The 57,671-nt window shown below is 47.1% G+C and carries 53 protein-coding genes and 1 pseudogene (2 of these 54 cut by a window edge); 24 read left to right on the top strand and 30 right to left on the bottom strand.

Annotated features, from left to right (window positions below):
• The 5 genes from LRP49_RS07535 to LRP49_RS07515 form a co-directional block, all read left to right on the top strand.
• A protein-coding gene (locus LRP49_RS07535; RefSeq protein ID WP_274141343.1) for an ABC transporter permease crosses the window boundary here: on the top strand, positions 1-376 show its 3' portion. It extends 572 nt beyond the left edge of the window; only the last 376 of its 948 coding nucleotides appear in the window; its start codon lies off the left edge, out of view; its stop codon occupies positions 374-376.
• Complete coding sequence (locus tag LRP49_RS07530) at positions 373-2,250, top strand: dipeptide/oligopeptide/nickel ABC transporter permease/ATP-binding protein (protein ID WP_274141342.1); 1,878 nt, start codon at positions 373-375, stop codon at positions 2,248-2,250. Before LRP49_RS07535 ends, LRP49_RS07530 begins: the two co-directional genes overlap by 4 nt.
• Positions 2,247-3,200 (top strand): ABC transporter ATP-binding protein, encoded by a 954-nt coding sequence (locus LRP49_RS07525; RefSeq protein ID WP_274141341.1) that lies wholly within the window; start codon positions 2,247-2,249, stop codon positions 3,198-3,200. Before LRP49_RS07530 ends, LRP49_RS07525 begins: the two co-directional genes overlap by 4 nt.
• Positions 3,166-3,951 (top strand): FadR/GntR family transcriptional regulator, encoded by a 786-nt coding sequence (locus tag LRP49_RS07520; protein ID WP_274141340.1) that lies wholly within the window; start codon positions 3,166-3,168, stop codon positions 3,949-3,951. Before LRP49_RS07525 ends, LRP49_RS07520 begins: the two co-directional genes overlap by 35 nt.
• A 174-nt stretch (positions 3,952-4,125) precedes the next feature.
• Complete coding sequence (locus LRP49_RS07515; RefSeq protein WP_274141339.1) at positions 4,126-4,401, top strand: DUF3081 family protein; 276 nt, start codon at positions 4,126-4,128, stop codon at positions 4,399-4,401.
• Between the two features lie 46 nt (positions 4,402-4,447).
• Here the strand turns inward: LRP49_RS07515 and LRP49_RS07510 are convergent, their stop codons facing one another.
• Positions 4,448-5,476 (bottom strand): acyltransferase, encoded by a 1,029-nt coding sequence (locus tag LRP49_RS07510; RefSeq protein WP_274141338.1) that lies wholly within the window; start codon positions 5,474-5,476, stop codon positions 4,448-4,450.
• Between the two features lie 452 nt (positions 5,477-5,928).
• Between LRP49_RS07510 and fusA the strand changes: the two genes are divergently transcribed.
• Positions 5,929-8,016, top strand: coding sequence for an elongation factor G (fusA, locus tag LRP49_RS07505; RefSeq protein ID WP_274141337.1), 2,088 nt, complete (start codon positions 5,929-5,931; stop codon positions 8,014-8,016).
• A 104-nt stretch (positions 8,017-8,120) separates the two neighbouring features.
• Here fusA and LRP49_RS07500 read toward each other — a convergent pair whose 3' ends face one another.
• From LRP49_RS07500 to LRP49_RS07490, 3 genes are all read right to left on the bottom strand, one after another.
• A complete protein-coding gene (locus tag LRP49_RS07500; protein ID WP_274141336.1) occupies positions 8,121-8,585 on the bottom strand; it encodes a DUF302 domain-containing protein in 465 nt (154 codons plus the stop codon).
• A gap of 181 nt (positions 8,586-8,766) precedes the next feature.
• Positions 8,767-9,447 carry a response regulator gene (locus LRP49_RS07495; RefSeq protein ID WP_274141335.1) on the bottom strand — a complete coding sequence of 227 codons (681 nt, stop codon included), beginning with the start codon at positions 9,445-9,447 and terminating at the stop codon, positions 8,767-8,769.
• Between the two features lie 12 nt (positions 9,448-9,459).
• Entirely contained in the window at positions 9,460-10,935 is a 1,476-nt protein-coding gene (locus LRP49_RS07490) for an ATP-binding protein (RefSeq protein WP_274141334.1), read from the bottom strand.
• 157 nt (positions 10,936-11,092) lie between these two features.
• Between LRP49_RS07490 and LRP49_RS07485 the strand changes: the two genes are divergently transcribed.
• Positions 11,093-12,625, top strand: a complete 1,533-nt coding sequence (locus LRP49_RS07485; protein ID WP_274141332.1) for a cytochrome-c peroxidase — start codon at positions 11,093-11,095, stop codon at positions 12,623-12,625.
• A gap of 223 nt (positions 12,626-12,848) precedes the next feature.
• On the top strand, positions 12,849-14,363 hold the full coding sequence (locus LRP49_RS07480) for a cytochrome-c peroxidase (protein ID WP_274141330.1): 1,515 nt from the start codon (positions 12,849-12,851) through the stop codon (positions 14,361-14,363).
• Between the two features lie 7 nt (positions 14,364-14,370).
• Here the strand turns inward: LRP49_RS07480 and LRP49_RS07475 are convergent, their stop codons facing one another.
• The 11 genes and pseudogenes from LRP49_RS07475 to LRP49_RS07425 all read right to left on the bottom strand — a co-directional run bounded on the left by LRP49_RS07475 (position 14,371) and on the right by LRP49_RS07425 (position 30,151).
• Positions 14,371-15,279: a DUF4434 domain-containing protein gene (locus tag LRP49_RS07475; protein WP_337992940.1), complete on the bottom strand. Its 909-nt coding sequence runs from the start codon at positions 15,277-15,279 to the stop codon at positions 14,371-14,373.
• Positions 15,195-18,227 carry an NfrA family protein gene (locus tag LRP49_RS07470; protein WP_274141327.1) on the bottom strand — a complete coding sequence of 1,011 codons (3,033 nt, stop codon included), beginning with the start codon at positions 18,225-18,227 and terminating at the stop codon, positions 15,195-15,197. Before LRP49_RS07470 ends, LRP49_RS07475 begins: the two co-directional genes overlap by 85 nt.
• Positions 18,227-20,410, bottom strand: coding sequence for a glycosyl transferase family protein (locus LRP49_RS07465; protein WP_274141326.1), 2,184 nt, complete (start codon positions 20,408-20,410; stop codon positions 18,227-18,229). The genes LRP49_RS07470 and LRP49_RS07465 overlap by 1 nt, the downstream gene beginning before the upstream one ends.
• On the bottom strand, positions 20,397-21,479 hold the full coding sequence (wecB, locus tag LRP49_RS07460) for a non-hydrolyzing UDP-N-acetylglucosamine 2-epimerase (protein ID WP_274141325.1): 1,083 nt from the start codon (positions 21,477-21,479) through the stop codon (positions 20,397-20,399). Before wecB ends, LRP49_RS07465 begins: the two co-directional genes overlap by 14 nt.
• Before the next feature lie 320 nt (positions 21,480-21,799).
• Positions 21,800-24,538: an alkaline phosphatase family protein gene (locus tag LRP49_RS07455; RefSeq protein WP_420791531.1), complete on the bottom strand. Its 2,739-nt coding sequence runs from the start codon at positions 24,536-24,538 to the stop codon at positions 21,800-21,802.
• Between the two features lie 259 nt (positions 24,539-24,797).
• Positions 24,798-25,454 carry a c-type cytochrome gene (locus LRP49_RS07450; protein ID WP_274141323.1) on the bottom strand — a complete coding sequence of 219 codons (657 nt, stop codon included), beginning with the start codon at positions 25,452-25,454 and terminating at the stop codon, positions 24,798-24,800.
• 4 nt (positions 25,455-25,458) lie between these two features.
• Positions 25,459-26,772, bottom strand: coding sequence for a molybdopterin-dependent oxidoreductase (locus tag LRP49_RS07445; protein ID WP_274141322.1), 1,314 nt, complete (start codon positions 26,770-26,772; stop codon positions 25,459-25,461).
• A gap of 168 nt (positions 26,773-26,940) precedes the next feature.
• Positions 26,941-28,215, bottom strand: coding sequence for an amino acid deaminase (locus LRP49_RS07440; RefSeq protein ID WP_274141321.1), 1,275 nt, complete (start codon positions 28,213-28,215; stop codon positions 26,941-26,943).
• Positions 28,216-28,436: 221 nt separating this feature from the next.
• Complete coding sequence (locus tag LRP49_RS07435; RefSeq protein WP_274141320.1) at positions 28,437-29,306, bottom strand: sterol desaturase family protein; 870 nt, start codon at positions 29,304-29,306, stop codon at positions 28,437-28,439.
• A gap of 144 nt (positions 29,307-29,450) precedes the next feature.
• A pseudogene (locus LRP49_RS07430) lies at positions 29,451-29,663 on the bottom strand (VF530 family protein); the annotation flags it as partial.
• A gap of 161 nt (positions 29,664-29,824) precedes the next feature.
• Positions 29,825-30,151: a hypothetical protein gene (locus LRP49_RS07425; RefSeq protein WP_274141319.1), complete on the bottom strand. Its 327-nt coding sequence runs from the start codon at positions 30,149-30,151 to the stop codon at positions 29,825-29,827.
• 256 nt (positions 30,152-30,407) lie between these two features.
• Between LRP49_RS07425 and LRP49_RS07420 the strand changes: the two genes are divergently transcribed.
• The 9 genes from LRP49_RS07420 (at position 30,408) to LRP49_RS07380 (ending at position 37,261) form a co-directional block, all read left to right on the top strand.
• Positions 30,408-30,767 carry a DNA-binding response regulator gene (locus LRP49_RS07420; RefSeq protein WP_274141317.1) on the top strand — a complete coding sequence of 120 codons (360 nt, stop codon included), beginning with the start codon at positions 30,408-30,410 and terminating at the stop codon, positions 30,765-30,767.
• Between the two features lie 268 nt (positions 30,768-31,035).
• The gene (locus LRP49_RS07415; RefSeq protein WP_420791530.1) at positions 31,036-31,773 is read left to right on the top strand and encodes a DUF3450 domain-containing protein; all 738 of its coding nucleotides are present in this window, start codon (positions 31,036-31,038) and stop codon (positions 31,771-31,773) included.
• A complete protein-coding gene (locus LRP49_RS07410; RefSeq protein ID WP_274141315.1) occupies positions 31,773-33,119 on the top strand; it encodes a MotA/TolQ/ExbB proton channel family protein in 1,347 nt (448 codons plus the stop codon). The genes LRP49_RS07415 and LRP49_RS07410 overlap by 1 nt, the downstream gene beginning before the upstream one ends.
• Complete coding sequence (locus tag LRP49_RS07405) at positions 33,116-33,667, top strand: MotA/TolQ/ExbB proton channel family protein (protein ID WP_274141314.1); 552 nt, start codon at positions 33,116-33,118, stop codon at positions 33,665-33,667. The genes LRP49_RS07410 and LRP49_RS07405 overlap by 4 nt, the downstream gene beginning before the upstream one ends.
• Positions 33,664-34,068, top strand: a complete 405-nt coding sequence (locus LRP49_RS07400; RefSeq protein ID WP_274141313.1) for an ExbD/TolR family protein — start codon at positions 33,664-33,666, stop codon at positions 34,066-34,068. The genes LRP49_RS07405 and LRP49_RS07400 overlap by 4 nt, the downstream gene beginning before the upstream one ends.
• The gene (locus tag LRP49_RS07395; RefSeq protein ID WP_274141311.1) at positions 34,068-34,760 is read left to right on the top strand and encodes an energy transducer TonB; all 693 of its coding nucleotides are present in this window, start codon (positions 34,068-34,070) and stop codon (positions 34,758-34,760) included. Before LRP49_RS07400 ends, LRP49_RS07395 begins: the two co-directional genes overlap by 1 nt.
• Complete coding sequence (locus LRP49_RS07390) at positions 34,760-35,944, top strand: tetratricopeptide repeat protein (protein ID WP_274141310.1); 1,185 nt, start codon at positions 34,760-34,762, stop codon at positions 35,942-35,944. Before LRP49_RS07395 ends, LRP49_RS07390 begins: the two co-directional genes overlap by 1 nt.
• A gap of 214 nt (positions 35,945-36,158) precedes the next feature.
• Positions 36,159-36,707, top strand: coding sequence for a hypothetical protein (locus LRP49_RS07385; RefSeq protein WP_274141309.1), 549 nt, complete (start codon positions 36,159-36,161; stop codon positions 36,705-36,707).
• Positions 36,708-36,862: 155 nt separating this feature from the next.
• Positions 36,863-37,261 carry a GFA family protein gene (locus LRP49_RS07380; RefSeq protein ID WP_274141308.1) on the top strand — a complete coding sequence of 133 codons (399 nt, stop codon included), beginning with the start codon at positions 36,863-36,865 and terminating at the stop codon, positions 37,259-37,261.
• A gap of 61 nt (positions 37,262-37,322) precedes the next feature.
• On the opposite strand, the gene LRP49_RS07375 is transcribed toward LRP49_RS07380, so the two are convergent.
• From LRP49_RS07375 to LRP49_RS07360, 4 genes are all read right to left on the bottom strand, one after another.
• The gene (locus LRP49_RS07375; protein WP_274141307.1) at positions 37,323-37,568 is read right to left on the bottom strand and encodes a hypothetical protein; all 246 of its coding nucleotides are present in this window, start codon (positions 37,566-37,568) and stop codon (positions 37,323-37,325) included.
• 178 nt (positions 37,569-37,746) lie between these two features.
• Positions 37,747-38,610 (bottom strand): AAC(3) family N-acetyltransferase, encoded by an 864-nt coding sequence (locus tag LRP49_RS07370; RefSeq protein WP_274141306.1) that lies wholly within the window; start codon positions 38,608-38,610, stop codon positions 37,747-37,749.
• Positions 38,607-40,394 (bottom strand): family 20 glycosylhydrolase, encoded by a 1,788-nt coding sequence (locus LRP49_RS07365; protein ID WP_274141305.1) that lies wholly within the window; start codon positions 40,392-40,394, stop codon positions 38,607-38,609. The genes LRP49_RS07370 and LRP49_RS07365 overlap by 4 nt, the downstream gene beginning before the upstream one ends.
• Before the next feature lie 23 nt (positions 40,395-40,417).
• The gene (locus LRP49_RS07360) at positions 40,418-41,497 is read right to left on the bottom strand and encodes an ROK family transcriptional regulator (protein WP_274141304.1); all 1,080 of its coding nucleotides are present in this window, start codon (positions 41,495-41,497) and stop codon (positions 40,418-40,420) included.
• 399 nt (positions 41,498-41,896) lie between these two features.
• Between LRP49_RS07360 and LRP49_RS07355 the strand changes: the two genes are divergently transcribed.
• The 3 genes from LRP49_RS07355 to grxB all read left to right on the top strand — a co-directional run bounded on the left by LRP49_RS07355 (position 41,897) and on the right by grxB (position 44,099).
• Positions 41,897-43,066 (top strand): MFS transporter, encoded by a 1,170-nt coding sequence (locus LRP49_RS07355; protein WP_274141302.1) that lies wholly within the window; start codon positions 41,897-41,899, stop codon positions 43,064-43,066.
• A gap of 76 nt (positions 43,067-43,142) precedes the next feature.
• Positions 43,143-43,292 (top strand): hypothetical protein, encoded by a 150-nt coding sequence (locus LRP49_RS07350; RefSeq protein ID WP_274141300.1) that lies wholly within the window; start codon positions 43,143-43,145, stop codon positions 43,290-43,292.
• Positions 43,293-43,448: 156 nt separating this feature from the next.
• On the top strand, positions 43,449-44,099 hold the full coding sequence (gene grxB, locus LRP49_RS07345) for a glutaredoxin 2 (protein ID WP_274141298.1): 651 nt from the start codon (positions 43,449-43,451) through the stop codon (positions 44,097-44,099).
• Between the two features lie 52 nt (positions 44,100-44,151).
• On the opposite strand, the gene LRP49_RS07340 is transcribed toward grxB, so the two are convergent.
• The gene (locus tag LRP49_RS07340) at positions 44,152-44,505 is read right to left on the bottom strand and encodes a DUF2750 domain-containing protein (RefSeq protein ID WP_274141297.1); all 354 of its coding nucleotides are present in this window, start codon (positions 44,503-44,505) and stop codon (positions 44,152-44,154) included.
• Between the two features lie 79 nt (positions 44,506-44,584).
• Positions 44,585-45,922: an aminotransferase-like domain-containing protein gene (locus LRP49_RS07335; RefSeq protein WP_274141295.1), complete on the bottom strand. Its 1,338-nt coding sequence runs from the start codon at positions 45,920-45,922 to the stop codon at positions 44,585-44,587.
• Between the two features lie 204 nt (positions 45,923-46,126).
• On the opposite strand from LRP49_RS07335, the gene LRP49_RS07330 reads away from it, so the two are divergent.
• Both LRP49_RS07330 and LRP49_RS07325 read left to right on the top strand, forming a co-directional pair.
• A complete protein-coding gene (locus LRP49_RS07330) occupies positions 46,127-46,999 on the top strand; it encodes an NAD(P)-dependent oxidoreductase (RefSeq protein WP_274141294.1) in 873 nt (290 codons plus the stop codon).
• A gap of 149 nt (positions 47,000-47,148) precedes the next feature.
• Positions 47,149-47,451 (top strand): hypothetical protein, encoded by a 303-nt coding sequence (locus tag LRP49_RS07325; RefSeq protein ID WP_274141292.1) that lies wholly within the window; start codon positions 47,149-47,151, stop codon positions 47,449-47,451.
• A gap of 92 nt (positions 47,452-47,543) precedes the next feature.
• On the opposite strand, the gene LRP49_RS07320 is transcribed toward LRP49_RS07325, so the two are convergent.
• The 3 genes from LRP49_RS07320 to LRP49_RS07310 all read right to left on the bottom strand — a co-directional run bounded on the left by LRP49_RS07320 (position 47,544) and on the right by LRP49_RS07310 (position 49,225).
• On the bottom strand, positions 47,544-47,876 hold the full coding sequence (locus LRP49_RS07320; RefSeq protein WP_274141290.1) for a PepSY domain-containing protein: 333 nt from the start codon (positions 47,874-47,876) through the stop codon (positions 47,544-47,546).
• A 289-nt stretch (positions 47,877-48,165) separates the two neighbouring features.
• Positions 48,166-48,735, bottom strand: coding sequence for a tetratricopeptide repeat protein (locus LRP49_RS07315; RefSeq protein WP_274141289.1), 570 nt, complete (start codon positions 48,733-48,735; stop codon positions 48,166-48,168).
• Positions 48,736-48,823: 88 nt separating this feature from the next.
• Entirely contained in the window at positions 48,824-49,225 is a 402-nt protein-coding gene (locus LRP49_RS07310) for a VOC family protein (RefSeq protein WP_274141288.1), read from the bottom strand.
• A 975-nt stretch (positions 49,226-50,200) separates the two neighbouring features.
• On the opposite strand from LRP49_RS07310, the gene LRP49_RS07305 reads away from it, so the two are divergent.
• Positions 50,201-50,551 (top strand): hypothetical protein, encoded by a 351-nt coding sequence (locus tag LRP49_RS07305; RefSeq protein WP_274141287.1) that lies wholly within the window; start codon positions 50,201-50,203, stop codon positions 50,549-50,551.
• 203 nt (positions 50,552-50,754) lie between these two features.
• On the opposite strand, the gene LRP49_RS07300 is transcribed toward LRP49_RS07305, so the two are convergent.
• The 6 genes from LRP49_RS07300 to LRP49_RS07275 form a co-directional block, all read right to left on the bottom strand.
• Entirely contained in the window at positions 50,755-51,558 is an 804-nt protein-coding gene (locus tag LRP49_RS07300; RefSeq protein ID WP_274141286.1) for a hypothetical protein, read from the bottom strand.
• 219 nt (positions 51,559-51,777) lie between these two features.
• Complete coding sequence (locus tag LRP49_RS07295) at positions 51,778-53,193, bottom strand: aspartate kinase (protein ID WP_274141285.1); 1,416 nt, start codon at positions 53,191-53,193, stop codon at positions 51,778-51,780.
• Between the two features lie 68 nt (positions 53,194-53,261).
• Positions 53,262-53,648, bottom strand: coding sequence for an ectoine synthase (locus tag LRP49_RS07290; RefSeq protein ID WP_078754639.1), 387 nt, complete (start codon positions 53,646-53,648; stop codon positions 53,262-53,264).
• 11 nt (positions 53,649-53,659) lie between these two features.
• Entirely contained in the window at positions 53,660-54,925 is a 1,266-nt protein-coding gene (ectB, locus tag LRP49_RS07285; protein WP_274141282.1) for a diaminobutyrate--2-oxoglutarate transaminase, read from the bottom strand.
• 19 nt (positions 54,926-54,944) lie between these two features.
• Entirely contained in the window at positions 54,945-55,490 is a 546-nt protein-coding gene (gene ectA, locus LRP49_RS07280) for a diaminobutyrate acetyltransferase (RefSeq protein WP_274141279.1), read from the bottom strand.
• 679 nt (positions 55,491-56,169) lie between these two features.
• On the bottom strand, positions 56,170-57,036 hold the full coding sequence (locus tag LRP49_RS07275; RefSeq protein ID WP_274141278.1) for an aldo/keto reductase: 867 nt from the start codon (positions 57,034-57,036) through the stop codon (positions 56,170-56,172).
• A 212-nt stretch (positions 57,037-57,248) separates the two neighbouring features.
• Here LRP49_RS07275 and LRP49_RS07270 point away from each other — a divergent pair, with 212 nt between their 5' ends.
• Positions 57,249-57,671: the beginning of an RNA polymerase sigma factor gene (locus LRP49_RS07270; RefSeq protein WP_274141277.1), read on the top strand. It continues 840 nt past the right edge of the window; only the first 423 of its 1,263 coding nucleotides appear in the window; the start codon lies at positions 57,249-57,251; its stop codon lies beyond the right edge, outside the window.

Below are 57,671 nucleotides of genomic sequence, written 5' to 3'. Positions count from 1 at the left end.
TTCTGTTGCAACGGGGGTTATTGCCCGTTTGTCGCGCTCTGCCATGCTGGAAGTGCTTCGTCAGGATTACATTCGCACTGCGCGCGCTAAAGGTGTGAATGAGCATCAGGTGATTTGGAAACACGCATTGAAAGCAGCCATGGTAAGCATTATTCCAGTGCTGGGTATTCAGGCGGGTTTTGTGCTTTCCGGTGCTGTGTATATCGAGATGGTGTTTCAGTGGCCGGGTGTTGGAAAAATGCTGGTCGAAGCCATCCTCAAACGTGACATTTTGTTGGTACAAGGTGGCGTGGTGTTTGTTGCTGCGTGTTATGTGTTGTTCAACATTGCTGTCGACATGCTACAAAGTTGGCTCGACCCGAGGATCAAAGCATGACGGCATTTTTGAAACTTCTGGTTAGAAACCGACTGGCCGCGTTTGGTGGTGTTGTTTTGGCCATCATTGTGTTTTTGGTGTTGGTGACCCCCTTACTTGGACTGCAAGATCCCGCCGTGACTGATACCACGAACCGTTTTTTGCGTCCTTTGAGTGACGGGCATGTGCTCGGTACCGATCATCTTGGGCGGGACATGCTTTCACGTTTGTTGTGGGGTACTCAACTAAGCCTTGCGGTCGGGTTTGCCGCCGCGTTGATTGCCGCACTGATTGGCTCAGCCATTGGCATTATTGCCGGATACTTTGGTGGAAGGGTTGATAACATCTTTATGCGTTGTATCGATGTACTGATGGCTTTCCCGTATATCTTGTTGGCCCTTGCCATTGTTGCCGCATTGGGGCCGGGTTTGCTGAATGCTTTGATTGCAGTGGCAGCAGTGAACATTCCGTTCTTTGCGAGAAACATTCGCGGCGTGACGGTATCGCTGGCACAGCGTGAATTTGTTGAAGCGGCCAAGCTATGTGGCATGTCAGATTTTCGGATTATCTGGTCTGAAATTGTACCTAACGTCATTCCCGTCATTGTGATTGCCATGTCGACCACCATTGGGTGGATGATCCTTGAAACTGCCGGATTGTCATTCCTTGGTTTGGGCTCCCAACCTCCGCAAGCTGATCTTGGTTCAATGCTGGGTGAAGCGCGTAACTCGCTAATCACTGACCCTCACGCCAGCATGGTGCCGGGTGTGATGATCTTCCTCATTGTTATGAGCATTAACCTGCTCGGTGATGGGGTACGCGATGCCTTAGATCCAAGACTGAAATCCGGCGCACTGACGCGTCCGCAACCTTCGACAAAAGTCAGTGATACGTTCAACGCTGTTGAGGCCGATGAGAACAATAATGCTGTGTTGAAGGTTGAGCAATTGGAGACACAGTTCCATATCAATCGCCGGACGTATAAAGCGGTCAACCAAGTGTCGTTTGAGATTGCACCGGGCGAATGCTTGGGGTTGATTGGCGAAAGTGGATCGGGCAAATCCGTGACGGCGTTATCTGTGATGGGATTGGTCGCTTCACCCCCCGGTGTGATTTGCGGTGGCGATATCCGGTTCAACGATGAATCCTTGATTGGAGCTGACTACGAGACATTGCGAAATCTGCGCGGTAAAGATGTGGCGTATATCTTTCAAGACCCGCTGGCGACACTTCATCCTCTTTATCGCGTAGGCGAGCAAATGTTGGAAGCGATATTGGTACATGAGAAGGTGCCAATGAATGAGGCGAAGGAAAGAGCGATCTCCTTGCTGGATGCAGTGCATACTCCTAACGCCGAAGAGCGAATGAAGGCGTTTCCTCATGAGCTTTCCGGTGGCATGAGACAGCGCGTGGCGATAGCGATGGCGTTGGTCAACAACCCCTCGCTTATCATTGCTGACGAACCGACCACAGCATTGGACGTGACGGTACAAGGACAAATACTTGCGTTGCTGGATGAACTTCGTCGCACCAGAAACGTGTCGGTGCTGTTTATCACCCATGACTTTGGTGTGGTAGCACAGCTTTGTGACCGTGTGGCGGTCATGTATGCAGGAAAAATTGTTGAAACAGGACCGACAGAATTAGTGTTGGATGCCCCAGCACACCCCTATACCAAAAAGCTGATTGCCTGCGTTCCTGAATTAGGGCGAGGTAAAGGGAAACTTGAAGCCATACCCGGGTTGCCACCCGTTGTGGACAAATTACCACAAGGGTGCGCGTTTGCAGCACGCTGCAGCAAAGCGGGTGAGTCTTGTCAGCAAGGCGAAGTGGCAAGAACGGAAGTGTCGAATCGCATGGTGTTGTGTCACTTTCCAGAGGAGAAGTTGGTATGACGGCCGCATTGAAAATCCAAGGATTGAAGAAAACCTTCTATTTCAAAAAGCCCCTGTTTGCATCCACGCATCCAAGTGTGAAAGCGGTACGAACAATCAGTTTGGATGTGGAGCAAGGCGAAACCTTGGGTATTGTTGGTGAGTCGGGGTGCGGAAAATCTACGCTTGCCAGAATGCTGGTGGGGTTAACTGAACCAACCGAAGGACAAGTACTTGTCGAAGGGGAAGCGTTATCACCTGCTAGTCCAAAAGAAAATGGCAAACGGATTCAGTATGTATTCCAAGACCCAATCAGCAGCCTTAACCCTAGAAAAACCATTGGTCAGCTAATGGAAGTGCCTTTGCTCTATCTGCATGGGATGAACAAGAACGACCGAGAATCACGCATCCGTGAAATTTTTGGCCAAGTGGGGCTTCGAGAAGAGTTTCTTACCCGTTACCCCCATGAGTTTTCAGGGGGGCAGGCACAACGTATTGGTATCGCAAGAGCCCTCGCGGCGAACGCTCGAATATTGGTGTTGGATGAGCCCGTTTCAGCACTGGATGTCTCTGTTCAAGCGCAGGTTTTAAACTTGCTGGCAGAGCTGAAACAGTCGTTGTCGCTGACCTATTTGTTCATCAGCCATGATCTTGCGGTGGTGGAAGCGGTGAGTGACAGAGTCGCAGTGATGTACTTTGGTACATTGGTTGAACTGGCTCCCGCTGAAAGGATTTTCAATTCTCCAAAACATCCGTACACTCAGCTATTAGCGAACAGTGCCCCTGTTGTTGGAAGGCCACTTCAAGTGCCCACACAACATGCTGAGTTGCCAGACCCGCTTAACCCACCTAAAGGGTGTGCGTTTGCGGGGCGGTGCCCCAAAGCGCAACTAGATTGTCTCGCTGCGCCACCTCCGCTGACAAAAATAAAGGAGAATGAATTTGTCGCCTGCTACTTCCCGCTCGAGTAACGCGTCATCGTCTGCAAAAATGCGCCGCCCTTATAAAGTGGCGGAAGCAATAAAAAGCTGGATTGTAGAGCAAGGCCTCCAACCGGGTGACAAATTGCCGCCCGAGCCAGAGCTGATGGCACTGTTCGGTATGTCAAAAGGTACCATTCGCGAAACGACGAGAGTGTTGGAAGCGCAAGGGTTAATTGTGACTCGCACAGGCCCAAAAGGCGGTGCGTTTATCAATGCGGTGTCTGAGCCAATGGCCAGTAGCCTGCTGAGCAACTATTTCTTCTTTAATAAGCTTTCGATCAAAGATGTCTACCAACTTCGCAAACTGCTTGAGCCCGAACTGGCTGCGTCTTTGGCAGGAAACGTGTCGGAGCAAAGCCTTGCCAAGTTAGAAGCAAACATTGAGAAGTATTCGCAACCCGCGCGTGATGCGGAAGATGAGCGAATGCAGCATATCGACTCTCTCCAGTTCCACATTATTCTCGCAGAGCTTGCAGGAAATGAACTGCTCGGTTTTATTATCCGTTTTATGGTGCGTATGTTGACGGATCTGACGGTCTATCGTCGCTTATATGAGCCTCATAACCATGAGTTGTGGGAGCAAGGATTCAAACACCAAAAAGACCTGATTGACGCACTGCGAGAAGGGCGCTCGGAAGACGCTCGGGAAATCATGCGAGAGCATATGGAAGTAGCGCAGAAACTGATGGAGAGTCAGGAAGCGGAAATGGATCGCCGATTCATGTTGCATGCACCGTAAGTTGCACGAGTACTTCTTCGATTCAGTCAGTCGCTGTAACCGTATGACGTACCATTACCGATCAATTTTTGGTGTTCTGTAATTGGCGAGATTCTGTATTAAAAATCATACTTTTAATGCAGAGATTTTCCTCTGCGCTTACTGCCAAAGCATGGCAGTCATGAGGGAATAGCAATGAAAAACGAGCTCAATACGGCGAAGTTATTGGCAGCCTTTGAAGTGGTGATGGATAAGGGCGCAAAGACAGAGTTTGGGAAAATGTATCAAGGTGTCGAAGCATCGACGGATTACGACGGTTATAACGTGTATTTAAAGGGTAATGGGGTACAGCTTCATATCGGCTTTCACAATACGTATGACCTTAATTACGACCAAACTCATTTGCGTGACAGTTTTTTAAAGAAGCTAGATGCGTTAGTCAGAAATACCGTATTAGACGATCACCACTAACAAGAAGCCCGGCGACAGCCGGGCTTTCTTCATTCTGTGCAGCATGCTATTTCATTTGAACCAAAAAGCGCGTGAAAGGTGCTTTTTCCAGTAAGAAAACCAGACCAAATGAGAGCACAATAGTTAGCGGTGCGATAAGCACATCTTTCAATGGCCCTTCAATAGCATACGTACCAAACACATTGAACAGCACAACCAATGGAATGAAATGACAAACGTAGACGCCCAAGACACGTTTACTCAGTGCGAACGTTGAAGGCGAGTTGCCCCAATTTGGGTGATTCAGCAAGAGACTGAACAGGCCAATAGCGAGAATGGGTGTGCCAATAAGAAAGTCATGTGTCGCCATCCACGTCTCATATTTTCGAAGAAACAAACCTTCTGAGAGATACAATGCCAAACCGCCGAATAGCATCATTAAGGCGGTGCGTGAGCTAATTCGAATGTCACGACGTCGTAACTCAAAGCCAGCAACGACCATCAGCAAGCTAAAGAATGGGCCGTTTCGCGAAAAGATTGGCGTAGTACCTTCCATGATAGGCTGATAGCTGCCTGCACCTAGCCCCCAAACATAAAGGCCCAGCGCCAACGGCACGATGAGGCTTTCTTGTTTCTGTTTGATTAAGAGCGCAATGATGGCGATAGCAGAAAGCAATCCTGGGATGTACCAAAGATGCACCAACCCACCCTCAAAAAGCGTGTTTAGCGGCGTTTGCAGTAAATAGTTCCAGTAGCCCGTGCGCTCAGCCATAAAGCCTTGTGAAAGTGCCACATCAAACCGGAATGGCATTAGCAAGTAGATGACACTCCACGCCAACCAAATGGTTAATAACGGCTTTGCGTAGCCTTTGAATGTGTCGATGGGTGAGGCTACCAATTTAGGTTGTGCAAAGTAGCCAGTCAGCAAAAAGAAAAAAGGGACGGCAAAGCGACATATTTGATTAATGACATCAGACAGCAGGTTTACGTTGGTGCTGTAAGCGTCGCCTCGCAATGGCCCTGAATGAATAATGATCACAGCAACGATAGCGATTAAACGCCCCAGTTCCAAAGACGGAATACGCGCAGAAGGCATGAATGAGCAGCTCCAAAAAATTGCGAGTAAAACGCAATATTCAAAAAATCTGCCGACTATATAGGAACATTGTGTTGTAGCTGAGGCATTGTTCTAGGAATTGTGAGCAAAAATCACTATAGTTGGCTCGCCGCTAAGTGGTTGGTTGAAAAAGCAACACTCAATCTCCCAAAATAAAGCCAACCTTTACGTCGCAATCCGGTCTACCCTTTAGATCCAAAGCTGCATGAAGCTCTATTTCGTGTCTGCTTTCGACACACTTTGGCATGCCGGATGGCGAAAAACGAACGTACGAGCGAGGAGAATGGCGTCAATTTGTGCAGAAATGTGTCAAAAAAAACATTGGAGTAAACTTATCTTATCTCCCTGTGTTCTACATGTTTCTTTACGCGACAACGCCTGCTATACTCCCCGCCCTGATATAAGCCAGTAATTGTTTATAGAGACGAACAATGACAGATCTAAGTAAATACAGAAACATTGGTATTTTCGCGCACGTTGATGCGGGTAAAACCACTACTACCGAGCGTATCCTGAAGCTGACCGGTCAAATCCACAAGACGGGTGAGGTTCACGATGGCGAATCTACTACCGACTTCATGGAACAGGAAGCTGAGCGTGGTATTACCATCCAGTCAGCAGCAGTAAGCTGTTTCTGGAAAGGCTACCGTTTTAACGTTATCGATACTCCGGGACACGTTGACTTCACCGTTGAAGTATACCGTTCACTGAAAGTACTTGATGGTGGTATCGGTGTTTTCTGTGGTTCTGGTGGTGTTGAGCCTCAGTCTGAGACTAACTGGCGTTATGCGAACGACTCAGAAGTTGCGCGTGTTATCTTTGTAAACAAGCTGGACCGTATGGGTGCTGACTTCTTCAACGTTGTTGAACAAGTTAAGAAAGTACTGGGTGCGAATCCTGTTGTTATGACGCTGCCAATCGGCCGTGAAGATGACTTCGTTGGTGTTGTAGACGTTCTTGAGCGTAAAGCATACGTTTGGGATGACACTGGCCTGCCAGAAAACTACGAAATCAAAGATGTTCCAGAGGACATGGTTGATCAAGTAGAAGAATACCGTGAAATGATGATCGAAACTGCTGTTGAGCAAGACGATGATCTGATGATGGCATACATGGATGGCGAAGAGCCATCTATCGAAGAAATCAAGCGTTGTATCCGTGCTGGTACTCGTACTTGTACTTTCTTCCCAACGTTCTGTGGTTCTGCATTCAAGAACAAAGGTATGCAGCTTGTACTAGACGCAGTTGTTGATTACCTGCCGTCTCCAACAGAAGTTGACCCACAGCCGCTGACTAACCCAGAAACGGGTGAAGCGACTGGCGAAGTAGCAACTGTATCTGCAGACGAGCCACTACGCGCGCTGGCGTTCAAAATCATGGACGACCGTTTCGGTGCTCTGACCTTCATCCGCATCTACTCAGGTGTAATGAAGAAGGGTGACACCATCCTGAACAGCGCAACTGGTAAGACTGAGCGTATCGGCCGTATGGTTGAGATGCAAGCGAACGAGCGTAACGAACTGACTACTGCACAAGCTGGTGACATCATCGCTGTTGTAGGTATGAAGAACGTTCAAACTGGTCACACTCTGTGTGATGTTAAGCACGAATGTACGCTTGAGCCAATGATCTTCCCTAACCCAGTAATCTCTATCGCTGTTGCTCCTAAGGACAAAGGCGGTTCTGAGAAAATGGGTATCGCGATCGGTAAAATGGTTGCAGAAGATCCAACTTTCCAAGTTGAAACTGACGAAGAAACTGGCGAAACCATCCTGAAAGGTATGGGTGAGCTTCACCTAGACATCAAAGTTGACATCCTTAAGCGTACTTACGGTGTTGACCTGATCGTTGGTAAACCACAAGTTGCATACCGTGAAACTATCACTCAAGCAGTTGAAGATAGCTACACGCACAAGAAGCAATCTGGTGGTTCTGGTCAGTTCGGTAAGATTGACTACCGCATGAAGCCAGGCGAGCCTAACTCAGGCTTCACCTTCAAGTCAGTGGTTGTTGGTGGTAACGTTCCTAAGGAATTCTGGCCAGCAATCGAGAAAGGCTTCGCGGGCATGATGGGTACTGGTGTTCTAGCTGGCTTCCCTGTTCTTGACGTTGAAGTTGAGCTGTTCGACGGTGGCTTCCACGCAGTTGACTCATCTGCAGTAGCATTTGAAATCGCTGCACGTGGCGCATTCCGTCAGTCTATGCCTAAAGCTGGCGCACAGCTGCTTGAGCCAATCATGAACGTTGACGTCTTCACTCCAGAAGATCACGTTGGTGACGTAATCGGTGACCTTAACCGTCGTCGTGGTATGATCAAAGACCAACAAGCAGGCGCTACTGGCGTTCGCATCAAGGGTGACGTACCTCTGTCAGAAATGTTCGGTTACATCGGTACCCTACGTACTATGACTTCTGGTCGTGGTCAGTTCTCTATGGAGTTCTCACACTACGCACCATGTCCAGCGAACGTTGCTGAAAAAGTAATCGCTGAACAAAAAGAGAAAAACGCTAAGAAGTAATTCTTAACGGAACTCTGAAGTTCAAAAAGCCCCGAAGTGAAAGCTTCGGGGCTTTTTATTTATGGGGTAATTTTCTAGTTAAGGACTTAATAGGGAGTGAAGTGCTATTTCGGTGATGCTTGGGTAGCGAGCTTTGCCAGTGAGACCAGTGCTTTCTCGACTTTGTTTACAGAAAGGCCGCAGTCTTCTAAGTGGTGCCTTTCAACAAGGTAATTAGGGTTGTTATAACCCAGCCATACTGCTCCGTCTTTGTCTTCCCAGATCAGGGCCTTTTGCGGCAAATCTATCCCTGCTGTTTGGTTGCAAACCATCATAGGTGTTCCGACTTTTGGGTTACCAAAAATCACCAATTCCGTTGGTCGAAGCTCAAGTCCTGCCTTCTTTGCACCTTCTCCATGATTGACTCTTGCCATCACGGTTAAGCCGCGTGCTTTCGCTGCTGCGATTAAACGATCTGCTGTGATTGGGACACTGTACTGGCTTTGCACCTGTATCATGCCTTCATGCGCAAATGCAGATAGAGAGAAAAGTGCTGCTGCGAATGTGACTAGCCGAAAGTTGACACTCATTGTCGATTCCTCGTTGTAATTTGTTTTGCGTGAAACCAAAAGTTAAGGCTCAACGCACTTGCGACAACGTGACACTGGGTTATCACTGCGGTTGAACTGCATGCCAACACATATAGACTGGCAAAAACCGATAGTTGTCACGTGTATCGCCGATAGAGAAGACAGAGTTTGTACAACTTTCTTACAAAACTAATTTATATCCCACGCTGTAAACAGAATGAACAACGTCTTCGTCGGCATTAGCGGCACATAGTTTCTTTCTCAGCTTTTTAATGTGGCTATCGACCGTGCGTTCACTAACAACGCGGTGGTCCTGATAGATATTGTCGATAAGTTGTTGTCTTGAAAAAACGCGTCCGGGATCACTCGCTAATAGATTCAAAAGGTTAAATTCAATGGCGGTTAACTCAATGTTCGCATTGTGGAATGTCGCTATGTATCGGCTTTCATCCAGCTTTAGCACTGTTTTATCGGTGCTTTCATGCCGTTCATCTTCAGGAGGGGAGACACGCCGAAGCACTGTTTTTACGCGTGCTACGACTTCTCGCGGCGAAAATGGTTTACAGATATAGTCGTCTGCACCTAGCTCAAGGCCGAGTAACCTGTCTATTTCTTCGACTTTTGCGGTGATCATAATGATAGGAACACTGCTGTTTTGCCGAATTTCACGGCATATCGTTAACCCGTCTTTAACGGGTAGCATGACGTCGAGCAGTATCAAGTCAGGTGTGTGTTGTTGCACCCAATCGGTGACGTGTTCGCCATCGAAGAGTTGGTTGACGGTATGATTCGATTGCTTCAAATAATCGGTGAGCAGTTGGGAGATTTTGGGTTCATCTTCAACAACCAGTATGTGCGGCATTCGTCCTCCACATTATTGTTTTAGTAAGGGCAGTTCGATAGCAAGCTTCAGCCCGCCTAACTGAGAATGTTTAGCCACAATGGTTCCGCCATGGCCTTCTACTATCTTTTTGACAACGGCTAGCCCTAGGCCAGATCCGCCGTGTTGACGATTCCTTGATGACTCAACGCGGAACAGCTTCTCAAACAGTCGATGTAGTGCCTCATCTGGCACTCCAGGCGCACTGTCTTCAACGTGCAATAGCGCGTGGTTTTCACATGTCGCCAGCGATACCCGGATGCTGCCAGGTTGATCTGTGTACTTCTCACAATTGCTTAATAGATTTTCCAACAGTTGCTGAATGCGTGTTTCATCAGCATTCACTATGATGCTGCGGTCCGCGATGTTTTCAGTGAGGGTTATGCCTTTATTCAAGAGAAGAGAAGAATGCTTTTGACAAACTTGAGCGACGGCGGTGGAAAGGTTAAGCGGCGCGAGTTGATAACGAATCGCACCAATATCCGCATTAGTCAGTTCGTACAAATCCTCGATTAATTTCTGAAGGTGCGCGATTTCCTCTTCGATGGACGCAAGCGTTGATTCATTGGCAGGCCGTATTCCATCAAGGATTGCTTCAAACTCCCCCTTAATGATGGAAAGAGGCGTCCTTAATTCGTGAGCTGTACTGGCAAGCCAATCCCGCCTTGCGGTTTCAGCTTGTTCTAGCGTTACGGCGAGTCGATTGATGTTTTTGCCAAGGGTAGCAATTTCATCATGCCCAGATAGTGCGGTTCTTGCCTGATAATCTCCAAGCGTCAATTTCTGCGTTGTGTTGGCGACTTGAATTAGGGGACGGGTAAATCGTCTAGAAAAGAACAACGCTAGAACAGCTCCGAGGGTAAGGGCCAATAACGCAAGTATCAAGAAGGCGTGCTTTTGGCTTTCGGCAAAAGCGACATCATAAGATGACGCAGGAATTCTCGATGCAGGCCATGCGAGATGTGCGATAACTGCTCCGTTAACCTTGACGGGTAACACATTAAAATCTGGCTTATATGGGCCGTAAATAGCGTGCATGTCGTTCGACAAAAGACTGACGGGAAGATGGTCATTTGGCGGTGGTTTTCTCGGAGGTTTACGTTCTCGCTCCGATTGGGTTCCTCGGGAGGCCTTATCATGGTGTTTTTTTCGGGGGGGTCTGTCAGGCTCAAAGAGTGCCTCAATGTTCCAATCGTTTAAGCGTGCCTCCGTTAAAGCTTCTCTCTCTTCAGAGAGGGCCAAGAGTTGTCGCCAATAAAAAGGGTTCTGCTCGAGCAAAGAAGGCTCTTCACTCAGTACATAAAACGTGGCGATATTGTGCGACAGCGTTTGATAGGTCGCCGCTTCGCGTTGGTTGATATACCGAATTAGGCCGTTGTCAAAACTCCACTGAATAGCGGTATATAAGAGCAATAAAATGGCTCCTAACGTGATCAGGAAACTCAACCATATTCGGATAAATAGTGACATGTCTACTCCAAGCCTTTGACTTATTGAGAGTATATGCTGATAAACATTGATGCGAACCCTGACGTGATAAGTTGCACAATTGATCCACATTTCTTGCTCAGGCCTTGCACTTTTCCCTCGTAGGCTATTTGGAAACGGCAACATTTAGGGAAAGCGCATGTTGAATTCAACACATATAACGAAAAGCAAAATGTGGTGGTGGGTATTTTTGGTTAGTGCCCTGCAAGGGTGTGGTGGCGGTGAGGGGGAGAATGATCAGACGATGACGCAAGCTGTGGCCCAAACGGAGCTTGATAGCATCATCAGAAACCTTAACCTTGCGGTAGACCCTATTGCTGGTCGCACCCTGCCTAGTATTAATGATCCGTTACCTCAGCTTGGTAAAAAACTCTTTTTCAGTAAGAGCCTGAGTGGTGATTTAGATGTTGCATGTGCGAGCTGCCATCATCCCATGTTAGGTGGTGGGGACGCGCTTAGCTTACCCATTGGCATCAATGCTGTTCAACCTCAGGTGATGGGGGCAGGGCGTGTCGACGGCGATGATTTACCTGACGTTCCTCGAAACTCCCCGACAGTTTTTAATGTTGCGCTTTGGGATACGAGTCTATTTTGGGATTCTCGTGTGGAAAGCCTGGGTAAAGAGTCGGGGCAAAATGGCGCAGCATCAGGGATCAGTACGCCAGATTCAGGTGTGGGTGTGGTAGATGCAAATGCCGGCGGTAACCTCGCCATGGCGCAGGCGCGATTTCCTGTTACCTCTGTAGAGGAAATGAAAGACACCACCTTTGAAACAGGTGAAACCAACACATCAATTCGCGATCACCTTGCTGCTCGTATTGGTGATGTTGGTGAAGGGGCGGGTGAGTTAGCGACTAATGATTGGTTGAGTGCTTTTCAAACTGCATTTAACAGCAGTGCTAACGCGAATACGCTGATCACGTTCGACAATATTGCGCTGGCGATTGCTGAATACCAACGCTCGATGGTTTTTGTAAACTCACCTTGGCAAAACTACTTGGACGGAAACACATCAGCGTTAAGCGACGATGCCATTGAGGGGGCGATTTTGTTCTTCACTTCAGCAGCAGAGAATGGCGGCGGTTGTGTGAACTGCCACAGTGGCAGTTTGTTCAGTGATGGTCAGCAGCATACCGTGGGGTTTCCGCAAATTGGGCCGGGGCAAGGTGTCGGAAATGACGATGATTTTGGTCGGGAGTTGGTAACCGGAGAGAGGGATGATCGCTATCGCTATAGAACGCCTTCGTTGCTCAATGTTTCTGTCACTGCACCCTACGGTCATAGCGGTGCCTACGCTAGCTTGAATGACGTGCTGCGTCACTATAACAATCCGCGTAATACCGTTGATGATTTCTTTGATGACGATGAATTGTGCGACCTTGCCCAGTTTGAAAACGTATCGGGTTGCACCAGTTTGTATCCAGACGCTCGTCAGAATTCCTTCCGTGCGTTGAATAAACTGGATGACGAACAGGATGACGGTACCTCTTTGTTTCAAAACGTTGGGTTGAACGGGAATGAACGTAATCAATTAGAGGCATTTCTCAATGCACTTACCGACCCCTGCGTAACAAATCGTAGCTGTATGCTTCCTTGGATAGCGGATGAAGTGGCGGATAATCCAGATGACCAAGTCTTGATAGCTACTGATATCAATGGGGTAAATTTATAGCTCCCTTGCCCGCTGGTTTTTCGTATCGGTTCCATTGGGTTTTAGGGGGAAGTTAAAGTATCGCAATTAACATTAATGCAACAAGTCTTCGCGTTCATGATGTAAGTCGCGTCATATCGAGGCTGTCTTAATCCTTGTCTTTAAAGCTGGTCTAATTGTCTTGCTTTCTGGTCTCATTTTTGGGCCGAGCACCATTCAAACAATAAGAAGGTAAAGGAAGACAATGCGAGTATTTAAACACGTATCAACAGCCTTGCTGGCGGTTGGTCTAAGTACGAGCGCGACCATGGCTTGGAGCCAGCCAAACAATTCTATTATTGACATTGCTGACCATATCGCGCTGGAAAAATTGATTGATGAACAGGGATTAAGAGGTAACCCTGCTGAAGGGAGAGATCTTCCTTCTATCAATGACCCTCTGGCTCAATTAGGGAAAAAGCTGTTTTTCACTAAAGGCTTGAGCGGTGATAAAGATGTAGGTTGTGTGAGTTGTCACCATCCCATGCTTGGTGGCTCTGATGAATTAAGCTTACCTGTTGGCGTGAATGCGAAACGCCCTGAAGTATTAGGTGTTGGCCGTGTCGATGAAGACGGTTTGCCGGATGTTCCCCGCAACAGTCCGACTGTATTTAACCTAGGCCTTTGGGATACCACCTTGTTTTGGGATTCACGCTTGGAAAGTATGGGTATGGAACCCGGACAAAATGGTGCCGCATCGTCGATCAGCACACCTGATACGGGCTTGGGGAACGCTGACCCGTTAGCAGGCCCCAACCTTGCTACTGCGCAAGCGCGTTTTCCTGTGACCTCACAAGCTGAAATGCGTGACACCACATTTGAAGCAGGAAGCCGAAACGAAGCGGTGCGTCAGCATTTGGCTGCACGTTTAGGTGATTACGGCATAGGGGAAGGCGAGTTGGCGGTGAATAATTGGCTGGCGGAATTTCAAAAAGCGTTCAATCTGGCAGCGGATGCTGAGAGTTTGATTACGTACGAAAACATCGCATTGGCGATTGGCGAGTATGAACGTTCCATGGTGTTCGTAAATTCGCCATGGCAGCAATATGTCGACGGCAACCGTGATGCGTTAAATGCGGACCAAATCGCAGGTGCCACACTGTTTTTAACCCGCGCTGAAATGGGTGGGGCAGGTTGCAGTAATTGCCATACGGGCACGTTTTTTACCGACGGTGAAACGCATGCCATTGGCTTCCCGCAAATTGGCGTGGGTAAAGGTGTGGTCAATGATGATGATTTTGGCCGAGAAATGGCCACAGGTAATGCTGATGATAGATATCGATTCCGCACACCGAGTCTTTTAAACGTTGAGGTGACACGTCCCTATGGTCATGCAGGGGCGTATCAGTCGCTCAAAGCCGTTGTCGATCATCATGTCGACCCAACGGAGGCTGTGAAGGCGTATTTCACGCGTGGCGGATGGTGTTCATTGCCACAATTTACGGGTTTAGAAAACTGTGAGCGTCTATACCCTCACGCAGAACAAAACACCCAATTAGCCGTTGAAAAAACAGAACTGGAGCGCGCATTTGCGATTTCTAAGTTGCCGTATATTTGGTTGAGTGAAAAGGAACGCTGGCAAGTTGTCTCTTTCCTCGAGGCTCTCACCGATCCTTGTGTAAAAGATCGGACATGTATGTCACCTTGGATAGCAGACAGCGGTGACGACGTGGATAATCTTCTCCTCATCGCCACCGATGTAAACGGCACGCCGTTGTAAACACTGCTTAGGGTATTGGCAACGGAAACGGCATCGGTCGCCAATATCTGAACGAAAATGTAAGGTGCGGATGGCATGCTTCTGCGGTTATCTGCGCCTTTTGTTTTTCTGTTTTCGTCATGGGTCTTGCCTTGAAGGGAGACGCACTTTCTTGGTGGAAAATTTCGTCGATAATACCGACATCACAAGGCAACACATCCATATAGCGTTGAATGGTTTCTTGAGATAACGCATCCGTACCTCGCCCGTTCTGAAGCCATACCTTTACGCCTGTTTTCTGAATGGATACCAACCAATCTGCAAAGGTATCTGGGTCCATCGCACCGTTAATAAAGACACTGATAGCCACGGGATAATCAACGGTTTGAACAAACGTCGCCAGCACTGAATTAAGTTGGTGCTGAGATACCGCCGATTGAAAGTAGTAATCAGAAAGCTCGAACGGCAGGTAAATCCCCAGCACACGTTCTTTGTTGGCGTCAATCCAAGGTTGCCAGTTTGCCAGTACGTTGCGATTTTTTTGGAGTAATGTGTTGAGATAGGCGTACTGTTCGTCGGCAGGTACGTCGATTAGTGAAAAATAGTTGGGGTCAGAGTACAGCCCCAGCCAGAGGGGGCTTGTTTTCATCCACAGATTTAAACGGGCCGCTAGCCAGCCCGTTTCTCCGCCAAACGTTTCATCGCCATATTGTGTCCATTGAACAACACCCGCTGAAACACCTTGGTTGTGAAGATAATGCGTGTCGGCCTTCCACCTTGTGTCCGTGATAGCTTCATCCATATTCAGTGGCTGATAGAAAAGCGTGTTTGCTTTCGCTGAACTGCTCAGCGTTAGAAATGCCAGTAGAAACGAAGCATATAAGCGTTGTCTTTGTCTCTTACTGGATAAAAATCGCTGTCGATAATATGTTGCCACTCGAGGTCTATCTCCATGTCGTAGTTGTAGCCGCTGTAAGGGTTGTAGTCCCATTGGCTTAGCCACCCTATACCTAGCCCAGCTCGAAAATCTTTACGGTGAGTGTTGTCGGGATTAGCGTCGTCAATGTCTTGATCATGTTGGACGAATCCATAAGCGCGAACACGCTGCTGATGAGTATCATTAAGCGGGAATACCGGGCCGCCTTCATATCGCCCAAACAACAGCAGTTGGTCTTCATCAAGGTACTTGAACGCATCGAGATACAAGCTTTGTGACCACCAATATGCCTTATCTAGCTGCCAGTTTTTTCCGTAACCGAAGCTCGCGAGCGCATCCCCATATAAACGTACATAGGCATCTGTACCTTGGTCGTGTTTAACGTCTTGTCGTACACCGATTGCAAGATTTAGATCTGCGTCCTCGAAAGGACGCCAAGATAGCCCTATATCGTATTCACGTTCACCAAACGGGTCTTTCTCGCCCGAAGATAACCAAGCCATCTTAAACGACAGTTCTTTCACGCCGTTTTCGTGACGAGAAATGTCGTGGGATGCTTCCACGAGCAAGAACCAGTTTTGGTTGTCCGGTCTAAGCGTACTTGCCGCATTCCTCGCATCATTACCGGCCGTGCTGCTGATGCTGAATTGCCAGTCGTTATCTGCATTGGCGAATCCATTTTGCAGGTAGTGAAGTGTTTCAGGGTCCTCGCTAGGTTCGATCCGGTCAATCGCTTTGACATACATATCCTTCGCTTTAGCCGACTCGCCTAGTCGTGTATACCCCAACGCCAACTGACGCTCCGCAAAGACTTTCTGCTCAGCATTGAGATCTGGCATTGCCTCTTCCAGCAACGAAACGGCGCGCTTTGGGTCTTGCTTAAAGATCGTATAAGCAAGCTCGGCTTTTACTATTCCCATCTCTGGGTGCTGTTGTATTTCACTTTCATAAAACGCGATCAGGCTTTTGGTATCGCCCAAGGTTTTATAAAGGATGGGGTATTCAGCGTCGAGATACTCAGAGTGGAACAAGGTGCTTGCTGCATCCAGCCTTAAGCGTGCCGCTTCGAAATGGTGGAGGCGAATGGCTGTATCAATACCTAAAAGCCACCAGTTGAGGTTGTCTTCAAGCTTGGCAGCCTTCCAATAGTTATCTGCATTGTTGTAGTCGCCCAACGCATAGTAGGTGCGACCTATTTGCAGCTTAATGTTTGGCGTCTGTTGATCTTCAGGAATGAGCAACCAATAGCTAAGCGCTTTTTCCTGTTGCCCCAGATAACTGTAAATGTAGCCGTAATACAGGGTATCTAGCTCACTGGGTTTCAACGCGTGCGCTTTATTGAGATAGACGAGTCCAAGCTGCGGCTCATCTTTATAAATACAGAAGCCAAGCACACGATACTCAAAACTCGTGGTGGGATGAGTGATGCTTTTTGTGACGGCGTCACATTTATTGTATTTCGCCCACAGTTCTGCCAAGGCTAACGATGAAATATCATGCCCTTTGAACAGGGTAATATCGGAAGCGACAAAGTACTTGGGATGGTGATAGTAAAGGTTGAGGAGACGATCGAGTTGTATCTCTCGCTCTTTTTCACTGCGTAGCTTAAGAAGCGAGTCGCGTACCAGACGAATGGCTTTTTGCGCATCGAGATGTTCGATAGCAAGCGTACTGGCCGTGTTCAATGCCTCTGTATCTCCTGTTTTTACAAACAGCTGATACCACGTCTTAATCGCTTCTGGATAGGCTTTCGTTCGCTGATACGCAATAGCCAACAGTTCAATTTCTTTTAGCTGTTGAGTCCCTTTTAGCAACGCAATTTGCTTGTGGTATTGATGTTCTCGATTGTAGAGGTTCGCAAGAATTGAACGACGAAGGGATAGGGCCTTCGTCGACGTGAATCGCTGCGACTCTATCGCACTGACCATGTTCAACTTCTCAGCAATAAACAACCAACGTTTAGGATTGTCGCTGACGTTGCACCCAGCGAGCGTGCTTTTTGCTTTGGCCCTTTGGTCAAGCTTCAAATATAAATCCGCCGTGGACAAGCAATCTACTCCAGCAAGGTCGGAGTAATCTAACGCCTTCTCAAAGTCCTTGTCTTTGATTGCAAGCTCAAAGCTCTTTTTATAGTCCGCATCAGATAGCGGATGGTGCTTGGCAAGCCAAGCGTATTGCTCCCGTGCATCAACAACATTGTTGTCGTTGACTAGATTCTCGATGTGCTGACGCACAATAGCTTCGCTACTCTTGGATTTTGGTGATGCATTCGCGATGGCCAACGCATTGTCTACGTCAGCCTTCGCAAGGTAGCTCAAGCCGAGCAATGCCGTTTGATGTTCTGGTAAGGCTCGTTGAGTGGCGACTTTCGACAGTGTGTCAGTGACATGGTCGTATTGTTTCAGCTCGAACGCGGTTTCCGCCTCAAATGTCAGTACATCGAGGGATTTAAAATCCTCTGGCAGCGACATTGCCCAAGCGAGTGCTTCTTCTTCTCCTTCCCGTTTTTCAAGGTGGTATAGGTAACTTAACACCAGTGTTTGCTGCTCTTCAGTGGAGAGTCCTTTAAGCAGCGGGGTAAACTCGGCGGAGGTTAAAATGCCAGTTTTGCTTATTTGTTGCTGTCTTAACGCCAGTAACATCCCCTTCCGCTCGTCTTTGGGGATCTGTTGAAGGATACGCGCCGCTTCACTGAAGTTTCCGGCTTTAGTGAGCAAGCTGTATTGAAACCGCAAGAAAGGGAGGTGTTCTGGTGCAACGTGCAGCGCCTTTTCTACCTCATCTTCCGCGGAGGAAAACTGCTTTTCCCTTTCAAGTTGGTACGCTTTGTTGATGTAAGGGTAAGTTCGAAATTCGTCAAACTCGCTAAGCCCCTGCATGATTTCGCTGGTGGCATGTGCATTGAATGAGACCAACAAGGCGGCGATGGCTGTTTTTGAATAGTTCATCAGGAATTCACCGCCATGTTAAAAAAGTTAGCCAAAGGTTGTTGCTGAGCTTGCTGAGCCAGTGCCCTATCTAACTGCTCTTCAGTGATATATCCATGCTCTTTGAGGAACGCGCCAAATTTCATGGCAGGGGAGTAATCATAGTTAATGAGTGCCTGATTCAGTACGGCAGGTTCGAGCAGTTTTTCTGCCACAAGCAACATGCCAAGCGGTTGCTGGGAGACCAAGTACTTATCAAGGTTCAGCTTTGTCTGTTCGGCAGTCATGCCAGTGGCTACGGCGTTTTCAAGTACAGGGCGGTAGTCGGCACTGGTGTCCTTCATGTAGTGATAACGAATACCCAGGGTCACTAATCCTTGTTCGACAATGCGGTACGAAACAAATTTGCCTGTTTGACGCTGTATGGCAGCCAAGGCAACGGGAGAAACCTGAGATTCCGCGGCGAGTAACAGTTTGTCTTTGGTTTTGCTGATGGGAAATACCATGTATTTCAACGCCAGCGTGGAAGGGAAAGACGTGATGAGCTTGCTCTCAACGGAAAAAGGGTCAAAGGCCTCAAACTCTGCGCCAGCTTGTTTGGCTATTGCCTTGCTGACATCAATATTTGACGCATACCCTTCGCGGATAAGAAATGCCCCCAATCTCATGTTTGGCGGCAAGTGAAGTAACGCCTGTTCCAGTCGTTCCTCACTGATGTTGCCTTGTTCCATCAATATTTGACCGAGAGGTGTTCTTCGGTTGTCATCGATAACCGGAAAGTCGTGGGTGGTTTTATCCCAGGCGACTCGACGCGGATCGCCTTGTGCAATGACTTGTTTTACTGCGCGCATGTTGGCGGCGAAGTTTATGACGTTACCCCACACGACTCGCGGTAGCGACAGAAAGCCTTGGAACAGCCCATAGTATTGAGTGACAAAGATAAATCGCTGCGTCATACGATTGAGGAAGAAGAAGGCATTGGCGAAGATAAAGAACCTCACCACGGGGTCATTGTTGAAGATAGACAGGAATTGATAACTGTCTTGGAAAAAAAACTGGTAACCCGCGATCATCAAAAGATGCATGAAGATTAGGGTTGCTAAAAACGCGATGGTATTGGAAATGACCCCACGCCTGTCGCGCCATAGAAAGTAGTTAATCTTCCAGTCATTGCTCCAGCTGTGATTTTTCATGCCCTGAAACACGATCCCGATAATCCAGCGGCTTTTTTGCCTGACGGCCGTTGAGTAGGTCGCGGGGAAATATTCACGAACACAGATATAGCGAGACGCGCGGTCGCCAATACCAAATGCTGATTCTTTGAGAATGGCTTCTTTCGGCATCGCGGGGAATTGCACAAAGATTTCGTTCATGCCCCACTGCTTTAGACGGAACCCGATGTCGTAATCTTCGGTGAGAGACTGCACGTCAAAGGGGAGGCCATCACCTTCTTTGAGAAGCTTCAAAATGGCTTTACGGCTAAAACACGTCCCTACCCCCGCACTAGGCACTTGGCCCGCGAGAGCTTCGCGCACCACAACGTCTTTGCCGTGTGTTTCGGCAAACTCATCCAGATAGTGAGCAGGTGTGAATTGGTACCATTTTCGCGCATATGGATACACAGGGAGCTGGATAAGATCTTTGCTAGGCAAGAGATAGTTAAACAGGCGCAGTTCCATCGGAGAGAGTATGTCTTCAGCATCATGGAGGATAAAACCTTCAAACGTTATCTTGGCTTTTTCCTCGAATGCGACGATGGAAGCGACGACATTATTAAGGCAATCCGCTTTACTCGTTGGGCCCGGCCTTGCACATACCACCTTGTGTACATTGCTGTATTGTGCGCAGACGGCGTCGACATCGGCTTGCGTTTGTGGGTCGTTGGGGTAGGTGCCGACAAAAATTTGGTAATTTTCGTAGTCGAGTGTTTTCGCCGCTAACTCTGCCATTTTCCCGATAACACCAACTTCTTGCCACGCGGGCACCATGATGGCGAGTGGCTGCTCCTTTTTGGCAAAGAGTTGGTTGGGGTCAACGTGTCCATTTCTACGGTAAATGGTGAGTTTGCGATAAAAACGTCGCACCCAGTAATAACCGTCGAGCAGCAAATCATCGAAGCCAAAAATGAACAGACCAATCATCAACACCAGTGTGATGTACTTAAGCCCGTATAGATAAATCAAAAAACCATCAAGGAAGCTCATTGAACAGCTCCTTGATGTCCTTTGCGATGGCTTCGGCAGCCGTCCCATCACCAAAAGGGTTGACGAAAAACGACGATTGTCGATCGAGCAGCTCTTGCGCTGCGGTCAAAATTCTTTGCGTATTTGCTGCGCCGGCAAGAATGGCAATACCAATATCACAAGCCTCAGGGCGCTCCGTTGTTTCTCGTAATACCACAACAGGTACCCGGTAGGTTGGTGCTTCTTCTTGAATGCCACCAGAGTCAGTCAGCACCAACGCAGCGTTTGCTAGGGTTTGCTGAAGTTCCAGATAGCCCATTGGTTCACTAAGTTGGATATTGTCTCTGGTTGAAAGGTGCTGTTTAACCTGAGAGAGCACCGCTGGATTTGGGTGAGTGGCAAAGATAAAGGTTAAATCTGGGCGTTGTTTCGCCAGTGAATTTACCGCTCCGCAGATAACCGGCAGGTTCTCCCAGTTTTCACGTCGGTGAGCGGTGACTAACACCAGATGTTTATCTTCTGGTTGCGCTACTTTGTTTTGTTTTATCAGGTAATGCTGTGCATCGATGACGGTATTACCTGTGGTGAGAATCTGGTCGGGATTTACGTTTTCAGCCAGCAATGCCGTGAGTGCGCGTGGAGTGGGAGGATAATGTCGGCTAGCAATAGTAGCGACCTGCTTTCGATTTGCTTCTTCTGGGAAAGGGTGGAAAAGATTCCCTGAACGAAGTCCTGCTTCAACATGCGCAATGATAGGAATTTGATGATAAAAAGCCGCTTGAGCGGCGGCGAGTGTTGAACTGGTATCCCCATGAACAAGAACACATGTTGGCTTTTCTTCACTAATTACAGTGCTTAATTGGGCGAGAAGCCCTGCGCAAAGTGAAGAAAGATCGTCCGCCTTGGGTCGTTGTAACGTGATATCTGGAGAAATATCGAAATGCTTGAAGGCTTGGTCGGCGAGTGTGTCGTGTTGACCTGAGTGGCACCAACGTACGGAAACGTCGTTGTTTTTAAGTGCGTGGTAAACAGGCGCCATTTTAATTACTTCTGGGCGAGTGCCTGTCACGATGAGGGCGTGATATTCCATAGCTGGGGTGCTCTTACTACTGCAACAATCAAATGGGTATTACTTGCAGTTTCAGACGAATTACACAGTCGTTGTGTCTCATTCACTGAAATCTGGCGGAGTCTAGAACCAATTGCAAATGTGAAAGCATGAAAAATAACCACTCAATTTGCATATATTTTGGATCAACATCACATAATAAGGCGTTAAGCGCAAGATTGTAATGCGGCAAGCAAGTTACAGATTGAGAGCGGTTGTAATGGCAGATTTACAAATTGGCTTACGCGGCGATGAAAAAGTAACCTCTCTGGGCATGGGCACTCAGAGAGGCTTATTGCGGATTATTGGTCGACGTTTTGTTCGTTAAGTTGATTGAGCAAAGATGGGAAGCCCCATCCATCAAGGCCGGCAGTGACTGTGTTCCCTGTAAGGTATTCGTAGATAGTTGGAGATAGTGAGCCGTTGACTGCGGTAGTTATTCGCGTAGGTGCGTCAACAGGAATGCCCCAAAAGCCAATGAATGCATCTTTTTCATGGAAATGCTCACCTGCATGGCGCCCCGGCACTTTGGTGTTGTAACCAATGCCTTGTGCTGGGAATAGATTGATACTCCCTGCTCTGTCCTCGTCATACAAATGTGCTAACTGATTGATACTGTCTGGTCGCGGTGTGAGGCGCGTTAATTGTCGCCATTCATCCTCACTGCACCACGTGTTGGGAAGCGTTGCGTTAGCATTTTCCACGCACTTCTGAAGAAGCGAGGTTTTTTCCGCTTTCAGTTGCTCTGATTGCTGCGCGGCATACGGGTTCTGCTCATAAAGGTCGAGCAGAACCGGCGTAACCTTATTCTTGGCGAAGTAACGTGTATTTGTCCCGACCCGTTCAATAAACTCATCAACCCGTTTTCCGCCTCGCTCACCGACCAAACGCAGGGTGCATCGTTCAACACTGCAATCATTTTCACGTACGGCAAGGTAATCTAGGCTATCTCCTAAGCGCGTGACGGTTTCATGGACGATGTCTATCGCTGGCGCATCGGCTGCCGATGACAAAGGCTTCCAAAACGTAAGCTCGTGAAAGAGAGGTTGTGTTGCCCAGCCTCGGGTTGAGTTAAACATATCCATCATGTAGTTTCCGCCCGCCGTCGACGCAACAATAATGTCGACCCCTCGATTACTCGGATAACGGAAAGCATGGGTGATCTTTGGGCCTTCGCCTTCATCAGACGAGATTTTCCGAATAACAGGCGTGATACCATAGTCATCTCTCATGCCTTCGAAAACGGCCTTTTCAGGGCTCACAATAAAGTGAACAGGCGTTAAACCATGATCGCCAGCCATTCCCCAAAGCACCTGATCGTAAACGCCCGCCTCTTTGTAGACTGACTCCATGCGCCCAAGCCAATAATCTAATCGGTTCAGCTCACCCGTTGGTGCAAGGATTTCGTCAGCAAATGGACCCGTGAAGTGCGCAAAGTGATCAGCCCATGGGTTATAAGCCAGAACGAAATCAGGCAGACCTTTTTGCGATTTTTCGGCATAGCGTTTGAGCTGGTCTTCTACAGCGAGTCGCTTGGTGTAGCGCGTGACAGGCTGCCAAACTGAAATATCCAGATAACCTTGGATATCTTGGATGATTTGTTGTCGCTCTTTTCTGAGCAAAACCTCTTCTTTCCCGCGTCGCTCGAGATCGTTCAGACAACGTTGCTCACCAAAATCACGGATGGCCTCGCCCAAACCAAGGTTTAACAGCGGGTCGTAACTTGATTGCGCATACCAGTCGTATTGGGCATTGCAGTTTAACGTGACCATAGGGATCAGGCGTTCAAACTGTGTTTTGGCACCATTCCCATCAAACAAGGGGTCGAGTTGCAATGCGTCATTACCAAAGAAGTAATAAGCACGGTCTTGTTTGCGATCTACAAAATGGAAGTTTGGAATACCCGTGCCGCCTTCTCCGGCGACGTTTGCTCCAGTCTTCACGATGGGAAGATTACGAACACTGATCGTTGGCGTAGTGGATACCCCGAACGCGACAACACCATTTCGGTCGCTTTCATAAAGCTGCCTGAAAAAAGGCAGATAGCGGGGGTCATTAAAGGGTTCATCCGCTATTTGATAAAGGAATCGGTTATCAGGCATAACATCCGTAGATGTCGTTTCGTTGTTAGACGGCGCAAAGCTTTCTGAACTCAACTCATCAATTTTGACTTGCTGAAGAAAGGGTGAGGGAGCAGTGCTGACTAGGCCTTGCATTAAGCTTTGCTGCAGGCCGTCTACCACAATTTGCACTGCCATAGGGCGCGAGTTTTGATAGCTCAGGTACTCAAGCACCGAATTGGGGTCGTCTTTTAACGTTGTCGTCAGCCAGTCGCTGACGGCTTCAGATTTTGCTTTGTCTAGCAGGAACTGGCGGTAACCCTTGAGGACATTGAGACGGACAAAGTCGATAAGGCTTATCGTAATCGCTTGCGCTTGGTTGTTTTCTTTTTCTTGATTCTCAGGTCTGCCATCGTCAATAACACGTAAAATGGCAGATTTGATATCGCCCTCTTCAAGACTGTCACTGTATTGGCGAAGGAGTTGGAGCAAGATTCCTTGCACAGTAGCTACGGTTTCTTTGTCAGCCGGGCTGTCTGTAAGGTATGTATATTGATCGGGCAAATCCGAGCCATGCAGCAGTTTGTCTTTGCCAAATAAGGCGTCATAGAGGGTGACAAGCATGGCAATAAACTGTCGGTTTACTATCGCGGCATGTGTATCAGCATTTTCATCCGGCTCAATATTCACTTGTTCAAGTGTAAAGAGAGTATGTTGCCAATTTTTTAATTCGGACTCTGAAAAGGTCTTCAGTAAATAGCCTCTAAATATGTCTTCATTGACGATATCGCCCGTGTACTTGTCGTAAAAATTGTAAAGCAGGTGACCAAGCTGAATGGAATAAACGGGGTTAGATAATTGGGCAATCACTCTCGCTTTCACATCGACATCAAGCGGCAGTGTCACGATGAGAGCATCTAAGGACACTCCTCCTACGGTAAAAAGAGCAGCGTCTCGTGTTGTGACGGCACTAAATTCCATCGACTTGAAAAGGTGCGAAAACGCAAGTTGGCTGGTGTTATATACCGCACCGATAAGAGGAGTACTGCTTATGTCATTTGCACCCGCAGCAGGTGCAAGAGCCAAAGGGACGGTTAGCGCAAGCGCGCGCTGAATGGTCGATATTTTGGTCATGAAAATCGATTACGTGTAATTGGCGAGTGAAGCAAGCTTACAAGAGCGTGAAAAAGAGAAAAGGAAAGTAGGGTGGAATTGTGCGTTCTCTCCCTCTCTCTGTTTCTTATTCTCCATAGTGCTTAGCCAGATAAATCAGGACTTTCTCGTGTTCCTCTGCAGGTAGAGGATCCATTCCCTGTTCATCGACCATCCATTCTAACGTTTCATCCCAACTGTCTTTGCTTAGCCCCTGTTGAACGACGAGGTGAAGTGAATGGCATGACGAACAGGCGGCGGCGACCAAGGTCATGTTGTCATCAGGCGTTAATATTCCGTCGCCGACAGATTTGATCTCTGTGCCGGAACTGGCTGTTACCCAATCTGGAGGGGTTGGGTTTTTCGTCGCTAGCCATGCGATGATCGCAGCGCGCGCGCCAGGGTCTTTAACGCCGGGGAATACCATGTTGGTGCCGGGTGAAAACTCGGACGGTGCGGCAAGGAAAGCATCAAGGGATGACGCGTCCCAACTGCCTGTATGTTTTTTCAGTGCTTCACTGTAAGGATAGCCATCAAAGCCTGCGATATTTCGCTCTGCTAAGCCCCATAACGGCGGGCCGACTACCGTCACGCCACCTTCTTCAATTTGATGGCAAGCTTTGCAAACAAGGGCTTGTTGCTCCCCCGCAGCTATCAGTGCTTCATTGGCATGCGCAGGAAGGGTTGCCAGTACTACGGTAAAAGAGAGCGGAACAATCCGCTCAATCAACATTGTTTTTATCATTGGTTTATCCCTTCACAACCAGCGCGACACGGTGGAAGGTATTGTTGAGGTAACCTTTTGGATTCCATGCGATCGCAAAAGGTTGGCTGACCCCCTGATCATCGGTGACTTTAGCCCACACTTCGTAATAGCCCGGTTGGGGGAACGTCACTTTTGCAGTAAATGTTTGCCACGCGCCTTCATTGGCTGGTGCTGATAGTTCGGCATCCATCCAGGTCGCACCAAAGTCAGACGATATTTGCACCTTGTCGACATTTCGGTCCCCAGACCACGCATGCCCTTTAATGGCGACTTCATTGCCATCAATTTGCGAATTAGTTTGTGGCGAGGTGATGAGTGATTTGACAGGCATGCGTTCGATAATAACGAAGTCTTCCTTTGCCACTTTTTCACCCGGGGCTACGGGATGATTCGGCACACGGTAGGCCTTTCCGGTCATCTTCGGCCCATCATGCACCTGATCGCGCACTTGAATACGTGTCAGCCATTTTTGAGAACATGAACCGGGCCAGCCGGGGACAACCAAACGAAGCGGCGCGCCATTCATAGGGTGTAAAGGCTCGCCATTTTGCGCAAAGGCAATCAGGTTTTCGGTGCCCATCGCTTTTGCTATGGGTAGACCGCGGGAAATGGCGAGTTTGCCTTCCTTTCCAGAGAGGTGCTTGTCCGCGCCATAATGCGCGGTATAGACAGCACCTTCTTGAACGCCTGCGGCTTTTAATACGTCAGCTAAGCGGACACCTGTCCAATTTGAGCAGGCGACTGCTCCGTATGTCCATTGGTTTCCTTTCGCCTTCGGTTCAAAGAATGCCCTTCCGTTGCCGCCACATTCCACAACGAGCTGTTGCTCAACGACATCGAAGTTATTTTTTAAATCATCGATGGTGAGTGTCATGGGTTGATCAACAAGTCCATCAATCGTCAGTGTCCACGCTTCAGGTGAAACGTCTGTGGGCGGAATACCATTGTTACGAATGAAGTGACGTGTTGTTGGCGTAATATCATCGTTGAGCAAATGTGGTGGGGTCTCTGCGTTTACAGGTCGGTCATTGAGTACAGTTAGGCCATCTTTTCCTTCAATAACAACATCGTCGAGCCCTTCAGCAAAGGCGGCAGGAATCATTCCTGCTGGCATGTTGCGGTGAAATGGAATGGCTCCTCCTAGAACCGCAGCCATGGTCGCTAACCCCGCGCCTTTTAAAAAACCGCGTCTGTCTGAATAACTCTTTCGCCCAAACACCTGTTCGTCCGCGGATTCCGGTTGAGATTGGTAAATCTCATAGATACCTTGGCCCGATTCTTTTTTGTCTTTTGTCATAATGATATTCCCTTTTCCTTGCCAACATTGTGTGCTTCCAGAAAAAGCGTAGTGCGCAGAACAAAGGAAACATTTCTCTTCGATGATAATGTTTAAAACTGAAGCATCGGTAAGGTAGTGGGATCAGAAAGCGTGCCCTTTGAACGGAGGGCACGATAGGCCGGAGAATTAAAACTGCGTTGGCATCCACTTTTCGACGACAAATTCGTCATCGGCGAGTGCAATATACCGCCACTTGTCAAAGGTTAAACACGGATGGGAAGTGGAGAACGCGAGTATGTCACCCACCTCGAGTGTGATGTTATCAGGAACGTTAATGAACAGATGTTGATCCATGATGGCAGTGGCTTCCAGCCCTGCTATATCGAAGGGTTTTCCGGCGCGAAAGCCGCGTTCGACCACAGGCAAACCTGCATCATAGGCAGCATCACGTTTGCCCAATCCGACGACGGCTTTTCCTGCTTCAGGTAACGACACGACATAGGCCCAGACTTCTAACGCATTCTGCAAATCACCGCCGAGGTTGGTGGCGACTTTTTTACCGTTTTGGGCGCGTTGCATCACCTTTTCCTGAGCAGTTTGATAGATCCCCGTGTCATGAGTGAGGTAACAACCTGGACGGATTATTGCCAGTAAATCGTCGTATTGTTGGAAAATATCTGACACGACGTCATACCACGCAGACCCTGCTCCTGTCAGTACAGGGTGCTGGCTCTCGATGACATCCATGTCTTTAAGCAAGCGGCAAAACTCGGCAGATTGACGGATAAACGCTGATACTTGTTGCTCGTCATTCTCGCCGTGAATTACGCCTTCGTAAACTTCGACCCCTGCAAGAGCAACACCGGGAAGCCCACGAATATATGAGGCTAAAGCTTGTGCGTCAGAGAGGTTGCGAATGCCGCACCTGCCACCATCAACGCCCAGCTCAATAAGCACATTGATTTTTTGTCCCAGAGGCGCGAAGAAATCAGAGAGTTGTTTGACGTTAACGTGATTGTCAACGCTGCAATAAAAGCTGACTGATGTTCGATTCAACAAGTGTGAAACGGCCGACATGTTCGCGCGGCCAACGAGTTGATTCGCCATGATGATGTTTTCAGCACCGGCTTTTGCTGCCACATCTGCCTGAGGCGGGGTGGCCACCGTGATCCCCCACGCACCTTCTTCCAGCTGCTTTTGGAACAGGGCGGGTGTCATTGTCGTTTTGCCGTGTGGACACAGTTCAACACTGTGCACGGTTGCGAAGCGTTGCATCCAGTCAGCGTTATTGTTGAGGGCGTTTTCTAAGATAACCGCGGCAGGTAAGCTGATCTCATCGTGTATTAGGTGATAGCGGCCAGTATCTTTCGGGGTGATCCACACTCCTTTGGTGCCGATAGGCCAATCTCCGTCGACCAAGACAGAATCGTGATTATCTGCGTGTTGCTTCCCTTCACTCATTCGATTTTCTCCTAACATCCTTTGTTGGTGATGATTTGAGCAAGTGTGTTCTGAGTGTAAGTACATGAAACTGGTCGTGCTAGAGGAACGTGTCAGGTTTCCGATCTCCATCAGCCTACACCGTGACCCAATGAAGGGAGAAGGCACAGAGTGCAGTGATAGAGGCAAAGTAGGTTTAGCGATGAACAACATAAATCGGTCATCGTGTGGGGATGGCCAATCTATTTTATAGTCGTACCGCGTTTTTCCGCATTGTCAGCAAACTTTGGTGACCCGAATAAATAGCGAAGCCTGATGTGAAAAGGTGTTGGTTTCGTCGACAGTGCCAAAGTTAGCATTGTTCGCCATTGATGGAATGTGGTCACAAAGGGGTTCCAACTGTTTACCTGTTTAGGAATGCCGTAATCAATGACAAGACTTGGTTTCTCTTCCACAAAGGTCCCAAACCATTTGTCCCAAATAATGAGAACACCAGCAAAATTTTTGTCGATGTACTCGGGGTTACGGGCGTGATGTACACGATGATGCGAAGGCGTGTTAAAGATGTTTTCGAGCCAACCCAACTTTTTCACGATGCGTGTATGAACGAAAAATTGAAAACCCAAGTTGAGGGCGACGATAAGCACAACGGCGGAAGGAGGAAAGCCGATTACCATGAGTGGCGTCCAGAAAAGCCACATACCGGAGAGAGGGTAAGTCAGGCTTTGTCTAAATGCTGTAGTGAAGTTCATCTTCTCTGAGCTGTGATGGGCAATATGTGACGCCCAGAGCCAATGAATATGGTGCGATGCGCGGTGGAACCAGTAATAAAAAAAGTCTTGAAGGATGAAGAGGACGATGAGGGTTACTGGTGTCAGGCTAAAATCAAGCAGCCTGAATTGATAAAGCCAGAGGAAAAAGGGCATCAATAAGAGGGTGGCGATGAGATCTGCGGCTTGGTGAAGGCCCGCCAAACTAAAATTGCAGACCACTTCTTTAAGCGAGTAGTCGCTGTAACCTCGCTTTTTCAGAATGCGGTATTCAATCACCATACAAATGAAAAAGAGCGGAGCGAGAAGAAGCAGAGTAAGTGCTTCCTGACCTGAATCCATGGCAACCCCAAAGGATGAGTTTTAATCAATATATCTCATCCGATGAGTGTGAACAACGTGAAGGTAGCTGATGGGCTAGTCGTTGTTTAGCTTTTTCATTGCAGCTTCCCAAGGGTTGCCCTTTGGTTGCGGGGCCGCATTGCCACTGAAGGTGTCGACGTATAGCAACTCGACTTTTTCCCTGGCCCAAGGTGTCTTACGCAGAAACTTTAGGCTGGATTTGACAGAAGGGTCACTACGAAAACAATTGATCGCTACTTCTTTAGCAAGGTGTTCCCAGCCGTAATGATCCACCAACTCGTTGATAATTTGTTCAAGTTTCACGCCATGAAGTGGATTGTTTGGTTGATCGTTCATAATACAGCTCAGTAATGAGGAATTTCAGGGCGACTGTGCCACAAGGCGTATACCCAAGCAACCTGAATCGGACTTATTTAGGGGGATGGTGACAATATTGAACCAAAGAAAAAGGGAGCGTTACGCTCCCTTTTCGGTATTCACTCTTCTAACATTTGCCGTTAACGCATAGAAAGGCTTTGTTCTGTAAACTGGTTCATACGCAAACGGGTTTTAATGTCTTCGCAAGCACGTTGAATGCTAAATGTTTCTTCGTCACTCATGTGGAATGACAATGTGCCAGTGAATCGCACATCTTCACAGATATCGGCAAGACCGATTAGGTCAGAAACTTTCGCATCTTCAGGATCTTTAAGCAGCTTTTCATGCTGTTTTTGGATCTGGATAGTATAAATTTTGCTTGAGTAAGTAATTGAAGAAAGTGTCAGTGCAATCATTGCAGCTAGCAACACAGCAGAAGCGAAAATAACGGTTCTATTTTTCGACATATCGTTCAACATCCACAACTTGAGATTCTGTCTTAATTCCGAGGAACGGAGTCTACTCTTCTGGGCTTAAATTTTGCAAGTAATAAAGCGAACACTAACGATTATCTAGAAATGAGTCATGTTTTTGACCACTTAGTCATTAAGGCCGAGAATTATTCTTACTGCATCACAAAAATTCCAGTTGCTCAGTACAGGCAAAGACAGTGTGCTTCAATGCATGTAGAATGAGAATCAATATCAATTGGATGTATAAACTATGTGCGAAGTCTTACTGATAGAGCAGATGCTTTCGCCTTGTGGATGGGTTAAAAGCGCGTTTGTGGAACAGGGATGCAAAGTCACACGGGTACTGCATATTGAGCAAGCGTTATTAGCTATACACCAGACATCGTTTGATTTGCTGGTGATGGCATACGACGACGCAAAAATATGCTTGTTGGATGTCGAACGACTGAAAACAGTCCCCGTATTGCCCTTGATGGTCCTGTTGCCTGATAGAGAAACGCACAGTGAAATGGCATCTCTAGGTATGCGAGTCGATTGCTTGATCAGCGACACGATCCCAAGGGAGAGGCTTTGGCTTGAAGCAAAAACGGCACTCGCTAACAATGCATGAGAGTCTTGTGTGTGAGTTTGAAAACTTCTTTGTGTCGCTTTCAACAAATGTTTGATGTGAAGTAAGGAACGCCATCCTCTTCAATTTGATATGATATACCCACGCTAAGAATGCATTTGAGCGGTGCTTGAATGTGTCTTTTACTTTGCTTGGGCACTTACTTTAGGAAAGGCAGCAATTGTTTGGCTGCTTATTTTTTACACTGTAAATGCGAATAGCTTTAGAGACTTGTAACTTGAAAAACGTCATCAAAGCGATGGGTACAGCCATGCTCATCGGTCTTCCCCTTGTCGCACAAGGCACCAGCATCGATAAGGCAGCTGCTATCGAGAGTCGCACGACCAAAGCGGGTGCGGAATCCCAGCTTCGAATCAATCAAAGCGACAATGATGCTCAACAGCTAAAAGCGGAAATCTCGCAATTAGAAGCAGAGGTCGAAAACCTGACGGTTTATCGTAATCACCTACAACGATTGGTTGATGATCAAAACAACGAAGCGAGCAGTTTAGAACAACAGTTAAGCGACATTGACCAAACGCGAGCGGGATTAGTGCCCTTGATGTATCGCATGTTGGAGGGGCTTGATGATTGGGTTTCTCAAGATATCCCGTTAAAAGACACCATTCGCCAAGCGCGTCTTGATGGATTACATGCCTTAATGGGGCGGGCTGACGTGAGTGATGCGGAGAAAATTCGTCAAATTCTAGAAGCTTACCAAATTGAAGTGGACTACGGTGCAAACCTTGGTTTGTACCAAGATACGTTAGATTTTGGGGAAGGACCTCGCGTAGTGGATGTGCTTCATTTAGGCCGCGTATCTTTGGTTGCGCGAAGTATTGATGGGAATGGTTTCTGGTTCTATGACAGAAACGCATCGAAATGGGCACCCGTCAATCCTGCACAATATGAACCTTTGGAAAAGGCGTTCATGGTGGCTAATGAGCGCGTTACCCCCGAGCTTTTGAGACTTCCGCTCTCTACAACTTTTTCGCTGGAGGCCGAATAATGAAAGGCCTTCAAATCGCGCCCCTTTTGTTAGTCACCTCGCTTTTCTCGCCATTGGCTATTTCCGATGACCTGACTAAAGAAACACTGCGTGCGCAGCAAGTGGCTCAGCAGCATAATGTTGTGCGCGAATCGGGCTTTGTTGCAGACGAGCAAGCACTGCAAGCCAAGCTTGATGCACTGAAAGCACAGCAGCAGCGTTTGGAAACTGAAACCACCACACTCAGTGAAACGTTCACTGACAATGAACAAAAACTGTCAGCCCTCGAAGAGAACCTTCGTTTGGAAACGGGAAGTTTGGGTGAAGTGTTTGGTGTTGTTCGACAGGCAACCAAAGAACTGAGCCTTGCTCGTGAAAACAGGCCAGCCACCATTGATGATGCCGCGTTAAATGATGCAATCGAAAAGATTGAAAACGCCAAAGCGTTACCGTCATTAGCGACATTAACCTCGTTATGGACAGGTATTGAAAATGAACTGGCAAAAAGCGGGGAAATCGCCGAAATAACGGTGAATACGCGAAATGCACAAGGGGTGTTAAGTGAAACACCCGCCGTGCGATTGGGTAATATTGCGCTGGTTAACGAGGCGGGCTATCTCGCGTGGCATTCGGCAAACCAGCAAGCAACACAGTTTTCAACGATGCCAGAAGACGGGGTGAACCTCGCTACGATAGAGAAAGCGAAAGTCGGTGATTTTGTGCTTTTTGATCCAACGTTTGGTGTATTACTTGATCAATTGTCGTTGACGCCAACCCTGAAAGACCGTTTTGAACAAGGCGGCATTGTGGGTAAGGTTATCACGGCCATTTTGATTATTGGTCTCGGTATCGCACTGGTGCGGGGGCTGATTTTGGTTAAAACGCGCATCTCGATGTCGAACCAAATGAAACGCCCTGAACAGCCAGGAGAAAACCCACTTGGGCGAGTATTGAACGTTTACCATTCGGAGCCAGATAGAACCTTAGACACGCTGGAACTGAGATTGATGGAAACCATATTGGATGAGCAGCAAGGCTTTGAGAAAGGTCTTTCGATGCTCAAACTGCTTGCCGCACTCGCACCTATGCTAGGTCTGCTCGGTACGGTAACGGGGATGATTGAAACATTCCAAGTCATCACTCAGTACGGCAATGGCGACCCAACGGTAATGGCGGGTGGTATTTCGATGGCTCTGGTGACCACGGTAATGGGCTTGATCACCGCAATGCCACTGTTACTTGCCCACAACCTATTAAGCACACAAGCTGACACAATGAGAGGCATTCTGGAGAAAGTTGGCGTCAGCTTGGTTGCTGAGCAATCTGAAAAGGCAGACTCCGTGAAAGTCAGAAAGAGCGTAGCATGATAGACATAACGTATTTGGATGCCAATCAGCCTCTCATTTGGCTTCCATCACTCGATGCATTTATGACGCAAGGTGGCCCTGTGCTTTGGGTGCTCCTTGTCGTTGCTGCACTGAGCTGGATTCTAGTTATCGAACGTGTGCTATACCTTTTCTTTACCTATCCCAAAGCAAAAAAAGTCTGGGTATCTCGCTGGGAAGCACGAAAAGATCATGCTTCCTGGGCATCGAAGGCATTGCGTGATGGCTGGCTTTTTGAAGCGCACCTGCAATTGTTTAGTAATCTCAATTTCATTAAAGGGCTGGTGGCCATTTGCCCAATGTTAGGGTTAATGGGAACAGTAACCGGTATGATCTCAGTGTTTGATGTCATGGCGACTGCAGGGTCAAACGAACCACGTGCGATGGCTGCAGGTATTTCTATGGCCACGCTGCCAACGCTTGCGGGTATGGTAATCGCGCTAACCGGCTTGTTTGCGCATGCGAGAATCACCAAAACATGTGAACGATGCGAAGCGGCATTGGCGAAAGCGATGAGGATTCGTGGATGAGATTTCAACGTCATCAAAAAGTGCGTGAAGATGCTCAAATCGATTTAACGTCGATGCTAGACATTGTTTTTATCATGCTCATTTTCTTTATCGTCACCAGTTCTTTTGTCAGAGAGTCAGGTGTCGAAGTGAATCGACCTTCCGCTGCAAATGCGTCGCCGCAAAAAACCGTGAGCATTTATGTTGCTATAACCGCAACGAACGATATTTATATCGATAAGCGAAAAGTAGATAAAGAGCGAGTTGAAGCGACCTTAGAGCGATTTAAATCGGAACAGCCTGACGCTTCGTTGGTCATTCAAGCGGATGAGCATGCATACAACGGCAGTGTCGTGGCGGTTATCGATGCTGCGAAGAGTGCAGGCATTGAAAGTATTGCTCTGGCGGCGGAGCAAAAATAATGCTGCGATGGTTGTTTGCTTTGCCATTGGCCGTTATCACGGTTGTCGCTCTGTTTTTTCTGATGGCAACCATGGTCGGTCCGACCGATCTTTCCAATCATTCTCGGTCACAATCACTGGCGTTTAATCTTGTGTTTTCAGAACCTGAAATGGAAACCGCTCGAAAAGACAGAACGCCACCACCTAAACCGGAGCCACCGAAAGAACCCGCGGCGATGCAGGCTGTCTCGCCACAGGTATCTGCGTCTGCATCAGAACCTTTAGAAATGGACATCCCAGACATATCACTGGATCTCCCAGACATATCACTGGATCTCAGTGTCAACGGGATCAATATTTCCGCACCGCAAATCGCCGATGTGCCTGTCGCGAAACCGTCGCCTGTTGCTGAGGTTGGTCCCGTGGAAATTGCAGGCAATCAGAGTGCTGTTCCTATCTCTCGTGTCGAAGCGGTATACCCGCCAAAAGCGTTGCGCCGAGGCATTGAAGGGTATGTCATTATGTCGTTTACGATTGATGCGACGGGCCGCCCGATAGACATAGAAGTAATTGAAACCTCGCACAAGCGCATGTTCGAACGCAGCGCGATAAGAGCACTTAAAAAGTTTCGATATCAGCCAAAGGTCGTCAATGGTGTAGCGCAAGCACAACCCGGGCAAACCTTTAAATACGAATTCACCTTGGCCAAATGATGAAGAATTCCTTCGCGTTAACTCCTTTTTTATCACTGCTGATTTGTGCGTGCTTATTTGTCTCACCTGGGGCATTTTCAGCACAGCTTTCCCCAACAACCGCGCGCAGTGCGATAAAAGCGTTTGACTATCAAGACAATGAAGAGTGGGAGAAAGCAATTGCCGCTCTTTCTTCTGCGAAAATGCCAACAGATTATGACAAGGCGTACATAAACCGCATGCTGGGTGTCATGTATTGGCATAACAATCAACCGATTAAGGCAATAACCACATTGCAGACATCGGTGTCGCTTAATGCACTTGAACCTGACGCTCAGCATGCAGCGATGCGTATGCTTGCCGATCTCTATATGACACGTGAGCAATACAGTAACGCGTTGTCTTTGTATTATTCTCTCACCAACGAAAAGGAGATAGCTTCGTCAGATTTGGCGCAAATTTGGCTGCGAATTGCTCAGGCAAATTATCAACAAAACGGGAACAGAAAGGCATTGGATGCTATTTCTGCCCACTTAAAGCTTGCCAAGCCAACGGTAGGCGCACTCTCGTTAAAACTGGGCGCAGAACTTAAGCTGCAGAAGTGGAAGTCATCGCTCTCTACGTCAAAAAGCTTGATTGCGATGGAGCCAGCCAACAAAGCATGGTGGTTACAACGGGTTAGCAGCTATCAAAAGCTGGATGATCAAGATGGCATGCTTAATACGCTGGTGTTAGCGCAGCGAAAGGGAATCTCGCTTACAGAGTCTGAAGAAAAACTATTGGCACAACTCTATGCCAATGCGGGAGTGCCAGAGAAAGCAGCGGCTTTGCTCCGTGATCTTAACCAGACGGCATCGGATAAGACCACATTGGTGATGGAGGCGTCATACTGGCAACAAGCTAAAGAGTGGGATGATGCCATTGCAGCGTGGAAACGCGCAGCACATCAAGACGCAACGTATCATTGGATTGTCGCTCAACTCGAAATTCAACAAGGGCAGTATGTGGATGCCTTAAAGACATTGGATGCAATCTCTGATCCCAAACGTAGGGGAGATGTCGAAATAGCCCGTGTCAGGGCATACGAAAAATTGGGTGATTTTGATACCGCATTACTGCATGCCAAAAGGGCGATGGAATTTGCGCCTTCAGCGTCAACTGAATCGTGGATTCAATACCTTACGAACAAACGTTCCAGCCAGTAGAGCGTTGTTGCTTAAGGGGCATGCCCGATTGTAACAATTGTCCGCATTTTTGTTATTGATATTGCCATCACTTAAACCGTATTATCCGGCTCTGGCTCGTTTTTATTCGCAAAACTATTCGTGACGAGCCGAACACCTCGGCCATCTGCAAAGGCCTGTTAAGGAAAACCCCAGTTTGGCGCAACGCTGCGCCTTTGATAGAGAAGAACCCTGAATGACGTTAGACTTCATCACAGAAATCCTTGGATGGACATCCGTTGCTTTTTACATCGGCATCACCATTTTCAATACCATGAAATTCACGCGCTTTGCCGCGTTTGGTTCGGCTGCTAACGATACTATTTGGGCGTTCCTGATGGGGTGGTGGCCAAAGGTGATTCTGAATCTTTCAGTGGCATCACTTAACACCTATCGCTATGCCAAAGATTTTACCAACGCACCTAAAGCGGTAATCCTAGGTCTTGGTGCCATCATGGCGGGTGGTATTTCCTATATCGCGTATGTTGCGGTTACCGCATTCATTGCTGAGCCGACACTGTCGGTCGCGCTGCAATTCGCGGATTTGGGTATTATCCTGCTGGCGTTGTACATGACGACGCTGACGAATTACCGCAAGCTAATGTTGTTCTCGGGCTTTGTCGGCATGGCAGCGTACTACGGCAACCCTCAGATGATGATCATTAAAGCTCTGGTTATTGGTATCATGACTTTCAAGCTGTTCTTTGATAAATCGCAAACGGAAGAAACAGCCGAAGCGGTTTAAAAATTATTTAATTGATGAAAAAAGCGGCACACGTCAAGAGTGCCGCTTTTTTTATGCGTAAAATTCAATATATTGAATGAAAATAGCTGTAAGTGATTATTGGCGAAAAATACGCGTTACAGTGACGCGGTAAATAATAAAAACAAGGATGAATTATGAAAGGAAGTTGTTTGTGTGGAGCCATTGAGTACACGGCAAAGAAACTCAGTACGCCGATTATGAATTGTTCCTGCAAGACGTGCCAAAAAGCGCACTCCAGTGCTTTTGCGGTAGCGGCTGGGGTCTTAGCAGATGATTTTGAGTGGGTAACAGGAGAAGAGAAGCTTTCTTACTACGAATCTTCTCCGGGCAAAAAACGTTATTTTTGCTCACAATGTGGCAGTCAGCTTATTGCTATTCGAGAAGGCGCGCCTTTTATCATTCTACGTGTAGCAACGCTTGATGAAGACCCATTGGCGGTGCCCGCACAACGAATTTGGACGTCTCATAAAGTGCCATGGTTAAGTGATGATCATGAGATGCCTTCGTACGAAGAATGGCACCCAAATCGATAAGTTGTTTTAAATAACAATGTGCTTTAAAGGGCAGGGGAAGAGCTGCCCTATTGATTGCAGGCTAGTCGTACTTTACAAAGCCGTCATCAATACATACACGAACGCAATTCTGCGCTGCATTTTCTGCATCTTCCTGACTTTTGAATATTGAAAGGGACTTGTCTGAGTTCATAAGCTCATAGGCTTTGGTGGTGTCTTCTGTCTCTAAACTAGATTTAGAAAAAGAAAACGAGGCAGAGTAGCCGCCCAGATCTTCGCGCTTGCTGACGTTGACTAAGTAATTGATATTATTATGTGAACCTTTCATGTTGCTTTCTCCTTTTTGTAACACGTGTATTACAAGGTAGGCAGTGGAATGCCATACGTCAAAAATTGAATTTGACTAAAGCGCGTGTCAGAAAAGATGAAAAAATCCCCTAGTGATAGGTAATCAAAAGGGGTAAAGGGCAGAAAAAAGAGGCTTAAGTTTACGGAGAGATGTCGCGTTACTGTGTTTGAATAATTTTATGGTCATCGTTGGAAACGCTGTCTTGCACATCGCACGCAATCAGTCCGCCTTTTGTCATGTCTTCACAGCGTGGGCAACTCTCATCGTCACAGTGTGTAATCATGGGAGTGGCCAATATCGCCAGTGCGCTTTCTTCCAGCAATGCTTCCAATGGATAGGCTGTCCATTGGCTGCCTAATACGTTTTCTGAGGTGCTAATCGGTAGGATTGCTGAGGCCAAGTTTGCAAAGCCGTTGGAGCATGAGCCGACACAAACTTCAACGCAGTCATTATCTGCCGTTTTTGCCCAGCGACGGAATAGGGTGCGTCCTGCTAGCTCTTCTGCGTAGTGGATAGGCGTAATACTGTTTAGCGTCACACCTATTGAAAGCACAAACGCATCTTTGGCTTCTCTACCCTGATAGAGTCCATACACATTTTCGTACGTCTGCTTCTTAATCAGTTTTTGTGCGTTCGGACCAAGCGCGGCAAAGCTACTTATGGGGTGTTGGCTGCGAACACGATTAGGGTGGTTAAGGACATCACGGGCGAAGCTGCCCATACAGGGCTCGATAATATTCTCATCGCCGACAAAGGTTTTGGTAACGTCAAATGACCACTCTCCGCGGTGGCCATTCTGCAGGTACCGATTTTCTTCTGGGGGCAAACACAGGGTATCGTAATTGAAGGTGGGTACAACAATTGTGCACCCTGCGTCTAGAAATGCGCTGATCAATATGTCTGTGTCTAGCTTGCCTTTCGTGAAAGAGCGCATCCCACAATGAATGAAAACGGTTTTATTCGTGAGCCCAAGCGCAGAAATTGCCTGCTTGATAACCGTATTTGTGGCACTGTTACTCATGATACTTCCATCTCTTTGGCTTTTTGAGGGAGACGCTGCAGTAAATCATGTAAATAGGCCAAACGTTGGCTGCTTTGCTGCTTACCGCCTTCACGATAGTGTAGCGTCCACAACACTTCATACTGTTTGATTAATGGGTCTAGCGCACGAATGAGTGTCGCTTTTCGCTCTTCAGAAAAATGCTCAACTTCACGGTGACCTTCTTCGGCATAGCCTTGTGCAATATGACAAGCTAGTGTCAGCGCATCAATTGTCCAGAGTAAATCATCAGCAAGCGGAGAGGACGCGTAAGGCAAAAGCTGTGACTTCAGCTCTTCAAGCTCGCGATACGCGTCTGCCAAGTTGTGATTGTCTAGCCCCTCTGCACGTTTGATGTGTCTGCGAGATGCTTGGTCAAACAAGAAGGGACCAAAGAACGCACAGTTAGGCACCGTGATACCGGTTGTTTGGTATATGTTTTGAATGGCAATGAGCGCATGCTTTTCTGCTTCAGAGGCGTCTGGAAAGAACCAGGAAACCGCGGCTGAAACATCGTTATCCGTTTGTTGCGCCTCTCCCCACGCCATGGCCGCACCAAACGCATACGCCGGTATTGGCATGGAGAATTGCTGACCATGCCCCATATCGCCCCATTCCGTTACCATATAACCTTGAGCGTGATAGCGTTTGGCTGAGTTGGCTGCGCGGCGCATATGTGTCGTTGCCGCTGACCAGCGTCCTGCCACCGAGGCAAAGCAATCTGTGGACACTGCAACGTGGAAAGGTAAGCCAAAGTCGGCAAGTTGACGATGCTCGGCATCAAATGGATGGTCTGCTTCATAGCCCCAATTCAGTAAAGTGAGATCTTTGTGTAACTCACTGATGAGGTTTGGGAAGCGAAACAGCATGTCGCTGAAAATCTGACACTTCATTCCTTTTTGTTCTGCGAGGGCCAAAATGGTATTCAGATACTCCAGAAAGACTTTGCCTTTACCGAAGATTTCACAGGCGGACTTGCTAGCCCCAACACCTAAATCCATGGTTTCATCAAAATTGATGTTAAGCGTTTTACTTGAGAAGTTAGGCAATAACTCAGTAAGCAATCCGTCGATGAACTGGGTGGTTCGGTCGCTCACAGGGTTTAAGCCAAAAGCCCCTTGTCGATAGTCGCCACGCTGATCATGAAAGCCTGTCGTTTGTTCGGCGAGGTAGTGATACTCCTCGTGATTCAACCATTTTTCCATATGGCCGAAACAAGCCTGATTCGGAATCAGCTCAATTCCTTTCTCTTGGCAATATGCATCAATTAACTGAATATCTTCCGCCGTCATTGGGGAATAGTTGTGCCAAACCGTTTCATGATTGCGGTAGGCGAACGTGTGCTCGGTATAAAGCTGAAGTTGGTTAAATTTCAACTGAACCCAATAATCGATAAGTCGTTTAAGCGAGTCCAGCGTCGGGACGCGATCGCGGCTAATGTCCAACAGGATGGTTCGATTTTCAAAATCAGGCCAATCCTCAATGACAAAATCATTTTTCAGTGTGGCATTGACATCCATCAATTGGTTCAGTGCATTGTGCGCGTACAGGAGTCCGTGATCATCAGCGAAATAAACACAAATCCTCTGATTGGTATAACGAATACGATAAGCCTGAGCATTCAACCCTTGTTGATGACGATAAAGAATATTGTCATTACTGAGCCGCTCGCCAATACGTGTGGGGCAACGCGGAATAATTGCGCCAATATCGACTGACTTGACTGAAAAACCCGTAATAAATCTCTTCGGTGCTGGGAAAATCATACCAAACAACTCCTTATCGCCCCTTAAATACAGACCGTTCCGTTCTCGTGCAACGCTAGGCTTTCTGCGAGCATGAGGTCTGGGGTTAATAGTTTCTGCCACGCCATGGAAGCCGCTCCCATTGCTGCCGCTTGTGGGCCTAAAATTGAAAACTCAACAATAGGCCTCACCATCATCGAGCCCGCAAGGCGTTCGCTTTTTTGACGCAGCGATGCGGCCAACTGAGGGCCAAACTGCATACCTTGTCCGCCGATAACTATGCGCTTTATACTCATCAAGCTGCATATGTTAACGGCAATAGATGAAAATTCTTTGATAATGACGCTCGGTGTTGGCTCGGCCCCTCTCATCAACTCTTGGCTATTAAATTGTCCGGCCATGTGTTGCTCGCCATAAAACAGTTGTCGATTCAGCACGACACCAACACCGATACCCAGTTGATGGTAAAGCTCTCTCGCATGGTGAGTAGACAACAACACATAAAGGAAATGATCGTACGGTAGGCTGCGTTGTTGCATGAGCTCTCCCCATGCGCCGCAATTTGCATCGTTGTCGATATAAACCGGGTAGGGGAAGTGTTGCTTAAAAAGGGGCGCAAAATTAATCGCAGAGCGCACACCGAGAGCATGAGAAACCTGCAATTGAGAACGTTCGGGGTCGATTAACCCTGGCATGCCAATGCCGATAGCAAGAATGCGTGGGAATAATGATTGAATGACATGCACGCATGGCACAAGTGCTTCAATAAGGGCTTTATCGATTGTTGCTCTGGGGTTTAGTGGCAACATGTCGTGGTAAACCACTTGTCCCAGCAGATTAACGACGGACACTTTTAGTGCATCTGAGTTAACTTCAACACCAATCAAAACGCCAAATTCAGGATTGAAAACCAGAGAAATTTTTGGTCTGCCACCGCGCCCGGAGAGTAACTGTGGTTGCTCAATCAGCATGCCAATATCAATCAGGTGGTTGACGGTTTTTGTCACCGTTGATTTATCAAGCCCTAATTTAGTTGCCATATCGACGCGAGAAACCCCTGGCGATTGCCAAAGTGAGTTGATGATGCTCGCTGTGTTATTGGTGCGGCTGAGCTTGATAGACAATAGAAAAGTTTCCGCTAACAACTAAGTACATTGCTATCTTATTGACAAAGTGAGCTAAAACAACAACCTAGTGGGAAAAGTCAGCCAGCATCGCCGTTTGATTGCCATAAGTAGAAGTGCCTCGAATATTTGTCCCGATAATTACATCAATATACAAATTATTTAGGTAACTCATGGGCTTTTGAGGCAGAGGAGGCCGAGATTCAGCGGTCTGGACAGGTGTTCATAATTTTGTCTATCTAACTAGACGAAGCTAGATAGTTTCCGAAAGAAACTATCTGGCGTGTTTGAAAAAAAAAGGCCTTTTGGGGTTCTGATTAAATACTGCTCAACACCTTGTTGTGAATTGTTATCTGCGGGATACTCAGATTTAAAAAGGGATAAAAGGTTAGGACAAGGATGAATAAAAACGTATGGCTGCTGGCACTATGCCAAGCCTTACTTATGAGTGGCAATATCGTTCTGATATCTGTCAATGGGCTAATCGGTCAGCAATTGTCACCAAGTGATACTTGGGTGACACTGCCTGTGTCCTCGCAGTTTGTAGGATTGATGTTAGCGACGATTCCAGCGTCGCTCATCATGGCAAAAATCGGCAGAAAAAATGGGTTTATACTGGGTAACATCATTGGGATTTTCGGGGCCTTTCTGTGTGTTTATTCCCTTACGCAATCTCAATTTTGGTTGTTCTGCTTTAGCACCCTGTTATTAGGTGTTGGCATTGGATTCGGCACATTGTATCGCTTCGCGGCGATTGAGGTCAGCGCACCGGAATCCAAAGACAAAGCCATTTCCCTCTCAATGGTAGGAGGGGTGTTAGCCGCAATTTTGGGACCAAACCTAGCGATTGCTAGTCAGCACTGGCTGCCGGGCACGAACTTCAGCGGAGCGTTTCTCGGTATCGCTGGGCTCTACATCCTTTCTTTAGTCGTTTTGCAATTTATTGGGCTACCGCCTGCGCCATCAGCAGATGGTCAACCGAATCAAAATTCAGCCAGTCATATTATTCGCGCGCCGGGTTATGCCATCGCCGTTTTTTCCGCGGTCGTTGCTTATGCTGTTATGAATCTTTTAATGACAGTGACACCGATAGCCATGCATAAGCACGGCTTCCATTTTGAGCAAGCAGCGATTGTGATTGAATGGCACGTATTAGGGATGTTTTTACCATCATTCTTTACGGGCTCTATCATTGGCAGAATTGGAACGCGAAAGACCATTTTCATCGGTGCATTAATGTTTATCGCGTGTATTTTGGTGAACCTCAATGGCGTATCAGAATGGCACTTCAGAATCGCGTTGGTGCTCTTGGGTGTGGGATGGAACTTTATGTTCATCGGGGCGACCAGCGAGCTGACAAAAACGTATTTACCGCAAGATAAACCTAAAGCGCAGGCGATCAATGAATTTTCAGTTTTCGGCTGTGTGACGATAACAGCACTGATGGCGGGTTATTTGGAAGTGAGCCTTGGCTGGCAGACCCTGAACCTTGTGATGTTGCCATTTGTTTGTTTGGTACCCGTTATCATGTTCTTGTTCAGCCGAACGCCGAAAAAAGCGGAGGCCTGAATCAATGCGGTCATACGTCACGTTTTTTTATCGATGCTATCTTTATTGAACCACCTCAGACAAAGATGGAGTGTTTATGGAACTTGAAAATGAACACGGTGAAAAAATGCATTTGGCGGACGACCTCACCTTAAAAGAGATGGTCGACATGGGCTTGCTGGTGGTGTTGTCTGATGCCAATGAAGAGAGCGACGATTGCTGGATTCCTTCGGACCCCCTCGAATAGTCAAACCGTTGAATTTGTTTGAATGAAAAGCCCCAATATCGGGGCTTTTCTTGATCTTGAAGCGCGCAGCCTTTAAGTTGATGCAGTTGTGATTGCGAACCGCCTTCATCCTATTCAGATGAAGGTGTCGCAATGCTGTTTCAATAAGGATGTCCAATGAAACTGTTTGTATTTGATCACTGCCCATACTGTGTAAAAGCGATGATGGTCGCGGGCTTAAAAAAGATGGACGTCGAAACTGTCTATCTTCAAAACCATGATATTGACGCGCGCATTGAAAAAGTAGGCGCAAACCTCGTGCCTATCCTGCAGAAGCCGGATGGTGGATACATGGCAGAGAGCCTAGATATTGCTGCGTTCCTCGATGCGCATGATGGCTCACCTGTTGTGCAGCAAGGCGAGCTTAGTCAACGTATCGCGGCATGGATGGAAGTGGCGGGCTACTATGGTTCACGTTTAATTTATCCTCGTTGGATGATGATTGAACTGCCAGAGTTTCAGTGTGAAGAAGCGAAAGCGTGGTTTATCGAGAAAAAGTCCGCCATGATCGATATGACGTTTGAGGAGGCGTTTGCTAACAGCGAAGAGTACATCGCTAAATTGAACGTGGAGCTGCTTAAACTGGATTGGCTGGTATTACCGTCGCAGCGTGGCAATACATTAAGCTACGATGACATTAACCTCTTCCCATTCCTGCGCAATTACACCGTCGTGAAAGGGTTGCGTTATCCGGGTATCGTCCGTCAATATTTGGATGAAATCTCGGCGCTGACGGGCGTGAAGCTTTACGACGCCGTTGCGGTTTAAGATAAAAAAAGCCGAGCTATTTAGCTCGGCTTCTCTCGTACACTGCATGAAATTACAGGTACATCTTCGCCAGATCTGAAGGCTCGACTTCTTTACCTTCCAGTGCTTCGTTCCAGTTAGTACCAACAAGAACGCCATCTTCGTCCAGCGTGATCAGCCAATCTTCGACAAACACATCAAGAGGGATTTCAGTTACTGTGAATTCAGCCCACTCTTCCACGTTGTGACGCTCAGCGTCTTCTTTTGAAGACCAAAAAGGCATGACTTCGCTGTTTTCAAACTCAGTTGAGTCTACTGCCAGCCAATCTTCTTCTTCATTTTGAAGGCCCCAAACCACGTTAGTGCGCTTAGTTTCTTCTACGAAAAGCATCAGGTTTGCTTGAATATCTGTGGTTAGTTTGCTCATTTATTTAATCTCTTGAGAGTTAACGCAGGTAGAGTACCACTTATCGTTGGAATGCGCTGCTGTCGTAAGGCGTAAACCTTCAAAATTCAACGTTAGGCAATGGCTTGGTTTCAATCAGTGATTTTAACGCGAGCAGCCCTGCCTTCAATTGATCTTGGGAACGAATAGCCATTAGCGATAAGCGAATGTGCGATTCCCCCTTTCCATCGCTAGAAAAGTGCACACCGCTGCTAACGGTTATATCTCTGCGCTTTGCTTCTGCGGTAAATCGTTCTGATGACCAATGCCGAGGAAGCGGTAGCCATAAATGAAAACCTGAACCGTTCACGCAATGCGTACCTAACACTTCTTTTGCTAAGTGCTGGCGTTGTTCTGCCTCCGCTTTTTGTGCTGCCGCCAAGGTCAGTGCAGCATTGCTTTGAATCAGTTGTGTCGCGGCAACAAAATTAAGTGGTGATGCGAGCCAGATATCGGCACGAATATGCGCATTGAGTGTGGGGATGAGATAGTCGGGTGCTTTTATAAATCCACAACGCATCGCTGGGCTAATCGCTTTCGACAAACTTGTAATATAAATGCTTCGGTCAGGAGCCAATGTTGAGATGGCAGGGGTGATGTCGTCATTAAGAAATGCGTAAATATCATCTTCGACCAAGTAAGTGGAAGATGAAGAAATGATCTTGGCGATGTCCTTTTTACGCGAAGCATTCATCGTTGCGCCAGTCGGGTTTTGATGAGAAGGAAGCGCGATCACGAGTTTAGGTTTATGGGTTTTTAACACCCGTTTCAAGCTTTTTGGGCATAGGCCGTATTCGTCCATCTCTACAGATACGATAGAGCGATTGCTTAGCTCGCTGATGGCCAAAATGCCGGGATAAGTGAGTGCTTCTACTGCAATGACGTCGCCTGATTGGGTAAGCGCACTAATCACCAGCGACAAAGCGTGTTGAGCACCACTCGTGAGCAAGGTGTTTTCAAGATTTGCATCGCTGACACCAAAGTGTTTGAGCCACTTTACGCCAGCTTCTCTGTGCGCTTGATGGCCTGAACCTTCTGTGTACGAGAGTAAGGCCGTGTCTAAGTACTCTGTGGCATCTCGGTAGGCTTGGCGAACCTGGGACAGGTTAAGATGCATGCAAGGTTGCAAAATAGAGAAGTTATAACCTTCTCCATCTTGGGCTTGAATCGCTTGCCCTAACGAAGGGGGGGCAAGAACAAAGGTTCCGCGTCCAACGAACGATTCAACCCGCTTATGCTCAGCAAGCAGTTTGTAGGCTTTCGATATGGTGACTGGCGTGGTATTGAATTCGGCAGCTAGCTCTCGATGGGGAGGCAATTTGGAATGGGCAGGATAGTGCCCCTCGTCGATGCGAGCTTCGATTTGTTGTGCGATATCCCGGAATTTCGCTTCACTCACACTGTATACCCTTCCTGCGAATAACCTTATGTATTAAAGAGATTATGACGATATTTACATCGTTTTGAAATAGTTTAAATAGAGCCGATCTTTACATTGACATATGTCAATGGATGCAATTATAGTCACACTACATTGGCAATATAATGAAAAAGTGTTAATCGATACGCTTTCTAGTTGGAACAGGTGAAGGAGGAGCAAATTATGGAAAACAAAAAAGTCGCATTTGTCGGTCTGGGTGTTATGGGTTTCCCAATGGCAGGCCACCTCCTTCGCGCAGGGTTCGATACGACGGTTTACAACCGCACAGCCACACGTGCACAAGCGTGGACAGAGCAACATGGTGGCGCACATGCGTTGACACCAAGAGAAGCAGCGAAGGATTGTGAATTCGTGTTTGTGTGTGTGGGTAATGACAACGACGTGCGTAGCGTGATCTACGGCGACGACGGTGTGCTTGCCTCCATGAAGCCGGGCAGCATTCTTGTCGACCACACCACCACCTCTGCCGAGTTGGCAGAAGAACTGGCAAAAGCGTGTGCGGAAAAAGGCGTGAGTTTTATTGATGCGCCTGTATCAGGCGGCCAAGCGGGTGCTGAAAATGGCGTGTTGACTGTGATGTGTGGTGGCAGCGAAGCGGCTTTTGAAAAAGCAAAACCCGTGATTGATGCTTTCGCGAAATCATCCGTTTTACTGGGTGAGAACGGCCAAGGCCAGCGTTGTAAAATGGTTAATCAAATCTGCATCGGTGGCATTCTGCAAGGCTTAAGCGAAGCCATTATTCTTGCCCAAGCATCTGGTCTGAACATCGAGCAAGTGACTAACGTGCTGAAACACGGTGCCGCAGGTTCATGGCAGATGGAAAACCGCGCCGTGACAATGGCAGAAGACAAGTTTGACTTTGGTTTCGCCATTGATTGGATGCGCAAAGATTTGGGCATTTGTTTAGACGAAGCAGCACGTCATGGTTTGGACTTAGCACTGACGAAAAACGTCGATAGTAAGTACGCCGAACTGCAACAAAGAGGTCTGGGTCGCATGGATACCTCGGTCCTTATCAAAGCGAACAAAAAATAGTTTTAAATAAGTCAGATATGCACGAACGGGCTCACAGATGTTGAGCCCGTTTTCTATACAATGGATATTCTCATCAATTGGCTTGACCCCCCATTTTTGGCGGCTTAAGCAAATGCGGTTTAGCAATCGGATTTCAACAAGGAGTCGCTGTGGATCTGTTGTCTGTTGTTGTCGGTATCGGTCTTGTTCTTTTCTTCTATTTCGTTGTTTACTCCAAACCGCAAGATGATGAGTGGAAAAAACTCCCCTCTTTTGAGGAATACCTTGACGATCACCCCGAGTGTGAAACAGACGACGTGAAATGCGTAACCTGTTTTTCCTGCGGGTCGGACACGGTTGACATTGTTCCTGTTACTACCGACGGTGACCCACGCCAAAAGCATGTTTGTTCAGTCTGCCAAAAAGCGTTATTTAAGAGCAAAGGTAAGATTTGGTGGGCAGAGAGCAACTAACTCTTTCGAATGCATTCTAGGGACTTAAAATACAAAAAACACGTTGAGAAACGTGGTTTATTGAAAGGAAAGCACTGTCAGGTTGGCTTTCATTATTTGTCGGTGTCGCCTACCACTCCTTCATGGGAAAGATCGCCTGAAAGCTCCGCTTTAATTTCCGCCAGGCTTTCTTTTTCTGCCGCGACGATTTTGCCGCTAACAGCATCCACTTCTACTTCATAAGCTTGCTCGCCAGAGCGTACAAACACATCCCATTGCGAATCAGGCTTGTCGAAACGAATACCCAGTACTTCAACGCCCACTTCTGCAAGTGCTGCTTTTATTGCCGCTTCTTCGCTAATGATCTTGGTATCTGCCGCGTAGCTTGAAACGCTGAACATCCCCAAAGAAGCCAAAAATGCACTACCTAGAATCAGTTTTTTCATTTGTCTGTCCTTAACTTTTTGTTCCGCAACACGTAAAAGGTTTTTGTCGTGTTGAAAGTATTGATTCTCTGCGAGTTACCTCACAAAGACATGTGACACTTTACATCAGTGAAAATAGGGTAAACGTTGCAATTTAAAGAAAATGCGCAGGGTGGAAGTGGGGAAACGGGGTAGATTGGCTCTCTCGTTGATGCTGTAAAGAATGCACTGTGTTGTGGTTGGGATAAGCTGAAATTGGGTAGATCAGGAGGCGTGTTTCAAATCATCAGAAATGGTTTACCCCTTGTAGTCATTGACTACTTTCCAAATGTTCATACTTTGACTGCAGTTCATCATCGACAATGCCATAATCCAATAGCTGCTGATAATGATCAGCCAACGCCTTTTTCATTCCTAAGTTGATGTATGCCGGATGAACAATAAATAACGCAGTCCAAATAACGTCATTCTTTGGGAGCTCTCTTATCTCCCAAAGTCTCTCAAATTCCATAACTGCTTTACTATACTCACCCGCCTCCACTAACGAAGAAAGAAGCACACCCCATGCATCATTGAAAAATGGGTCTAGGGAAAGTGATTTTTTCAAACAATCGATACCAATATCGAAATTATGTCGATTGGTAATGCTTTCCCCATCACTGACGTAGAGCATCCCACACCAAAATAACACCCTAGGCTCATCAGGATACTGTTCAAGTACCTGCGTTATTGCCAATCTCGCATCGGAATACTTTCCTGCTTGGAAATCGTTAAGCGCAGCAATTATTGGCTTTTCATATCCGCTATCAAAAGAGGCAAATACGCCTTTTGATATGAATGTAGCTACAAAAAGAAGAATAAAAGCAAGGTGCTTAGTCATGGGTAAGCTCAATACACAATCGCCATTTTTCATTTACTCTGGGAATAGCCGTCAACACGCATCATCACTGTCGGCACTATTTTACTTACTAGACACCTTGCCAAATTAATTCCACCCTTAACCCCGATGGTTCATTAAACATCATGTGTTTACGTGGGCCGCCTGAAAGGAGTTCTGGGGCAAACTCAATGGTACATTTTGGATGGTCGGCGATTTTTCGATATAGCTCATCAAGCTTTGATTCAGACGCAACTTGAATGGCCAGGTGATGGAGGCCTACATTTTTCTTACGGTCAAACTTGGCACCACCTAAGCGATTGTCGACTTGCCAGAGAGTTAGACGTAACGTGCCATCTGATACGGCTGTTCGTGGGTAAGAAGAGTCGTAGCCAGATTCTTGCCAACCAAGGACTTCGACAAAAAACGATTTACTCGCTTCCAAATCATCTACAGATAAACCGAGATGATGTAACCCTATAGTTTCCGACATATTTACTCTCCATGTAATTATTCGTGTGGATCGGACCATAACGTTTAAACAACGGGCGTTTACAAGCCCAAGTTGATCGAAACGCCTGAATCACAGAGTTTCTGTGAAAAAACTCGCCACGAGTAAATGGTAATGCGCTACTTAGCTCGCTATATCAAGGGAATCCAAGAAGTTATATCCTTAGACCTATGCCCTTGATAGTTCGATTCACTCTTGAGTGCTTTATACGAATTAGATAAATCATATATGGCAGGGAAAGAGAACAACGAGGCTATCCATAAGCCTAAACTCGCCATACCAAAGTACATATTTCCTAATAGCGAAAAAAAACCATAACCAATACAATCCAGTTAAGTACAACGTGAAACCGTTTGAACCTAACAAAAATTGGCCAATCATATATGAACCAATCCGTTGAGAAACTGCCACACTGATTGCAAATCCCTGATTCAGGAAGCTCTGGTGTTCTAGAGTTACAATTTGGACAACGAGCTTTGGTCATTCTTTGGAGTCTTCCTACTTCAACTAAAAGCTAACAGTGTATTAGACACCTAAAGTGTCCTCTAAAAACAAGTCACTGTGCTTTAATCGTGACTTACCATATGATTTTTAAGTTTTATTAACTCTGCCATAAATCTGTATGCAAAAACATCCGTGCAAGGTTTGCATACGAATGATGCGACGCCTGTGGGTGTCAATCATGGAGAAGCAACGTTCGTTCAGACTTGGAACTTACTCAAACTACTTCGCGTGCTCAAGAGACTGTAACTTAACGAATTGCCCGTAAACGTGAGTCTCGCTCTTGTTTATATTGGCAGGGGGCACAGAAAAGCGGCGAATGGCCTCTATGGCGGTTAACGCTGAAATTAAACTTCGTTACCTACCGCACGATCACGTCAGACATTTTTGAATACACTTCTTTAAAGCAATCGCGCCTTAATTATCTGCATCATTTTCAAGCAAGGAGAAGACTTAATGAAAACGCTCTCTAGACTTGCTATTGAACATGCTACCCACGCTGCATTTGAAGACTTACTGTCGCATGGCGTCGTGTTTGACTCTGACACGATAGACAAGGCGCAAATTCTGCTGGGTGACCTCCTTTCCAGCCAAGTGGAAATCACACCGGATAATGACCGCGTGTATATTGAAAGAGAGCGTCGGATACATTGTATCGCCAAAGAGTGGACAACCTATTACGTTACACAAACTGAATTTGATAACGCGTTAGTGGACTGTGACGGTGATGAGTCTGAAGCGGTTACGTTGCTGGTTGAGGCCGGAAAACTAAACGAGAAAGCCACGGTGATAATTCAATGGATGTAAAAGAAGTTGTGGCAGAGTTTGATGTGGAGTATTCGCCAACCTAGTGTAGAAATAAACAAGGCTTCATTCTTTCGTGCATTTGCCTTCGCAGACTTGTGAGACTTTAAGTTCACATGATGATGAAGCAGACGGGTTTCGGAGCTTGGAAGAATAGTGACCCCAACATAGAAGTCGGGGTCACTAATGGTGCTTCTTGGAGCAAATTAGCGTTGTGGCACTAGCGAAGAAAACGCCGTACCTGCCGGATTTCCATAAATCGTATCAAGCACATCCATAGCGGTGGTGCTCCACGAACCGAAATAGCCGTCGAGGTGATTAAACATACCCATAGCGTGCGCCATTTCGTGAATAACAATGTCGCTGTCCCAGGTACATTGGCCATTACCCATGTTTGCCCAAAGAAGGGTTTCGCTGGAATATGTCGCCGTGGCTGGGTCAACGACCAGAGCTAGACTGCCGTTGTAAGGTTCGATAGCGGCATTCGCACACATAGATTGCGGATTGTCGCCATATTGCTTGCTGTAGAAACCTGTACCTTCGGCGATAACCAATCCACCCACGATACCGTGATTGTTTTTGAAGGTTTCCGCGTTGAACTTACCGTTGTATACGTTTTCTGGCAATTTGCTCTCATCGCGGTAAACCGTAAGGTCTTCAGCAATCAGAGTGAAATCGGTAAAGATGTCACCTAGACGAGCTTCCATCGACGCGACTGCATTGGCAATGACAGCGGGCGGGTTAGCACCGTCAATTGATACGTAATAAAGTGGGATTTGATCGGTGGTATCAAAACGGACGGTTCCCTGTTGAACATATTCTGTTCCCCACAGCCTATCGCTGAAAATTGGTGGGAAGCCGCTTGAATGGTTAGTTTGTTGAACTAGGCTTAGAAGCTTTTGGTCATCAACAGACTCTGTTTTGGCTTTTTCATCTTCGCTCTCACAGGCAACCAGCAAGAGTGTGCTCAATGCAAGCGCACTGGCTTTTCCAAATGGTGTTACTTTCACGCACTAACCTCATATCTATAAATATATAATGCGCGGGGATAAATATAATAAAAATCCTCATATGTCTATGTTATAAAAAGAAATATTTTGGCTGATGGATGGGTTTTGAGAGTGTTTTATTTTGTTTTAATTCCCGAATTGGAATAGAGCGGTAAACAGAAAAAAGCCAGCGATTTTAAACGCTGGCTTTTTGCTCATTGGCCGAGTCGTGCGCGAATGTTACGCAATCTGCTTGGTTACCGTTTCTCTCGTAAAGAAGGCTTCATGTAATGCGCGAATAGCGTTCTCATACATGTCGTCTTTCACCACAAACTGCACGTTTACATTGCGCATGGATGAGTGAACGGCAATGGGGGCAATGTCGTGACTCATTAATGCAAGCACACCCTTGCTGAGTGTGGTGTTGGTGTTTATTTCAGCACCGATAGCTGAAATCAACGCCACCATGTGCTTTGCGATGGTCGAGTTGGGGAAGCGTTTCTCTGCACGGTAAAGTAATTGATTGAGGTTCTTTGTCGCGCCGCTCAGGTAGTAAGTGATGGAGTTGGCGTTCATCTCTTTACCGATCAGGCTTACGCGCTCTTCGTAAATGATTTCCATCATTTCGTAGCCGACGTTATCCACCTGACCGACCATAGCCTGATCAAAGATTTGCAGCGCAAAGACCTTATTTTTACCCGCGATAATCTCGATTTTTTCTGTCTTCGGTGCGTACTGCTGCGAGATCAGCGTACCTTTGTGCTCGGGTTCGAAGGTGTTTTTGATTTGCAGCGGAATGTTTGCCTGACGCAAGCCAGAAGCGGCATTTGGATGAATCGCTTCCATACCGAGATTTGCCAGTTGATCGGCCACATCAAAGTTTGTTTGACCTATAGGCAGCACGTTCTCAGGCCCGGCGATACGTGGGTCGGCGCTGCTCAAATGGTATTCTTTATGGATAATCGCGATATCTGCAGAGGTAATGCTCGCAATGCGACTGAAGGTCATTTCGCTGTAACCGCGATCATAGGTTTTCATTAAACCTTCGTCACAGTACGAATACCCCGTCACGATGGGAAGCTCGTTTTTCACATCTATGTCGGCGAACGCACTGGTGATCACTTGGTCAAGATTGCCTGAAAGCTTGTCGTCCCAACTGGATAGATCAACGAATCGGGCATTGATGCCGAGCGATTTCAGTTTTAGTGCTGTGTTGTAGGCACTGTGCGCTTCACCGATGGAAGAGAGAAACTCGCGAATTTGTGGCAAGTACTGGCGGAGCGTGAACTGTCCGTATTTGCAGGTCGCCAAAATGTTCGTGATACAGTTTTGGGCATCATCCAGACGTGCGGCGATGTATTTGTCTGCACGAGTGCGACTTACGGTGTCTTCGAAAATTTCAGCGTTAATACTGACCAAGCGTTTTTTAAGCGCGGTAAACGCATCAATCCAGCCATCATCTCGTTTAGCCACAAGTTGATATATTCCCGGATCGCCATTGCGTTTACTTTCCAATAGCGCATCGGTAATGCCGCCGTAAGCAGAGACAACAAACACGCGGTTATAAGGCGATTCAGGGCGTAGAAATATATTGTTCAGTACGGCGTTATACGCCGACATTGACGTACCACCGATTTTTTCAACGGTATAAGTCATGAGTAAATCCTTTACATGAGCGAAAGCGGATAACAGATGGGGAGCGAAAGGCTCCCCATGAGGTGGGATTAGTCGACCAGCGGATAAACGCCGTTTTCGTCATGCACCTCTTGTCCTGTGATAGGCGGGTTGAATACACACGCCATGACCATTTCTTTGCCTTCGTAAGCACGCAGGAAATGCTCGTCGTGTTTATCAAGGATGTAGAGCGTACCTGGCTTGATGGGGTAGGTCTTATCACCGATGACCTCAATTTCGCCTTCGCCAGACATGCAGTACACAGATTCAAGATGGTTTTGGTAGTGGATGTGCGTTTCCGTACCACCAAAGATTGTCGTGATATGGAAAGAAAAGCCCATTTTGTCGTCTTTCAACAACATACGGACACTTTCCCATGTTTCTGATACAACACGACGCTCGCTGTTTTTACACTCTTCCAGAGTTCTAACTATCATGAATCTATCCCTTAAGATGCTTTCTTGGTTGCTTTCTCAGCAACGTTTTCTACGGCCTTTTCGAAAATTTGCAGGCCTTTTTCGAGTTCAGTTTCAGTAATGGTGAGAGGACAGAAGAATTTAACCACTTCATCGTTAGGGCCTGCTGTCTCAATTACCATACCTAGCTCAAAACAGCGCTGAGAAATGGCCGATGCCAAGTCGCCGTCTTTACACTCGATGCCTTGCATCATGCCGCGACCTTTGGCTTTCACAAATAATGAAGGGAATTTCTTCAGGGTCTTGTCGATGACCTTTCTCACTTGCTGGCTTCGGTCAGCAATGTGGCTTTCAAAGCTATCGTCGCTCCAATACTCTTCAATCGCTTTGGTTGCGGTAGTGAAAGCGTGGTTGTTACCACGGAAGGTACCGTTGTGTTCGCCCGGTGACCACTTGTCCAATTCAGGTTTTAGCAGCACAAGTGCCATTGGCAAGCCGTAGCCACCAATAGATTTCGAAAGGGTGATCATATCTGGCTTGATGCCTGATGGCTCAAAGCTAAAGAAGGTACCTGTGCGGCCACAGCCCGCTTGAATATCATCGACGATGGTCAGAATGCCATTGTCTTTACAGATTTTGGCGAGCTTTTTCAGCCATTCATTGGTTGCGACGTTTAAACCGCCTTCACCCTGAACCACTTCAAACAGTACAGCCGCAGGCTTATCGAAACCGCTTGAGTTGTCGTTAAGCATGGTTTCAAACAGCGCAAGCCCATCGACACCCGCATATCCTTCATAAGGAATGCGTGATGTTCCGGCCAATGGCATCCCAGCACCACCACGGTGGTGTTGATTGCCCGTTGCTGCCAGCGCACCCATGGTGCAACCGTGGAATCCGTTGGTAAATGTGACGATATTCGTTCTGCCTGTCACCTTGCGCGCGAGTTTCATTGCCGCTTCGACAGCATTGGTGCCTGTTGGGCCAGTAAACTGCACTTTGTAATCAAGATTTCTAGGGGTGAATATGTGATTACGGAGTGCGGTCAGAAAGCTGGCTTTCGCTTCTGTGTGCATGTCTAGGCCATGGGTAATGCCATCTTTCTCAATATATTCAATAAGGGCTTTTTTGAATTCTGGGTTGTTGTGGCCGTAATTGAGCGAGCCTGCGCCGGCAAGAAAGTCGATGTACTTATTTCCATCTTCAGTATGCAGCCATACACCCTTTGCGGAGGTAAATACCACCGGAAAGCTATTACAGTATGATTTTACGTTCGACTCTTGCTTATTAAAAATGTCCATGTCTGGTCCGTTTTTAGTATTAATGTGTTTTGTTCAAAGGGATTCGGTACAGATACTCAGTATCGTGATGCCCTTTGAAGTGCTGTTCTTGGTCTAAAAAAGTCGATACGGAACCGCGTTTTCCATGTGCGGCATCGAGCTTCTTGAATAAGTTCCAAGACCCTTCATTAGATTCAGTGATAGTGGTTTCAACTGCGCTTACCTTATTAAGGTGCTCTCGTTTTAGGAGCTGTTGCAGCATTCGAAAGGCCAACCCTTTACCGCGGCTAGCGGCAGAGACAGCGACCTGCCAGATGAAAAGCTCAGAAGGAGCATCCGGCTTTAGATATCCTGAAATGAATCCTGCAATTTCACCGTTATGCTCTGCGACGATGCATGTCTGATGAAAATGGGAGGATTGAAGGAAGTTACAGTAAGAGGAGTTTTCGTCGAGGGGGGGGCAGTTAGCGATCAAGTTATGAATCTTGATTCCATCACCTTTGTTAGGAACTCGAAATACCCAAGCATCCAGTTCCTTTTTCAAACGCGCCGTTACTACACTGTGGTCGATCGTTTCCGTACTCATCATGCTTCCAAATCATTTAGAGGTCTAAACATATAAACCCTTTAAAGGATACATTGATATGTTCTTTTTTCAAGCTTCCGTCACATGGATGAGATTAAATGAGGCTAACTTTATGTTTTATAATTGGCATTAAATTTTAATGAAAAAACATGATCGTTTAGTGATATAACTAAATTCTGTGGTGGTTATCAGTTTTCTTGTGCAATGTGCGGCTATCCCCCGACATGACAATGGTTAGGGGATTTTGATAAGTTTGTTTTTTTACGAAGAGAAGAGACAGAAAAGTGTGGCAGGTATTTAGCTCTTCAGGCGAGAGCGAATGTCAGAGATAAATCCACATGTATTGGTATTAACGTTCTGTTTTGTAATGAAATTACATTTTCAATTTGGATGAAAAAGCCCTCAATCTCTATGTAAACCTTGAAGGAGTGTTGGTGTTTACTCCCGTTTCTCGCCGACCTGTCGCTTTATTAATCAAAATCACACGACATTGAGCTGCACGCTTTTGGTGATTCATGCACATTATTGATGCAAAATAATTGTAATAAAAAGTTTTTATTACAACGAAGTGAGAGGGAAATCATAGGTAGCGATGTGAGAAATCGAGATTTTATCGCTCAGCTTTCACGTGCAACAGGAAGGTGTGCTATTCACACCATCCTGTCCAATAGTTGTCAACTTACCTTAGTTTTTTCACTAACATAAGATTTTCTTTCAAGTGTTTACTGCTTCCTGTCATGCATACTGGGAAAATGCCCTGATTCACAATGTTTCTTAAAACAATGGCGGAAGGGCTCATCAACAGCATATCGGCTTCAGCCCGTAACTCGGCGATAAAACGTTTGTTCTCTGGTGTGTCATATTCTTCTGGCAGCGTGCCTTTGTGTTCAAACGCGCCGTTTAACAGAGGGGAATACGCAATGATGACGACGTCCGGGTTAGCATCTGTCAGTAAGGCTTTAATGTCGGGTGTCAGGCAGAGTTGCACACCAAAATCTAAATTTGGTTTTGGCGGGATAACGGTGTGGCGGTATTGCGCATAGCTGATCGGCTCCAACGCATTTCGTTCGATGAGTACACAGAGATCGCTCAATCTATCTAGTGTGTAGTTAGACACGCCAAGCTTTTTAACAATGCCACGAGAAACGTAATCGGTGAGCGTCCTCCACGTTTCCTCTAACGGGGTGTTTAAATCGTCGATATGAGCGTAAAGCACATCGATATAGTCTGTATTCAATCGCTCAAGGGAAGCGACTATGGCATTGTCTATGGCGGCTTTGCTTAACCCTTCTGCGGTCGCAAAGTCTTTGCCATCAAGTGGCATGGCACCAATTTTTGTGTGGATCTCCACCGTACTGCGGTCGATAGTTTTCAGCCACTCGCCCACCACTTCCTCGCTTTCTCCTCCTTTACCAGCCCAAAACGCATAAGCGTTGGCTGTGTCTACCACTGTCCCGCCCATGTGAATGAATGCATTTAGTACGTCAAAGGCGTCTGAAGAAGAGATGGTAGTACCAAAGGCTGCTGTACCTAAACCTGCTTTCATAGGAGATCCTTACTGGTGATGCAGAAGTTTTTTACGTGATTTTTCTTCTGAGTGTGGAGTGCATTCAAAAGGATAGAGAGCTTGTATCGTCAGTGAAAGCACTCGTTTCGGGTATAAGAACAAACTTATTTTACCGAAATGATTTCTCAGCAATGTATCAATCTAGGGGCAATACTCAATTCATTATTGTTAAGGCATAGCAAGGCGTTTAATTGTCTAAAAGATTAGAAGAAATTTATCGTCAGGAGTCTTCAAAAATACTGGCGGCACTCATTCGTATTTTTGGCGTGGAAAACGTTGAACTGGCGGAAGACACGCTGCATGAAGCGTTTGGGAAAGCGTTAGTACATTGGAAGGAGAACGGCGAACCGGAAAACCCCGGAGCATGGCTGATGCTAACCGCGAAAAACCATGCGATTGATGTGATTCGAAAGCACCGCAACAGCGTGGAGTTTGCGGACGATCTCTCTTTGCTGTTGGAGAGTGAGTGGACGCTGGTAAGTACGGTAGATAAATCGTTTTCTGAAGAGGCTCTACAGGAAGACATGCTGAACATGATTTTCTGGTGTTGTCATCCGCTCGTGAAGGTGGAAAACCAAATTCCAATGATACTGAAGACCCTGTGTGGATTTAGT

The organism is Enterovibrio qingdaonensis (genome assembly GCF_028683135.1).
In the GTDB taxonomy this organism is placed as follows: domain Bacteria; phylum Pseudomonadota; class Gammaproteobacteria; order Enterobacterales; family Vibrionaceae; genus Enterovibrio; species Enterovibrio qingdaonensis.
This window is presented reverse-complemented; position numbering and strand designations above follow the sequence as displayed.

Excerpts from the sequence above, each read along its gene's own strand:
- LRP49_RS07530 (WP_274141342.1), top strand. The coding sequence starts at position 373 with ATGACGGCATTTTTGAAACTTCTGGTTAGAAACCGACTGGCCGCGTTT.
- LRP49_RS07525 (WP_274141341.1), top strand. The coding sequence starts at position 2,247 with ATGACGGCCGCATTGAAAATCCAAGGATTGAAGAAAACCTTCTATTTC.
- LRP49_RS07520 (WP_274141340.1), top strand. The coding sequence starts at position 3,166 with ATGAATTTGTCGCCTGCTACTTCCCGCTCGAGTAACGCGTCATCGTCT.
- LRP49_RS07515 (WP_274141339.1), top strand. The coding sequence starts at position 4,126 with ATGAAAAACGAGCTCAATACGGCGAAGTTATTGGCAGCCTTTGAAGTG.
- LRP49_RS07510 (WP_274141338.1), bottom strand. The coding sequence starts at position 5,476 with ATGCCTTCTGCGCGTATTCCGTCTTTGGAACTGGGGCGTTTAATCGCT.
- fusA (WP_274141337.1), top strand. The coding sequence starts at position 5,929 with ATGACAGATCTAAGTAAATACAGAAACATTGGTATTTTCGCGCACGTT.
- LRP49_RS07500 (WP_274141336.1), bottom strand. The coding sequence starts at position 8,585 with ATGAGTGTCAACTTTCGGCTAGTCACATTCGCAGCAGCACTTTTCTCT.
- LRP49_RS07495 (WP_274141335.1), bottom strand. The coding sequence starts at position 9,447 with ATGCCGCACATACTGGTTGTTGAAGATGAACCCAAAATCTCCCAACTG.
- LRP49_RS07490 (WP_274141334.1), bottom strand. The coding sequence starts at position 10,935 with ATGTCACTATTTATCCGAATATGGTTGAGTTTCCTGATCACGTTAGGA.
- LRP49_RS07485 (WP_274141332.1), top strand. The coding sequence starts at position 11,093 with ATGTTGAATTCAACACATATAACGAAAAGCAAAATGTGGTGGTGGGTA.
- LRP49_RS07480 (WP_274141330.1), top strand. The coding sequence starts at position 12,849 with ATGCGAGTATTTAAACACGTATCAACAGCCTTGCTGGCGGTTGGTCTA.
- LRP49_RS07470 (WP_274141327.1), bottom strand. The coding sequence starts at position 18,227 with ATGAACTATTCAAAAACAGCCATCGCCGCCTTGTTGGTCTCATTCAAT.
- LRP49_RS07465 (WP_274141326.1), bottom strand. The coding sequence starts at position 20,410 with ATGAGCTTCCTTGATGGTTTTTTGATTTATCTATACGGGCTTAAGTAC.
- wecB (WP_274141325.1), bottom strand. The coding sequence starts at position 21,479 with ATGGAATATCACGCCCTCATCGTGACAGGCACTCGCCCAGAAGTAATT.
- LRP49_RS07455 (WP_420791531.1), bottom strand. The coding sequence starts at position 24,538 with ATGGAATTTAGTGCCGTCACAACACGAGACGCTGCTCTTTTTACCGTA.
- LRP49_RS07450 (WP_274141323.1), bottom strand. The coding sequence starts at position 25,454 with ATGATAAAAACAATGTTGATTGAGCGGATTGTTCCGCTCTCTTTTACC.
- LRP49_RS07445 (WP_274141322.1), bottom strand. The coding sequence starts at position 26,772 with ATGACAAAAGACAAAAAAGAATCGGGCCAAGGTATCTATGAGATTTAC.
- LRP49_RS07440 (WP_274141321.1), bottom strand. The coding sequence starts at position 28,215 with ATGAGTGAAGGGAAGCAACACGCAGATAATCACGATTCTGTCTTGGTC.
- LRP49_RS07435 (WP_274141320.1), bottom strand. The coding sequence starts at position 29,306 with ATGGATTCAGGTCAGGAAGCACTTACTCTGCTTCTTCTCGCTCCGCTC.
- LRP49_RS07425 (WP_274141319.1), bottom strand. The coding sequence starts at position 30,151 with ATGTCGAAAAATAGAACCGTTATTTTCGCTTCTGCTGTGTTGCTAGCT.
- LRP49_RS07420 (WP_274141317.1), top strand. The coding sequence starts at position 30,408 with ATGTGCGAAGTCTTACTGATAGAGCAGATGCTTTCGCCTTGTGGATGG.
- LRP49_RS07415 (WP_420791530.1), top strand. The coding sequence starts at position 31,036 with ATGCTCATCGGTCTTCCCCTTGTCGCACAAGGCACCAGCATCGATAAG.
- LRP49_RS07410 (WP_274141315.1), top strand. The coding sequence starts at position 31,773 with ATGAAAGGCCTTCAAATCGCGCCCCTTTTGTTAGTCACCTCGCTTTTC.
- LRP49_RS07405 (WP_274141314.1), top strand. The coding sequence starts at position 33,116 with ATGATAGACATAACGTATTTGGATGCCAATCAGCCTCTCATTTGGCTT.
- LRP49_RS07400 (WP_274141313.1), top strand. The coding sequence starts at position 33,664 with ATGAGATTTCAACGTCATCAAAAAGTGCGTGAAGATGCTCAAATCGAT.
- LRP49_RS07395 (WP_274141311.1), top strand. The coding sequence starts at position 34,068 with ATGCTGCGATGGTTGTTTGCTTTGCCATTGGCCGTTATCACGGTTGTC.
- LRP49_RS07390 (WP_274141310.1), top strand. The coding sequence starts at position 34,760 with ATGAAGAATTCCTTCGCGTTAACTCCTTTTTTATCACTGCTGATTTGT.
- LRP49_RS07385 (WP_274141309.1), top strand. The coding sequence starts at position 36,159 with ATGACGTTAGACTTCATCACAGAAATCCTTGGATGGACATCCGTTGCT.
- LRP49_RS07380 (WP_274141308.1), top strand. The coding sequence starts at position 36,863 with ATGAAAGGAAGTTGTTTGTGTGGAGCCATTGAGTACACGGCAAAGAAA.
- LRP49_RS07375 (WP_274141307.1), bottom strand. The coding sequence starts at position 37,568 with ATGAAAGGTTCACATAATAATATCAATTACTTAGTCAACGTCAGCAAG.
- LRP49_RS07370 (WP_274141306.1), bottom strand. The coding sequence starts at position 38,610 with ATGAGTAACAGTGCCACAAATACGGTTATCAAGCAGGCAATTTCTGCG.
- LRP49_RS07365 (WP_274141305.1), bottom strand. The coding sequence starts at position 40,394 with ATGATTTTCCCAGCACCGAAGAGATTTATTACGGGTTTTTCAGTCAAG.
- LRP49_RS07355 (WP_274141302.1), top strand. The coding sequence starts at position 41,897 with ATGAATAAAAACGTATGGCTGCTGGCACTATGCCAAGCCTTACTTATG.
- LRP49_RS07350 (WP_274141300.1), top strand. The coding sequence starts at position 43,143 with ATGGAACTTGAAAATGAACACGGTGAAAAAATGCATTTGGCGGACGAC.
- grxB (WP_274141298.1), top strand. The coding sequence starts at position 43,449 with ATGAAACTGTTTGTATTTGATCACTGCCCATACTGTGTAAAAGCGATG.
- LRP49_RS07340 (WP_274141297.1), bottom strand. The coding sequence starts at position 44,505 with ATGAGCAAACTAACCACAGATATTCAAGCAAACCTGATGCTTTTCGTA.
- LRP49_RS07330 (WP_274141294.1), top strand. The coding sequence starts at position 46,127 with ATGGAAAACAAAAAAGTCGCATTTGTCGGTCTGGGTGTTATGGGTTTC.
- LRP49_RS07320 (WP_274141290.1), bottom strand. The coding sequence starts at position 47,876 with ATGAAAAAACTGATTCTAGGTAGTGCATTTTTGGCTTCTTTGGGGATG.
- LRP49_RS07315 (WP_274141289.1), bottom strand. The coding sequence starts at position 48,735 with ATGACTAAGCACCTTGCTTTTATTCTTCTTTTTGTAGCTACATTCATA.
- LRP49_RS07310 (WP_274141288.1), bottom strand. The coding sequence starts at position 49,225 with ATGTCGGAAACTATAGGGTTACATCATCTCGGTTTATCTGTAGATGAT.
- LRP49_RS07305 (WP_274141287.1), top strand. The coding sequence starts at position 50,201 with ATGAAAACGCTCTCTAGACTTGCTATTGAACATGCTACCCACGCTGCA.
- LRP49_RS07295 (WP_274141285.1), bottom strand. The coding sequence starts at position 53,193 with ATGACTTATACCGTTGAAAAAATCGGTGGTACGTCAATGTCGGCGTAT.
- LRP49_RS07290 (WP_078754639.1), bottom strand. The coding sequence starts at position 53,648 with ATGATAGTTAGAACTCTGGAAGAGTGTAAAAACAGCGAGCGTCGTGTT.
- ectB (WP_274141282.1), bottom strand. The coding sequence starts at position 54,925 with ATGGACATTTTTAATAAGCAAGAGTCGAACGTAAAATCATACTGTAAT.
- ectA (WP_274141279.1), bottom strand. The coding sequence starts at position 55,490 with ATGAGTACGGAAACGATCGACCACAGTGTAGTAACGGCGCGTTTGAAA.
- LRP49_RS07275 (WP_274141278.1), bottom strand. The coding sequence starts at position 57,036 with ATGAAAGCAGGTTTAGGTACAGCAGCCTTTGGTACTACCATCTCTTCT.